Annotated in this window: 59 protein-coding genes, 1 pseudogene and 1 riboswitch (1 of these 61 running past the window's edge); of the genes and pseudogenes, 19 read left to right on the forward strand and 41 right to left on the reverse strand. The window is 39.7% G+C overall.

Going from position 1 to position 57,671, the window contains the following annotated elements; all coding sequences use genetic code 11:
• Positions 1–356: 356 nt before the first annotated feature.
• The 3 genes from ACPC57_RS02815 to ACPC57_RS02825 all read right to left on the reverse strand — a co-directional run bounded on the left by ACPC57_RS02815 (position 357) and on the right by ACPC57_RS02825 (position 4,555).
• Positions 357–3,041 carry a cation-translocating P-type ATPase gene (locus ACPC57_RS02815; RefSeq protein ID WP_434066265.1) on the reverse strand — a complete coding sequence of 895 codons (2,685 nt, stop codon included), beginning with the start codon at positions 3,039–3,041 and terminating at the stop codon, positions 357–359.
• Positions 3,042–3,268: 227 nt separating this feature from the next.
• The gene (locus tag ACPC57_RS02820; RefSeq protein ID WP_318150829.1) at positions 3,269–3,655 is read right to left on the reverse strand and encodes a DUF1934 domain-containing protein; all 387 of its coding nucleotides are present in this window, start codon (positions 3,653–3,655) and stop codon (positions 3,269–3,271) included.
• Positions 3,656–3,664: 9 nt separating this feature from the next.
• Positions 3,665–4,555 (reverse strand): sulfite exporter TauE/SafE family protein, encoded by an 891-nt coding sequence (locus ACPC57_RS02825; RefSeq protein ID WP_217374799.1) that lies wholly within the window; start codon positions 4,553–4,555, stop codon positions 3,665–3,667.
• A gap of 100 nt (positions 4,556–4,655) precedes the next feature.
• Here ACPC57_RS02825 and ACPC57_RS02830 point away from each other — a divergent pair, with 100 nt between their 5' ends.
• Positions 4,656–5,966 (forward strand): HD domain-containing protein, encoded by a 1,311-nt coding sequence (locus tag ACPC57_RS02830; protein WP_277843256.1) that lies wholly within the window; start codon positions 4,656–4,658, stop codon positions 5,964–5,966.
• A complete protein-coding gene (yidA, locus tag ACPC57_RS02835; protein WP_434064971.1) occupies positions 5,963–6,772 on the forward strand; it encodes a sugar-phosphatase in 810 nt (269 codons plus the stop codon). The genes ACPC57_RS02830 and yidA overlap by 4 nt, the downstream gene beginning before the upstream one ends.
• Positions 6,773–6,853: 81 nt before the next feature.
• On the opposite strand, the gene tpiA is transcribed toward yidA, so the two are convergent.
• The 10 genes from tpiA to ACPC57_RS02885 form a co-directional block, all read right to left on the reverse strand.
• Positions 6,854–7,606 (reverse strand): triose-phosphate isomerase, encoded by a 753-nt coding sequence (tpiA, locus tag ACPC57_RS02840; RefSeq protein ID WP_418127136.1) that lies wholly within the window; start codon positions 7,604–7,606, stop codon positions 6,854–6,856.
• Positions 7,607–7,781: 175 nt separating this feature from the next.
• The gene (gene tuf / locus ACPC57_RS02845) at positions 7,782–8,978 is read right to left on the reverse strand and encodes an elongation factor Tu (RefSeq protein ID WP_434066266.1); all 1,197 of its coding nucleotides are present in this window, start codon (positions 8,976–8,978) and stop codon (positions 7,782–7,784) included.
• Positions 8,979–9,100: 122 nt separating this feature from the next.
• A complete protein-coding gene (locus ACPC57_RS02850; protein WP_434066292.1) occupies positions 9,101–10,849 on the reverse strand; it encodes a glycoside hydrolase family 13 protein in 1,749 nt (582 codons plus the stop codon).
• A 148-nt stretch (positions 10,850–10,997) separates the two neighbouring features.
• Complete coding sequence (locus ACPC57_RS02855) at positions 10,998–12,053, reverse strand: anti sigma factor C-terminal domain-containing protein (RefSeq protein ID WP_434066267.1); 1,056 nt, start codon at positions 12,051–12,053, stop codon at positions 10,998–11,000.
• A complete protein-coding gene (locus ACPC57_RS02860; protein ID WP_434066268.1) occupies positions 12,034–12,216 on the reverse strand; it encodes a sigma factor-like helix-turn-helix DNA-binding protein in 183 nt (60 codons plus the stop codon). The genes ACPC57_RS02855 and ACPC57_RS02860 overlap by 20 nt, the downstream gene beginning before the upstream one ends.
• Positions 12,217–12,537 carry an RNA polymerase sigma factor gene (locus ACPC57_RS02865; RefSeq protein ID WP_434066269.1) on the reverse strand — a complete coding sequence of 107 codons (321 nt, stop codon included), beginning with the start codon at positions 12,535–12,537 and terminating at the stop codon, positions 12,217–12,219.
• Between the two features lie 121 nt (positions 12,538–12,658).
• The gene (gene ppc / locus ACPC57_RS02870) at positions 12,659–15,355 is read right to left on the reverse strand and encodes a phosphoenolpyruvate carboxylase (RefSeq protein ID WP_434066270.1); all 2,697 of its coding nucleotides are present in this window, start codon (positions 15,353–15,355) and stop codon (positions 12,659–12,661) included.
• Positions 15,356–15,380: 25 nt separating this feature from the next.
• Positions 15,381–16,595 (reverse strand): cell division peptidoglycan polymerase FtsW, encoded by a 1,215-nt coding sequence (gene ftsW / locus ACPC57_RS02875; protein ID WP_434066271.1) that lies wholly within the window; start codon positions 16,593–16,595, stop codon positions 15,381–15,383.
• A 143-nt stretch (positions 16,596–16,738) separates the two neighbouring features.
• Positions 16,739–17,104 carry a DUF4430 domain-containing protein gene (locus ACPC57_RS02880; protein ID WP_434064963.1) on the reverse strand — a complete coding sequence of 122 codons (366 nt, stop codon included), beginning with the start codon at positions 17,102–17,104 and terminating at the stop codon, positions 16,739–16,741.
• The gene (locus ACPC57_RS02885) at positions 17,101–17,592 is read right to left on the reverse strand and encodes a hypothetical protein (protein WP_434066272.1); all 492 of its coding nucleotides are present in this window, start codon (positions 17,590–17,592) and stop codon (positions 17,101–17,103) included. Before ACPC57_RS02885 ends, ACPC57_RS02880 begins: the two co-directional genes overlap by 4 nt.
• Positions 17,593–17,730: 138 nt before the next feature.
• On the opposite strand from ACPC57_RS02885, the gene ACPC57_RS02890 reads away from it, so the two are divergent.
• The 6 genes from ACPC57_RS02890 to lysS all read left to right on the forward strand — a co-directional run bounded on the left by ACPC57_RS02890 (position 17,731) and on the right by lysS (position 22,949).
• A complete protein-coding gene (locus tag ACPC57_RS02890) occupies positions 17,731–18,576 on the forward strand; it encodes a glycoside hydrolase family 25 protein (RefSeq protein ID WP_277836783.1) in 846 nt (281 codons plus the stop codon).
• A 23-nt stretch (positions 18,577–18,599) separates the two neighbouring features.
• Positions 18,600–18,696, forward strand: a riboswitch (TPP riboswitch).
• Positions 18,697–18,754: 58 nt separating this feature from the next.
• The gene (thiT, locus tag ACPC57_RS02895; RefSeq protein WP_434066273.1) at positions 18,755–19,303 is read left to right on the forward strand and encodes an energy-coupled thiamine transporter ThiT; all 549 of its coding nucleotides are present in this window, start codon (positions 18,755–18,757) and stop codon (positions 19,301–19,303) included.
• Between the two features lie 103 nt (positions 19,304–19,406).
• A complete protein-coding gene (locus ACPC57_RS02900) occupies positions 19,407–20,249 on the forward strand; it encodes a DUF368 domain-containing protein (protein WP_434065735.1) in 843 nt (280 codons plus the stop codon).
• Positions 20,249–20,734 (forward strand): aminoacyl-tRNA deacylase, encoded by a 486-nt coding sequence (locus ACPC57_RS02905; protein WP_130555492.1) that lies wholly within the window; start codon positions 20,249–20,251, stop codon positions 20,732–20,734. Before ACPC57_RS02900 ends, ACPC57_RS02905 begins: the two co-directional genes overlap by 1 nt.
• Positions 20,731–21,357, forward strand: coding sequence for a histidine phosphatase family protein (locus ACPC57_RS02910; protein WP_434066274.1), 627 nt, complete (start codon positions 20,731–20,733; stop codon positions 21,355–21,357). Before ACPC57_RS02905 ends, ACPC57_RS02910 begins: the two co-directional genes overlap by 4 nt.
• A 101-nt stretch (positions 21,358–21,458) precedes the next feature.
• Positions 21,459–22,949: a lysine--tRNA ligase gene (gene lysS / locus ACPC57_RS02915; protein WP_217374786.1), complete on the forward strand. Its 1,491-nt coding sequence runs from the start codon at positions 21,459–21,461 to the stop codon at positions 22,947–22,949.
• A gap of 438 nt (positions 22,950–23,387) precedes the next feature.
• Here lysS and ACPC57_RS02920 read toward each other — a convergent pair whose 3' ends face one another.
• The 4 genes from ACPC57_RS02920 to ACPC57_RS02935 form a co-directional block, all read right to left on the reverse strand.
• Positions 23,388–24,452 (reverse strand): LLM class flavin-dependent oxidoreductase, encoded by a 1,065-nt coding sequence (locus tag ACPC57_RS02920; protein ID WP_434066275.1) that lies wholly within the window; start codon positions 24,450–24,452, stop codon positions 23,388–23,390.
• Between the two features lie 128 nt (positions 24,453–24,580).
• Positions 24,581–25,834: an ABC transporter permease gene (locus ACPC57_RS02925; RefSeq protein ID WP_217374785.1), complete on the reverse strand. Its 1,254-nt coding sequence runs from the start codon at positions 25,832–25,834 to the stop codon at positions 24,581–24,583.
• Complete coding sequence (locus ACPC57_RS02930; RefSeq protein ID WP_024396781.1) at positions 25,835–26,530, reverse strand: ABC transporter ATP-binding protein; 696 nt, start codon at positions 26,528–26,530, stop codon at positions 25,835–25,837. It lies immediately after the preceding gene.
• Positions 26,511–27,674 (reverse strand): efflux RND transporter periplasmic adaptor subunit, encoded by a 1,164-nt coding sequence (locus ACPC57_RS02935; protein ID WP_434066276.1) that lies wholly within the window; start codon positions 27,672–27,674, stop codon positions 26,511–26,513. Before ACPC57_RS02935 ends, ACPC57_RS02930 begins: the two co-directional genes overlap by 20 nt.
• Positions 27,675–27,892: 218 nt before the next feature.
• Here ACPC57_RS02935 and gorA point away from each other — a divergent pair, with 218 nt between their 5' ends.
• Positions 27,893–29,242, forward strand: a complete 1,350-nt coding sequence (gene gorA / locus ACPC57_RS02940) for a glutathione-disulfide reductase (RefSeq protein ID WP_434066277.1) — start codon at positions 27,893–27,895, stop codon at positions 29,240–29,242.
• A gap of 49 nt (positions 29,243–29,291) precedes the next feature.
• Here gorA and ACPC57_RS02945 read toward each other — a convergent pair whose 3' ends face one another.
• Positions 29,292–30,029 carry a cyclase family protein gene (locus ACPC57_RS02945; RefSeq protein ID WP_130555616.1) on the reverse strand — a complete coding sequence of 246 codons (738 nt, stop codon included), beginning with the start codon at positions 30,027–30,029 and terminating at the stop codon, positions 29,292–29,294.
• 203 nt (positions 30,030–30,232) lie between these two features.
• Between ACPC57_RS02945 and ACPC57_RS02950 the strand changes: the two genes are divergently transcribed.
• Positions 30,233–30,772: a biotin transporter BioY gene (locus ACPC57_RS02950; RefSeq protein ID WP_277836791.1), complete on the forward strand. Its 540-nt coding sequence runs from the start codon at positions 30,233–30,235 to the stop codon at positions 30,770–30,772.
• Positions 30,773–30,783: 11 nt separating this feature from the next.
• Here ACPC57_RS02950 and ACPC57_RS02955 read toward each other — a convergent pair whose 3' ends face one another.
• On the reverse strand, positions 30,784–30,999 hold the full coding sequence (locus ACPC57_RS02955) for a YdbC family protein (RefSeq protein ID WP_171988872.1): 216 nt from the start codon (positions 30,997–30,999) through the stop codon (positions 30,784–30,786).
• Positions 31,000–31,091: 92 nt separating this feature from the next.
• On the opposite strand from ACPC57_RS02955, the gene ACPC57_RS02960 reads away from it, so the two are divergent.
• Positions 31,092–31,448 carry a hypothetical protein gene (locus tag ACPC57_RS02960; protein ID WP_277836792.1) on the forward strand — a complete coding sequence of 119 codons (357 nt, stop codon included), beginning with the start codon at positions 31,092–31,094 and terminating at the stop codon, positions 31,446–31,448.
• A gap of 207 nt (positions 31,449–31,655) precedes the next feature.
• Here the strand turns inward: ACPC57_RS02960 and ACPC57_RS02965 are convergent, their stop codons facing one another.
• The gene (locus tag ACPC57_RS02965; RefSeq protein WP_217374779.1) at positions 31,656–32,942 is read right to left on the reverse strand and encodes a peptidase U32 family protein; all 1,287 of its coding nucleotides are present in this window, start codon (positions 32,940–32,942) and stop codon (positions 31,656–31,658) included.
• 111 nt (positions 32,943–33,053) lie between these two features.
• Positions 33,054–33,983: a peptidase U32 family protein gene (locus ACPC57_RS02970; protein WP_274504639.1), complete on the reverse strand. Its 930-nt coding sequence runs from the start codon at positions 33,981–33,983 to the stop codon at positions 33,054–33,056.
• A gap of 158 nt (positions 33,984–34,141) precedes the next feature.
• Here ACPC57_RS02970 and ACPC57_RS02975 point away from each other — a divergent pair, with 158 nt between their 5' ends.
• Positions 34,142–34,447 carry a DUF3270 domain-containing protein gene (locus tag ACPC57_RS02975; RefSeq protein WP_217374777.1) on the forward strand — a complete coding sequence of 102 codons (306 nt, stop codon included), beginning with the start codon at positions 34,142–34,144 and terminating at the stop codon, positions 34,445–34,447.
• Positions 34,448–34,471: 24 nt separating this feature from the next.
• Here ACPC57_RS02975 and nmlR read toward each other — a convergent pair whose 3' ends face one another.
• The 3 genes and pseudogenes from nmlR to ACPC57_RS02990 all read right to left on the reverse strand — a co-directional run bounded on the left by nmlR (position 34,472) and on the right by ACPC57_RS02990 (position 36,516).
• Positions 34,472–34,882, reverse strand: a complete 411-nt coding sequence (gene nmlR / locus ACPC57_RS02980) for a stress response transcriptional regulator NmlR (protein WP_434065914.1) — start codon at positions 34,880–34,882, stop codon at positions 34,472–34,474.
• An 87-nt stretch (positions 34,883–34,969) separates the two neighbouring features.
• Positions 34,970–35,436 (reverse strand): annotated as a pseudogene (locus ACPC57_RS02985) (phage tail protein).
• A 144-nt stretch (positions 35,437–35,580) separates the two neighbouring features.
• Entirely contained in the window at positions 35,581–36,516 is a 936-nt protein-coding gene (locus ACPC57_RS02990; protein ID WP_217374775.1) for a manganese-dependent inorganic pyrophosphatase, read from the reverse strand.
• Positions 36,517–36,652: 136 nt separating this feature from the next.
• On the opposite strand from ACPC57_RS02990, the gene ACPC57_RS02995 reads away from it, so the two are divergent.
• Positions 36,653–38,350 (forward strand): M3 family oligoendopeptidase, encoded by a 1,698-nt coding sequence (locus ACPC57_RS02995; protein ID WP_217374774.1) that lies wholly within the window; start codon positions 36,653–36,655, stop codon positions 38,348–38,350.
• Between the two features lie 30 nt (positions 38,351–38,380).
• On the opposite strand, the gene ACPC57_RS03000 is transcribed toward ACPC57_RS02995, so the two are convergent.
• Complete coding sequence (locus tag ACPC57_RS03000) at positions 38,381–38,728, reverse strand: winged helix-turn-helix transcriptional regulator (protein WP_130555611.1); 348 nt, start codon at positions 38,726–38,728, stop codon at positions 38,381–38,383.
• 142 nt (positions 38,729–38,870) lie between these two features.
• Here ACPC57_RS03000 and ACPC57_RS03005 point away from each other — a divergent pair, with 142 nt between their 5' ends.
• Positions 38,871–39,713 (forward strand): VOC family protein, encoded by an 843-nt coding sequence (locus tag ACPC57_RS03005; protein WP_217374773.1) that lies wholly within the window; start codon positions 38,871–38,873, stop codon positions 39,711–39,713.
• Positions 39,714–39,763: 50 nt separating this feature from the next.
• Here the strand turns inward: ACPC57_RS03005 and pflA are convergent, their stop codons facing one another.
• The 3 genes from pflA to ACPC57_RS03020 form a co-directional block, all read right to left on the reverse strand.
• Positions 39,764–40,555, reverse strand: coding sequence for a pyruvate formate-lyase-activating protein (gene pflA / locus ACPC57_RS03010; protein WP_024391193.1), 792 nt, complete (start codon positions 40,553–40,555; stop codon positions 39,764–39,766).
• Positions 40,556–40,678: 123 nt separating this feature from the next.
• The gene (locus ACPC57_RS03015) at positions 40,679–40,867 is read right to left on the reverse strand and encodes a dihydrofolate reductase family protein (RefSeq protein ID WP_274504636.1); all 189 of its coding nucleotides are present in this window, start codon (positions 40,865–40,867) and stop codon (positions 40,679–40,681) included.
• Positions 40,868–41,321: 454 nt separating this feature from the next.
• On the reverse strand, positions 41,322–42,659 hold the full coding sequence (locus ACPC57_RS03020; protein WP_289649149.1) for a hemolysin family protein: 1,338 nt from the start codon (positions 42,657–42,659) through the stop codon (positions 41,322–41,324).
• A 134-nt stretch (positions 42,660–42,793) separates the two neighbouring features.
• On the opposite strand from ACPC57_RS03020, the gene ACPC57_RS03025 reads away from it, so the two are divergent.
• On the forward strand, positions 42,794–43,576 hold the full coding sequence (locus ACPC57_RS03025; RefSeq protein WP_274504634.1) for an ABC transporter ATP-binding protein: 783 nt from the start codon (positions 42,794–42,796) through the stop codon (positions 43,574–43,576).
• Between the two features lie 129 nt (positions 43,577–43,705).
• On the opposite strand, the gene ACPC57_RS03030 is transcribed toward ACPC57_RS03025, so the two are convergent.
• From ACPC57_RS03030 to ACPC57_RS03040, 3 genes are read right to left on the reverse strand one after another with little or no spacing between them, the layout of a single operon-like run.
• On the reverse strand, positions 43,706–45,727 hold the full coding sequence (locus ACPC57_RS03030; RefSeq protein ID WP_434066293.1) for a cation:proton antiporter: 2,022 nt from the start codon (positions 45,725–45,727) through the stop codon (positions 43,706–43,708).
• 12 nt (positions 45,728–45,739) lie between these two features.
• Entirely contained in the window at positions 45,740–46,288 is a 549-nt protein-coding gene (locus tag ACPC57_RS03035; protein ID WP_434066278.1) for a tRNA (mnm(5)s(2)U34)-methyltransferase, read from the reverse strand.
• Positions 46,289–46,297: 9 nt separating this feature from the next.
• Positions 46,298–46,816, reverse strand: a complete 519-nt coding sequence (locus tag ACPC57_RS03040) for a TetR/AcrR family transcriptional regulator (RefSeq protein ID WP_130554719.1) — start codon at positions 46,814–46,816, stop codon at positions 46,298–46,300.
• Between the two features lie 121 nt (positions 46,817–46,937).
• On the opposite strand from ACPC57_RS03040, the gene ACPC57_RS03045 reads away from it, so the two are divergent.
• The 4 genes from ACPC57_RS03045 (at position 46,938) to nadE (ending at position 50,843) form a co-directional block, all read left to right on the forward strand.
• Complete coding sequence (locus tag ACPC57_RS03045; RefSeq protein ID WP_434066006.1) at positions 46,938–47,756, forward strand: cation diffusion facilitator family transporter; 819 nt, start codon at positions 46,938–46,940, stop codon at positions 47,754–47,756.
• Positions 47,757–47,796: 40 nt separating this feature from the next.
• Positions 47,797–48,441 (forward strand): prepilin peptidase, encoded by a 645-nt coding sequence (locus ACPC57_RS03050; RefSeq protein ID WP_434066279.1) that lies wholly within the window; start codon positions 47,797–47,799, stop codon positions 48,439–48,441.
• Between the two features lie 104 nt (positions 48,442–48,545).
• Positions 48,546–50,006, forward strand: coding sequence for a nicotinate phosphoribosyltransferase (locus ACPC57_RS03055; protein ID WP_434066280.1), 1,461 nt, complete (start codon positions 48,546–48,548; stop codon positions 50,004–50,006).
• Positions 50,007–50,018: 12 nt separating this feature from the next.
• Entirely contained in the window at positions 50,019–50,843 is an 825-nt protein-coding gene (gene nadE / locus ACPC57_RS03060) for an ammonia-dependent NAD(+) synthetase (protein ID WP_217374765.1), read from the forward strand.
• Positions 50,844–51,277: 434 nt separating this feature from the next.
• On the opposite strand, the gene ACPC57_RS03065 is transcribed toward nadE, so the two are convergent.
• From ACPC57_RS03065 to ACPC57_RS03110, 10 genes are all read right to left on the reverse strand, one after another.
• Positions 51,278–51,790: a VanZ family protein gene (locus ACPC57_RS03065; RefSeq protein ID WP_217374764.1), complete on the reverse strand. Its 513-nt coding sequence runs from the start codon at positions 51,788–51,790 to the stop codon at positions 51,278–51,280.
• Positions 51,787–52,899: a 23S rRNA (adenine(2503)-C(2))-methyltransferase RlmN gene (rlmN, locus tag ACPC57_RS03070; protein WP_024391183.1), complete on the reverse strand. Its 1,113-nt coding sequence runs from the start codon at positions 52,897–52,899 to the stop codon at positions 51,787–51,789. Before rlmN ends, ACPC57_RS03065 begins: the two co-directional genes overlap by 4 nt.
• A gap of 8 nt (positions 52,900–52,907) precedes the next feature.
• Positions 52,908–53,561: a YutD family protein gene (locus ACPC57_RS03075; protein WP_277836801.1), complete on the reverse strand. Its 654-nt coding sequence runs from the start codon at positions 53,559–53,561 to the stop codon at positions 52,908–52,910.
• 283 nt (positions 53,562–53,844) lie between these two features.
• Positions 53,845–54,894 carry a SepM family pheromone-processing serine protease gene (locus ACPC57_RS03080; RefSeq protein ID WP_217374761.1) on the reverse strand — a complete coding sequence of 350 codons (1,050 nt, stop codon included), beginning with the start codon at positions 54,892–54,894 and terminating at the stop codon, positions 53,845–53,847.
• Positions 54,881–55,369, reverse strand: coding sequence for a pantetheine-phosphate adenylyltransferase (coaD, locus tag ACPC57_RS03085; protein ID WP_217374760.1), 489 nt, complete (start codon positions 55,367–55,369; stop codon positions 54,881–54,883). Before coaD ends, ACPC57_RS03080 begins: the two co-directional genes overlap by 14 nt.
• Positions 55,359–55,898 (reverse strand): 16S rRNA (guanine(966)-N(2))-methyltransferase RsmD, encoded by a 540-nt coding sequence (rsmD, locus tag ACPC57_RS03090; RefSeq protein ID WP_277836802.1) that lies wholly within the window; start codon positions 55,896–55,898, stop codon positions 55,359–55,361. The genes coaD and rsmD overlap by 11 nt, the downstream gene beginning before the upstream one ends.
• A gap of 87 nt (positions 55,899–55,985) precedes the next feature.
• Positions 55,986–56,720, reverse strand: coding sequence for a hypothetical protein (locus tag ACPC57_RS03095; protein WP_217374759.1), 735 nt, complete (start codon positions 56,718–56,720; stop codon positions 55,986–55,988).
• A gap of 32 nt (positions 56,721–56,752) precedes the next feature.
• A complete protein-coding gene (locus ACPC57_RS03100) occupies positions 56,753–57,139 on the reverse strand; it encodes a rhodanese-like domain-containing protein (protein ID WP_434066281.1) in 387 nt (128 codons plus the stop codon).
• Positions 57,136–57,357 carry a YqgQ family protein gene (locus ACPC57_RS03105; RefSeq protein ID WP_024396172.1) on the reverse strand — a complete coding sequence of 74 codons (222 nt, stop codon included), beginning with the start codon at positions 57,355–57,357 and terminating at the stop codon, positions 57,136–57,138. Before ACPC57_RS03105 ends, ACPC57_RS03100 begins: the two co-directional genes overlap by 4 nt.
• A 117-nt stretch (positions 57,358–57,474) precedes the next feature.
• Positions 57,475–57,671: the 3' portion of a response regulator transcription factor gene (locus ACPC57_RS03110; RefSeq protein ID WP_130554732.1), read on the reverse strand. Its footprint extends 403 nt past the window's final position; only the last 197 of its 600 coding nucleotides appear in the window; the start codon falls outside the window, past its right edge — the gene reads right to left on this strand; it ends in the stop codon at positions 57,475–57,477.

Here is a 57,671-nt window from a genome sequence, read left to right on the forward strand (position 1 = left end):
ATCCTCCAGTTTGTTTTTTATAACAGTATACTGGAGGAAGGAGTGATTGGATAGATACCTTGTTATTGGGCAGTTACTTTGAGTCTGGCAATCCTTTCAATTGTCTTTCTATTTGACTTACCAACTCTTGTCAAAACCATCCTCCTCGTACTAGCACTTGCCATTACTTTGTTAGGACATCTAATCTTTCCAAAATACATTATCCGTAGAGAAAAAAGCTCAGACCACTAAATCTGAGCTTTTTCAAATGATATAGTCTTCAGTTTGCTTTTAGTAAAAGGCAACGAGTCACAGGCTGTACTGAAGTACGGCAAGGCGAGTTAACGAATTAATAAAAGATAAGCTGAATAACTATATTAGATAGCTTTTTCATCCAATCCCATCTTACGTTGAACAAATTTAACAAGCTCTACAATAACAATCATAAGGCCTGAACCAATGATTGCTACTAACCATTGTGTCATACTTAGATGTGTCACATGGAAGAATGTATTAAATCCTGGAATGACAATCGTTGCCATCAGTAGCAAGAAGGCTGCCGCAATAGACCAGTTAAAGAGTCTGTTTTTAAATGGTCCAACTGTGAAGATTGATTGATACACTGATTTCACGTTAAATGCATGCACTAATTGAATCAAACCAAGAGTCAAGTAAGACATAGTCAACGCATCTGCATGGATTTCTTCATATGTGCTATGTTCAGGGAAAATTAGCGCAAAACCATATACACCTAAAACTAACGCAGCTTGAAGAATACCTTGGTAAATAATAGAACTCATAACACCGCCTGAGAAGAAACTTGAGTTACGTCCACGAGGCTTGTGTTGCATCACACCAGGTTCAGCTGGTTCAACACCAAGGGCAATAGCTGGAAGAGTATCCGTTACCAAGTTAATCCATAAAAGATGAACTGGATCAAGTACATCCCAACCAAAGAGAGTTGCAAGGAAAATACACAATACTTCTGCAGTATTTGCTGACAAAAGGTACTGAATTGTCTTTTGAATATTTGAGAAGACCTTACGTCCTTCTTCAACCGCTACGATGATAGTAGCAAAGTTGTCATCTGCAAGAACCATATCAGATGCACCTTTAGAAACTTCTGTACCCGTAATACCCATCCCAATACCGATATCAGCAGTCTTAAGAGATGGCGCATCATTCACACCATCACCAGTCATAGCGACGACCTTGCCTTCGTTTTGCCATGCTTTTACAATACGAACCTTATGTTCTGGGGAAACACGAGCATAAACTGAATATTGTTTGAAAACTTTTTGGAATTCTTCATCTGTCAACTCATTGAGCTCAGCACCTGTGAATACACAGTCTTCAGTATCATTTGGATCAATGATACCAAGACGTTTCGCAATTGCTTCAGCAGTATCTTGGTGGTCACCAGTAATCATGATTGGACGGATGCCAGCTTCCTTAGCAACACGGACTGCTTCAGCCGCTTCAGGACGCTCAGGGTCAATCATACCAACCAAGCCTGAGAAGACAAGATCATTTTCAACAATGTCTGATTCCATAGTAGGCAAAGCATCTACATACTTGTAAGCCATCATCAAGACACGAAGTGCTTGTTTGGCCAAGTCCTTGTTAATAGCAAGAATAGCCTTTTTATCTGCATCTGTGATTGGACGGATTGTTCCATTTTCTTCGATTTGCGTTACACGTTTCAACAACTGGTCTGGAGCACCTTTGACAGCTACAAAGAAATTACCTGCAGCTTGTTGGTGAACTGTTGACATCAACTTACGTGTTGAGTCAAATGGTAATTCTGCCACACGAGGCTCAGAAACCAATACTTCACGAACGTCAAAGTTTTGATCCAAACCAAATTGAACAAGTGCCGTTTCAGTTGGATCACCAATCAATTTGCCTGTTGGGTCAACTTTTGTATCGTTGGCAAGGTTCATAACACGAAGCGTTGTATTGCTTGCATCCAAAGCTTCTTTAGCATCAATCAATTGACCGTTTGTATAGATTTTCTCAACAGTCATTTGGTTCATAGTCAATGTACCAGTCTTATCTGATGCAATGATTTCAGTTGAACCAAGAGTCTCAACGGCTGGCAATTTACGAATGATAGCGTTTCGTTTAGCCAATACTTGAGTACCAAGTGAAAGGATAACTGTTACAATGGCAGGCAAACCTTCAGGAATGGCTGCAACCGCAAGGGCAACAGATGTCATAAGGGCTGGCAAGATTCCTTCACCACGTACAAAAACTGAAACAGCCATAGTAATGGCAGCAATTGCAAGAATGGCATAGGTCAATACCTTGGACAATTGGTTCAGATTTTGTTTCAACGGTGTGTCTATTTCATCAGCATTAGCCAGCATTCCGGCGATGTGACCAACTTCAGTGTACATACCAGTATTCGTTACAACACCCAAACCACGACCATAGGTAACATTTGAGTTTTGGTAGGCCATATTAACACGGTCACCGATCGGTGCATCTTCTGCTAAAACTACTGATGAATCTTTATCAACCGGTACAGATTCACCTGTAAGAGCTGCCTCTTCAATTTTGAGGGAGTTAACTTCCAACAAACGCATATCAGCTGGGACAACATCGCCTGCTTCAAGCAAAACGATGTCCCCTGGTACTAAGTCTTTAGAATCCACTTCGACTACATGGTTGTCACGAAGCACACGCGCCACTGGACTTGACATGTCTTTCAGCGCTTCAATGGCCGCCTCTACTTGACCTTCTTGATAAACACCAAAAGCAGCGTTCAAAACAACTACGGCCAAGATGATGATGGCATCCGTCAAACCGCGAGAACCTTCTGTAATCACCGTCAAGATAGATGCAGCAATCAAAATAATAATCATCAAGTCTTTGAACTGATCTAAGAATTTAGCTAGAAGGGTACGCTTTTCACCCTCTTCCAATTCGTTACGACCATATTCTGCTAGACGTTTGCTTGCCTCATCACTAGACAAACCGTCTAAAGAAGACCCCATGCTTGACAATACTTGCTCTTCGCTCTGTGTATAAAACAAATCGCGTTTTTGTTCTTTTGACAATTTCCTTCTCCTTCTCGGTCCCTTTTTTACTTACAAATAAAAAAGAGACCTGTCTTATTAAAACAAGTCTCGCTATTTAATATATTGCCGGAAACAAGTCGGATTGACGACAATATCACGGATGAATCCGCTAGCTACTCCCTCGGTTTGATTTCTATTATACCAAAAATCCTCAGGAATTCAAGAAATATTTTCTTGAAAAAAATCATATGACAATTTTTCCCGACTTATTTCCATGAAATCGCCATATCATAGGAAGCAAACCGCTGTTGATTTTCCAATCCCATTAAATCATATTGCAGACGCAAGTGTTGTTCCGAGCGATTCAGCTGATAATTTTTAGTATTGGTTACAAAATGCTGAATCCCCATCGGTGTGGGAATGGTCACAATAACCTCTTTGTTAGAAATAAATCGCATGATAGACTTGGGAGTTGAAAAACGTGTCATGACAAGTTCTTCGTCATCACATTTGATAACAACTTTTTCTGCCTCGTCATTTACGAAAATTAGATAAAGATGCCCATCTTTTTCCTTAACTTCTACTTGAAATCGCTGATCAATGATTTCAACCTTTCCATCTAAATCGATTTCATTTTGTAATCGAATATGCATGTGTTCCTCCTACTCTTTATTTATTCTTGGAACAAAGGACGAGCGCAATAATGTAAATCCTGTATAGGAAGCAATGAAAACTACCAAAATTTTCAAATGGTTTATATCTAAATTTGACAGGAAAAAGGCTGCTGTCAGAACACCTAATACCCCTCCGACGATAATCCCAGGTACACCAGGCCAGTTGACTCGACCAGATTGGATAAACTGCTTGGCACCAGCTGTCATAATCATAGCAGCATTAAGCATCATAACAGGAAGAGCAACAGCGGGACTGATTCCCATCAATGAGAAGAAGATTAATTCCGGTGCATAGTTCCCAAGTCCCATACTCATCAACATCCCTACCATGAAGTCAAAGACCATCCCAAGTGCTAATTTCAACCCTGTTAAGCCCCTCACTTCATTTGTCAGATCCGCACCAGGATTGGTTAACATACGATAAACCATGAAACCTGCTGCAAGCACAAGTAAAATCCCCAAAATCCGTTGTACCTTCTGAGTATTCCAGGTCTGAGTAACCTTTGCCCCAACAAACGCTCCAGTAAAAGCTGCCGCTGCCATTGCAATAAGTGTCACAATGTCAACCTCGACAATTGTTATAAAAAGCAAGGCTTCTACTAAGACTGGGATAATGTGAGCTGTTGTCATCGTGGCTGGAATTCTTCGGTCATCCTCCACCAACTTTGTTAGCTTAAACATGGTTGTAGTCGTCGCAAATGTACCAATCCCCAAGGTGTCTAGCAGATCTGTGACATACCCAATGCCAAATCCTGTCCAAAATTTTTCAGTTAGAGAAATCTTATGTTTTTTTGCATAAGATAAAATGGTATAGAGCATCCAAATAATCAAACCGATAATGAGTATTTGGATGGCCCATAATATTAATTGATATTTCATTCCTCCATTATACTGAAAAAAGAAGACTTGGTACATAACAATATCCTTGTGTTTTAGAAAAAATAAGGAAAATATTAGCTTTTTCTGCTATAATGAAAGTATGATTGAAAAAGTATTTCGTGACCCCGTTCACAACTATGTTCACGTCGAGCAAGAACTTATTTACCATCTGATTAATACAAAAGAATTTCAACGACTACGACGCATCAAGCAGTTAGGAACAACTTCCTATACCTTCCATGGTGGTGAGCATAGTCGCTTTTCACATTGTCTCGGTGCCTATGAAATTGCCAGAAGAATCACTCAAAAATTTGAAGATAAATACCCAGATACTTGGGATTCAAATGAATCACTTTTGACCATGGTCGCGGCTCTATTACATGACGTCGGTCATGGTGCTTATTCTCATACCTTTGAGCGCCTATTTGATACCGACCATGAGGAAATGACGTGCACTATCATAACTAGCCCTGAAACTGAAATCAATGCATTACTGAAGCAAGTAACCCCTGATTTTCCAGAAAGAGTAGCCAGTGTGATTAACCATACTTACCCAAATAAACAGGTCGTTCAATTGATTTCTAGTCAAATTGACGTTGACCGCATGGATTATCTGCTACGAGATTCATATTTTACAGGTGCCAGCTACGGTGAATTTGACCTGACTAGAATATTTCGTGTCATTCGTCCTACAGAAAACGGCATTGCCTTTAAAGAATCTGGTATGCATGCGGTTGAGGATTACGTGCTCAGTCGTTACCAAATGTATATGCAAGTCTATTTCCATCCAGCAAGTCGCTCAATGGAGGTTTTGTTACAAAACTTACTCAATCGGGCAAAACTTCTGTATACTAGCGAGCAAGACTTCTTTGCGCGCACTTCCCCTCGCCTCTTGCCATTCTTTGAACATCGTATTCGTCTAACAGACTATCTCGCACTTGATGATGGCGTGATGAACACCTATTTTCAGTCTTGGATAGATGGCCCTGACCGTGTTTTATCTGATTTAGCAGAACGATATATCAATCGAAAGGTATTTAAATCTATTACATTTAAGAGCAATCAAGAAAATCAGTTGGATATTCTACGAAGTATTGTCGCTAAAGTAGGTTTTGATCCAGAATACTATACCGCAATCCACCACAATTTTGATTTACCTTATGATATATACAGACCAAATGCCGAAAAGAAACGAACACAAATTGAAATCTATCGTAAAGACGAAAGTTTGGTAGAGCTTTCTACTCTATCACCAATTGTCCACTCCCTATCTGGGACTATCCATGGCGACAGCCGATTTTATTTCCCAAAAGAAATGTTAGTGGATACAGGTATATTTGCCGAACAAAATGCTACTTTCCTTAGCTATATACATAATGATCATTTTAACATAGGAGACCTTTCTTCATGAGTATTAAACTTGTTGCTATCGATATTGATGGTACTCTTTTAAATAGCCAACGCCAAATTACGGCCGAAGTGCATGCAGCCATTCAAGAGGCCAAAAAAGCGGGTGTAAAAATTGTTATTGCTACAGGCCGCCCTATTTCTGGAGTCCGTGCCATCTTGGAAGAGCTCAACTTAACAGACACTGGTGACTATGTCATCACCTTTAACGGGGGACTGGTACAGGATGCCGCAACTGGTGAAGATATTGTAAAAGATACATTAAGCTATGATGACTATTCAGATATTGAATTGGTTGCTCGTAAATTTAACCTGCCCATGCATGCAAGTACAAAAGAAGGAATCTACACGGCCAACCGCAATATCGGAAAATACACTATCTACGAATCAACACTTGTAAGTGCTCCTATTTTCTACCGCACTCCTGAAGAAATGGTTGGTAAAGAGATTATCAAGACAATGATGGTAGACGAACCTGAAATCCTTGACGCTGCTATCCCACTACTTCCAACTAGTTTGACGGAGAAGTACAACGTGGCAAAATCAGCACCATTTTATTTGGAAATCACCCCTAAAACTGTTAACAAGGGACAAGCTATCATTCATCTAGCGGAAAAACTTGGTTTAACTATGGATCAAACGATGGCTATTGGTGATCAAGAAAATGATCGTCCAATGTTGGAGGTTGTTGGAAATCCAGTAGTCATGGAAAATGGTAATCCTGAATTGAAGAAAATCGCCAAGTATATCACTAAGTCAAACGATGAAGACGGTGTCGCATATGCATTAAGAGAATGGGTTCTAAAATAGTCTTGACTCTCATCTCTTTATCTCATAAATTAGAATTTGAAAAGGACTTAGATTTTGAAATCTAAAGTCCTTTTTCATATATTAGAAGTTCAACAAAGCCAAGAAGCTTTCTGCTTCGAGTGATGCACCACCTACAAGGGCACCGTCAACGTCTGGACAAGCCATATACTCAGCAATATTTTCAGGTTTTACTGAACCGCCGTATTGAACACGTACTTTGTCAGCAACTTCTTGACCAAAGTCAGCTGCAACAACATCGCGAACTGCTTTACACATTGTTTGCGCATCATCTTGAGTAGCTGATTTACCAGTACCGATTGCCCAGATTGGTTCGTAAGCAATTACCAATGAAGCGACTTGCTCAGCTGATAAACCTTTCAAAGCTGCAGAAACTTGAGCTCCTACGAATTCAACTGCTTTACCAGCTTCGTAAGTTTCAAGAGATTCACCACAACAGATGATTGGAGTCATTCCATTACGGAAAATTGCATGGGCTTTCTTGTTAATATCTTCGTCTGTTTCATGGAAGTAATCACGACGTTCAGAGTGACCGATAACAACATAGTCAACGCCCATTTCAGCTAATACTTTTGGAGAAGTTTCACCAGTGAAGGCGCCTGCATCTTCAAAGTAGCAGTTTTGAGCAGCAACTTTCAATTCAGAATCTTTAGCAAACCACAAGAGAGCGCTCAAATCTACAGCTGGAGCTGCGATAGCTGCTTCAATTTTATCGCCTGCAGGCAATTTTCCTGCAATCGCCTCAACGAAAGCTTGTGCTTCTTGAGGGTTTTTATTCATTTTCCAGTTACCGGCAATGATTGGTTTACGTGACATTTCACATACCTCTTCTTTTTTATTTTACAAGGTTCATTATAGCATAATCTCAGCGAAGATTAAAGAATTTCTGTGTATTTTATGAATACTTACAGAAAAACTCTCTACCACCTGGTAGAGAGTTACAATTTTTGTTGTCTGACAAATAATTGTTAAATCTGGGAACTCAATCGAATTAAGCTTCGATTTCTGTAACCATACCTGAACCAACAGTACGTCCACCTTCACGGATAGAGAAAGTAGTACCTTGTTCAACGGCGATTGGGTGGATCAATTCAACGTCGATAGTAACGTTATCACCAGGCATTACCATTTCAATACCTTCTGGCAATTTGATTGAACCAGTTACGTCAGTTGTACGGAAGTAGAACTGTGGACGGTAGTTGTCGAAGAATGGAGTGTGACGTCCACCTTCTTCTTTAGTAAGGATGTAAACTTCACCTTTAAATTTAGTGTGTGGGTTGATTGAACCTGGTTTAGAGATAACTTGACCACGTTCGATTTCATCACGTTGTACACCACGAAGAAGCACACCAACGTTATCGCCGGCAAGACCTTCGTCAAGTTGTTTACGGAACATTTCAACACCAGTAACAATTGCTTTAGTTTTTTCTTCTTTAAGACCAACGATTTCAATTTCGTCGTTAACACGAACTGTACCACGGTCGATACGTCCTGATGCTACAGTACCACGACCAGTGATTGAGAATACGTCTTCGACTGGAAGCAACAATGGTTTGTCAATGTCGCGTTCTGGTTCTGGAATGTACTCATCAACAGTGTTCATCAATTCCATAACGATGTCTTCGTACTTAGTGTCACCTTCAAGGGCTTTAAGAGCTGAACCTTTGATAACTGGAAGATCATCACCTGGGAAATCGTATTCTGAAAGAAGGTCACGGATTTCCATTTCAACCAATTCAAGCAATTCTTCATCGTCAACCAAGTCAATTTTGTTCATGAAGACGATAAGGTGTTTAACACCAACCTGACGTGAAAGAAGGATGTGCTCACGAGTTTGTGGCATTGGACCGTCAGTTGAAGCTACTACAAGGATCGCACCGTCCATTTGGGCAGCACCAGTGATCATGTTTTTAACGTAGTCCGCGTGTCCTGGAGCGTCGATGTGAGCATAGTGACGTTTTTCAGTTTCGTACTCAACGTGTGCAGTGTTGATAGTGATACCGCGTTCACGTTCTTCTGGAGCAGCATCGATAGACGCATAGTCTTTAGGTTGGTTAACTGATGAAGGCAAGCGACGTGCCAATACAGTTGTGATAGCTGCAGTCAAAGTAGTTTTACCGTGGTCAACGTGTCCAATTGTACCAATGTTAACGTGGGGTTTACTACGATCGTATTTTTCTTTTGCCATTTTGGTAAAAGCCTCCAATAAAATATATTTTATAGATAGACAGTAGGCAATACGGTCTAACTTTACCTTACTATTCTATCAAATTGTAGCAGAATTGCAAGCATTTTCTATCGTTTTTTAATTTATACCCCTTCTACAAGGGCTACTCCCCCCGCTTGTAACACTTTTTTTAGTCCAGTTCCCTCTATACCATTGGCTAAAATGACTTGCTGATCTCCTGACAGGGGCACTGACATTTCCCCTTGGTTGAAATAGATCGTAAGTGACTGATTGCCATCCTTATAAGTCATGAGAAGTAACTGATCTTCCGTAGACTGAAGTGAGAATGTTCCCGTCAAAATAAGATGTTGATAAGACTTCCTTAGGTGAATCATTTCTTTCACAAATGCTTGTAACTCTTTGTCCTGCTGTTCTTCTTTCCAAGGCATAACCCTACGACAATCTGGATCTTCCCCACCAATCATCCCAACTTCTGTTCCATAATAGATGCACGGACTTCCTACTTGGAAGAACAGAGCAATCAAGGCTGATTTTACTGCATCCGTATTTCCATTTGCTGTCGTCAAAATGCGTTCTGTATCATGTGAATCTAAAAGATTAAATAACACTTCTCTTGACTGTTGACGATAGGTGAACCGCTGACTATTCAAGGAAGCGAGGAATTCATCACATGTTTGTTCTCCCTTTAGGAAGAATGTTTTTATTGCGTTGGCAAGCGGATAATTCATTACTGAATGGTGCTCGTCTCCAATCAGCCATGATTGAGCGCTATGCCAAATTTCTCCTAGAATATAAAAATCGGGTTTGACAGATAGAACTGTCTTACGGAATTCTTTCCAAAATTGATGATCAATCTCATTAGCTACATCCAAGCGCCAGGCATCGATGTCACATTCCTCAATCCAATACCGTGCAACACCCAAAAGATAATTCCTCACTTCGGAGTTTGATGTATTGAGTTTGGGCATTTCTCCATGAAAGGCAAAGGTCTCATAATGCAGATTTTCTTTACCATCATGAACTTCAACCAATGGAAACCGATCAATGTGAAACCAATCTCGATAAACTGATTGCTCTCCATTTTTAAGGACATCCTGCCACTGCTTAGATTGATAACCAATATGATTAAACACAGCATCTAACATGACCTTAATGCCACGGTTATGAGCTTCCTTAATCAGCTCCTTCAAGTCGTCTGTAGTACCAAATTGAGGATCAATTTGATAGTAGTCACTCGTATCGTACTTATGATTGCTCGGCGCTATAAAAATAGGACAAAGATACAAACCTGTGATGCCCAAGTCTTGTAGATAGTCTAAATGCTCAGTAATTCCTGCTAAATCACCACCAAAAAAATCACTTGTAGTTGGAGCCAAGTCTGGATTCCAATCTCTATACTCCTGTTTATTAGTATTTTTCTTTCCTCTAGCGAACCGTTCAGGAAAAATCTGATACCAAATTGTTTCCGAAACCCAACTTGGTACTTGACATCGATCAGCTTCATGCAAGTAAGGCAACTTGAAACCGTTCATAAATTGACTAATGTTATTACTTGTAGCATCCAGTGGACCAACATCTCCAAATAGAATCTGTTTCCCATCATACCCCGTCAATTCAAACAAGTACTGCAATCTGGCAAAATCAGCTCCGACTTCCACTTGCCAATAATCAAATAGCTGATCACTAGCTACAATTTCCATTTCTGTTTGGTATTGATAGCCTTGTTGGTAAAAAATAAAGGGGTCTCCATGGTGTACACGTATTAACTGTACATTATTCCTTTTGGTTCTGAAACGAAGATGAACCACATTTTTCTTATATAAATATGCATACTCTGAATCAGGACGATGAAAAAGAGCTGTCAATTCTATCATAATTGCTACCTCCTAGCCTACCTATTTTAACATTCTTCCAATATTCATGCAAACGTTTTCTTTGTCTGGTGGTAACTATCGCATCAAAAAATATTCCCACGAAATGAAAAAAGGCATCCGTATAATTTCCTTACGGACGCCGATTCTATGTCTTTTTTGGAAGGTATGCAATTTCATACTTGAAGAAAGCTTTCCTTACTTTCGATACATTCAAATTCCTATCAACTAATACCCAATAGTCAAGTTGATAATAGGGTTGCATGGGTATAGAGGCCCCAATACTCGAAGCATATACCCACTGTTTCCCTTCAAATTGTCCGAAATCTTCTGCTTTACCTGTAAGGATAATTCCAGCAAATTCAAGTTTATTGATATCTTCTTGCTTAGTAAAATCAGTTTCTCCGAATTTGTCTACATAGCTCTCTAAGATTCCTCTTGCTGAAGGAGACAGGCTATAGTTATTATATTCCAGCAAGATTTTCATAGCATTAATTGGACTTTTATATGGAAATTGCATATCTGAATATTCCTCTTGCGTTACTGCAACTACATCATCATAATCCATTCCAAATATGCTGACTAAAGGCAGGTCTTCTACTCTTGTTTGACTGCTATTTGTTCCTATCCAATACCAATTTTTTTTGAGATTGCTAGGAATCATATCTTTTATTTCCCTAAATGTGTATTTCCTATCAAATGTAATAGCTATCTCGACCAATTGGCCCTGCATGTCTTTAACAAATGATAATTCATTTCCTGCACGATTGTCAAGGTATTCGGTATTATAGAAAACTGGAATTTTGGAATTACTATCTTGATGATACTGATAGTCACCAGAAGTTAGCGGAAAGTATTGTCCAAAATTTGAAAAGATTCCATAAATACTATACTCTACCACCAAATGCCCAAATGCAATTGGGACACCTGCAAGATTTTTCAATAATGAATAATCGATGTAGCCTGAGACAATACCTGTCTGGTTCACGAAGGTCATGTTTGGTTCTACATTGGGATAAGCCACTTGAAAAGTTGCATCAAATAATTCCTCTGCTTGCTTACTACGATAATCAGAAAAAATTCGTAATGCAAAAATCCCACTTACCAATAAAGTAAATACTAAGCAACTAGCGAGGAGAACTGTTTTCCAAAGTTGTTTTCGTTTATTTTTCTTCGTTGCTATTTCAAAAGATTTCATCTTCATACCCTCTCTCTTTTAATAATTTCGCCACTTGTTTTCTAGCTCTAAACAGATGAATTTTTACCCAACTCTGACTGTAACCTAAAATATGCCCTATCTCCTTGACACTCATATTTTGAAAATAGTAAAGCTCAATCCACAACCTTGTCTTGACTAGGCAACTCATTCACTGCTTGTTAGAGCTCCTCATAGTTTTTTGATCATATAGAACAAGCATATCTTGTCTGAAAAAATCTCTCTGAAGAATTTCATGATAGTGTTTGTCACGTCTGTACTTGTCAATATATGTACGGACTGCTGAACGATACAGCCAAGCTCGCATCTTTTCAAAAGGAAGGACAATATCTGATTCTAGAATTTTTACAAGAACATCTTGGGCAATATCCTGGCTATCCGCGCGTGTTGCCCCTGATTTTCGCAGATAAAAGGAAATCTCCTCTGCAATGGCAAGAACTTCTTTTTCATATTCATCTAGTTTGATGATCATCTCCTCCTTTCACTTATATAACGAATATCATCCGAAATGGTTACACACTTCCAAATTTTATTATACATTTTTAGAGCAGTAAAAAACAACCTCCGAAGAAGTTGTTTTCAATCAGTTAACATTAACCTGAATTACGAAGTCCTGTTGCGACACCGTTAATCGTAATATGGATGAGACTCTCTTGCTCCTTACTAAGCTCTCCACGACGGAGACGGTGAATCAATTCAATCTGAATATAATTCAACACATTGAAGTATGGCATACGATAGTCAAGACTGGCTTTAAGGAAAGGCAACTCTGCCAATAGTTCCTCATTTTGTTCAATAGATAGAATCATATTCTTGGTCAATTGCCATTCATCTAAAATGGTGTGGAAAATACTTCGCACTTCATCGCTTTCACACATTTTGGCATATTCAAAAGCAATATTCATATTAGATTTTGACAGTACCATATCAACATTCGATAAGAGCGAACGGAAGAAAGGCCATGATTCATACATTTTTTGTAATTTTGCCAAATTATTTGGGTCTTTATCCACAAAGCGTTTGAAACTAGAACCAACTCCATACCATCCTGGCAACATTACACGGTTTTGAGACCATGAGAATACCCAAGGAATCGCACGGAGACCACCTATTTCAGTAATTGTCTTACGCGCCGCTGGACGAGAACCAATATTTAAACTAGAGACTTCTCGAATCGGACTGGCCGCAAAGAAATAATCATAAAAATGCGGATTATTGAAAACAAGGTCACGATAGATTGTGTAACTTTCAGAAACAATTTCATCCATTGTTTCACGATAGTTACCAATCTCATTAGGATCAGTAATCATTTGTGTTACCATACGATCCAAGGTTGCTGATACCAACATTTCAAGGTTATAGTAAGCTGCATCCTTATTTCCGTATTTATTACCAATGACTTCCCCTTGTTCAGTCAAACGAATCCGGTCTTTAATGGAACCGAATGGTTGAGAAGTAATCGCATCATATGATGGACCACCACCACGTCCAACTGTACCACCACGTCCATGGAAAAACGTAATCTTGATTCCATTTTCTTGACCAATTTTTGTCAGTTCATTTTGAGCCTTGTATAATGTCCAACCAGAAGAAAGGTAACCACCATCCTTATTTGAATCAGAATAACCCAACATAATTTCTTGATAGTGTTTATTGCCTGCAATCCAGCGTTTTGCCAAGTCCAATTGCAAGTACTGGCGCATGGTATCTGACGCATTATCTAAGTCTTCAATTGTTTCAAAAAGTGGAACAATCTGAACACGCGCCTTATCTGAATCAACCAATCCAACTTCTTTCAATAATACAGCTAATTCCAATAAATCAGATACACTTTCTGAGTGTGAAATAATATGTTGTTTGATAACTTCCTCACCCAGCTTATCCTTTAACTCCCTAGCTGCAGAGAAAATAGCTAATTCCTTCTCTAATTGCTCGGATTTTGGAACATAGGTTGCCGAAAGAATACGTGGATCTGTTTCTAGTTGTTTTAATAGGACATGACATTTTGCCTCTTCAGATAGACTAGAATAATCTTCAACGATGCGTGCAGATGCAAGTAATTCAGCAACACAAGCTTCAAGGATAGAAGAATCTTGGCGCATATCAATTGTAGCTAAATAGAAACCAAACGCCTCTATCGCCTCCAATAACTCAGCCAAGTCACCTTTGATTAATGCTGCAGACTTGTTCTCAATTAATGATTGTTTAATCGCTAGAACATCTGCTTTAAACTCACCAACATTTGCGTAGCGCACATCTGAAGCCTTATTGTAAACAAAGTAATCTTTTGTATTTGCCAGTTTCATCTGAATGTAGTGGAAGGCCCGACGATAAGGTTCGTTTTCACGATAGACCGAAGCATCCTCAGACAAATCAGCAAGATATTGCACAGCAGGACTAACCTTAGTGATGGTTGTAGAAAGTGAAAAATCACGATACAACTTTTCCAATTGCTGGTCATAGTAATTCATGATCACTTCGCACTGTGTTAAGGCTGATAGTCTCAAGGTTTCAGCCGTAACAAATGGATTTCCATCACGGTCACCACCAATCCACATTCCCATTGTAATGGGGCGAGGATTCATCAACTGAATTCCTTTTTCAGCGGCCAGACGTTTATATTCTCGTTGTAGTTTTGTAACTGCTTTGATGAATGAGGAATTGTAATACTCCATTACATTGGTAATTTCATTGGTTACCTTTAGTTTTTTCTCACGCGTCATTTCTGTCTGCATGATAATTTCAACATAGCAACGCAATTCATCTTCCCATTTTGTACGATTCAATAATCCCATCTTAACATCGCGGTAGCGACGCAAGAGTTCATGAATGTGTTTAGTTAAATTTAACATAGATTGACGTTGAACTTGTGTCGGATGGGCAGTTAATACAGGAACAACATTTAGTTTTTCTAAAATCTCCGCAGCATCTTCATGTTGAGATACCATATCAATGGTGGCTGAAATTTTCCCTAGATAATCTTTTCCAAGATTGTTTTGGTGATTGATTTCAAAAGCTAAATCGACATCTTCGGAAATATTGATTAATAAAGGTAGAACAGCAAAATACCTTGAAATATCTGCCAACTCTTCATTTGTCAATTGTCCAATAATCTGAATCAACTTAGAGTAATCATCTTTGACAGATAATTCTTCTAGCTGGCAAATAGCTGCAAATGTATCCTCAGACATCATTTCACGAGCCACATCTTGTAAGATATTCGTCAAAATCGTCACTTCTTCACGGATAGCTTCTTTATTGTTATAATTTTCTAGCTTTTGGATAGACATCTTTTCACCTCATATTTTTCATAAATTAGACTAAGGTTCTTTCAACTTCTTCTTCAATCAAACGACGTTTTTCTGTCGCATCAATATTTAAAACAAACCCAATTCCGATGGAAATAATCAAGAGACTAGAACCACCCTGCGACAAGAATGGGAAAGTTACACCCGTAGCGGGAATCAATCCAGAAATTCCTCCTATGTTGATAAATGTCTGAATTAAAAGCATTCCTGCCATACCAAGCGCCATCATCGAATTGAATGGACTGCGAGCACGAACACCAACTACAATGATGCGGACAATCAAAAAGAATAGTATAGCCAAAATGAGACTTGCTCCTACAAAACCAAGTTCTTCTATGACAATAGAAAAGGCAAAGTCTGTATGAGCCTCAGGCAGATAGCCTTTTTTCTCAATTGAGTTTCCTAAGCCAAGCCCAAGCCAACCACCATTACTCATCGCATAGTATGAATGAGTTAATTGCAAGCCTGAACTGGTAGCATTACCAAAGGGATCGAAATAAGCTGCAAACCGTCGAGCTATATAACCAAAAAGTGGAATTTTCTCAACAGTTTCTAATCCAAGAATACGAATGGTCCCAAGTACAACTCCGGAAGCAGCAACAATTCCTATCAAAGCGGTTGAGAACCATCGATAAGCGATGCCACTTACACTAATCATAACAACAATAATCAGGGTGATAATTGTAGCATTTCCCAAATCCGGCAGAGTGGCAACCAATCCAAGAAGTAGAAGGCTAATAACTCTCCAATCTGTAAACTCTCTTGGAATCCATCTTCCCTTAATCAAAGACAGGTAATCATATGTCCGAATATCAGATTGTTTCTTAGCAAATTCATGTGCCAAATACCAAATGATAATCAACTTCAAATATTCAGCTGGTTGGAGACTACCTATACCAGGAACTGGTATCCAACCATGCGCCCCATTTATGGGAGTAAACAAACGAGAAATAGCAAGTAGAACAACTTCAATAAAGATAACGGAATAGATAACTGCTTTTTTCCGCAAAAAACTAAGTTTCATACGATAAATCGTATAAATCGCAATCAAGCTAACAACCCAAAAGGCCGCTTGGTTAATCACCGTTCTAAATGGATTTCCCCCATTAATAATCTGTGTGGCACTAGTTGTTGAGTAGACCATAACCAACCCTATTATCGATAAAATAAAGTAGGGAATGAGTATAGAATAATTCAACAAGTGCCGCTTATCAATTTTCATTTATATTCCAACCTTTTCTGGAGTATGCTTATTATTATAGCATACTTTGTATAAAAATACTTATCACTTTCTATAAGATAAACAGTAAAAATTCGGAACCAGACTATTGAATTGAATAATAAAATGGCCGAAGCCATTATGAATTATTCAAACGTTTCAAGATAGAACTCAATCTCATCTCCGTCAGACACCTTTAGGTCATTTGCGCCTTTTTCAGCTAACTTTCCATTAACCTTATACATCCAATAGGTATTGGTACTGGTATCTTGACTGATGCCGTCAATCTTGGTTATTAAACCATTGTCTTCTTCAATGTCATGGTGAGCTTTTAAAATATTCATCACGTTATCACCTTGATTTGCCGTTACTTTTTGACGATTCACCTGATCTTTATTTGTAATTTGTAATGTGATATCAATTGTAGACCCGGATGTCTGGGACGATGTATTTGCACAAGCCCCCAACAAAAAGGTCAAGAAAAGAGTGAGTAAAATACTAATTTTTTTCATTTGTAAAATCTCCTAAAAATATGATGGATGATGGGATAAAATAATACGGTAGAGATCATGTGTAGACAATCAAAAACTATTCCATTTAACCAATAGATTATCGGATGAATTCCGAATTGAATTGCAGTGAGCAAACTAATGGACATGCCATAAACAAAAACAAAGCAACCAGCTACTAGGCTCTGCAGCCATAACGGAATTCTCTCTTTTAAGATTTGAGGGCGAATCAAAATCCACCAAATCAACTGGACGAGACCAAAACTGAGAACCTGCCATAGAACAACGACACCAAAACCAAACAATAAACCACTACCAATCATTGTCAGCCCCATCAAAATCCATCCTTCAAATAAGGTAAAATGGGAAAGACTCACTAAAAAAATAGCTGTTAAAGGTTTTATGTTGGGAAATGCTCCAAATACTATTCTAAAAACAATTGCTAGCGCTGATAAAACAACCAATCGGGTTAATTTTTTTGTTGAGTACACCTCTTCCACCTATCTCATTTTGTTCTAAATATTAGCCTATCGTTTTCCTGTCTATAAGTCAAGAAAATCCTTTGAATACAATCTATCTTCAAACTAATTTTTTTGATTTTTCCAATGATTTAGGGTAAAATTGGTTTGATGAGAAAGAAATTAAAACCAATCGTTGTTATCGGTTTCTTCCTGACCTTTTTTGCCATCATTTTTATTTCTGGTGTGTATGGTAACAGAGCGACCGCCGGTAAAGAAACTACTATTACACAGTCAAATACTAATCCAACATCAATTGAGACAATTCCTAGTTCAAGCTACTATATTACCAATGCTCTTGAAATGAAACCTATTATCGACGTCTCAGCATGGCAACGTCCATCTGAGATTGATTATGATACACTTAGTCAAAATATTTCGGGAGCAATCGTTCGGATTCAAAGTGGCTCCCATACGAAGAATGAAAACACCGCTACTGATGAAAATGGTTTAGATAAAGCATTTGATACCCACATTAAAGAATTTCAGGCTAGAAATATCCCTGTTGCTGTTTACGCCTACGTTACTGGGAATAGTATTGATAGTATGAAAGAGGAAGCTCGTAGTTTTTACGAAGCAGCCAATAAATACAACCCCACCTTTTATTGGTTGGATGTTGAAGAACATACCATGGATGATATGAATGGTGGTGTCGAGGCTTTCAGACAAGAATTAGAATCTCTCGGTGCTAAAAACATTGGTATTTATGTCGGCATCTATTTTATGGAAGATCACAGTATCAATGTTGATAAATTTGATGCTGTATGGATTCCCACCTATGGCGTTGATTCTGGCTACTACAATGCTGCACCAAGTACTGATTTGGACTATGACCTCCATCAATATACCTCTCGAGGCTATGTGAATGGATTCGAGAATTATCTCGATTTAAATATTATTACTACTTTGAAAGATCCAAATGAAGTTTATCGAAAACTATTTACAACACCAGAATAAAATGATACAATTTTACTAATTACATATACACAAAGGAGTGCTTCGGCTGAGATCGCAATATGCGAAATCCTCGAACCTGATCTAGTTAACACTAGCGTAGGAATTGTGTGATTTATAGAACGATATTCTACTTCGCTATAAACACTCCTTTGCCTACTATATACAAAGGATTCTTTTTATGTCACAATCCAAATTACATGTTCTCACTGAGATAGCTATCTTTTCTGCCATTGCTCTTGTCTTTGATAAACTCCCACTTTTTACTATGCCACAGGGTGGATCGGTATCCTTAGTCATGCTTCCTATTCTACTTCTTTCTCTCCGCCACGGTTGGTTAGTAGGCATCTTATCTGGCTTAATAGTCGGGACAATACAATTATTTTATGGCGGTTACTTTTTAAATGTTTTTCAAGTTTTTCTTGATTATGTACTAGCTTACGCAGGAATTGGTATTGCAGGATTATTTGCACCAACTCTACATAGGAACACGACATTATCCAAGGCATCAATTACGATAATGTCAGCTAGTTTTTTAGGTGCTAGCTTAAGGTTTTTTGCCAATTTTTTAGCAGGAATTATCTTCTATGCTGACTACGCTCCTGCTGACACACCCGTTTGGATTTATTCCTTTACCTACAATATCAGCTATATACTTCCTTCAACAGCAATTGCTTGCATTTTACTAATTCTCCTTTATAAAGCAAGACCAAATTTCTTTCGTGGTTAAATAGATAATGCCTGTTAGAGTGCTCTAACAGGCGTTCTTTTTAATGATTTTCACTGGTTTTATGCTATAATGAGAACATTATAAATACATTTTGGAGGACAACATGGCTTCTTGGATATCAAGAATAATTAAAGGTATGATTATTGCCCTTGGCTTTATCTTACCAGGTGTTTCTGGGGGCGTACTAGCTGCAATCCTCGGGATTTACGAACGATTAATAGGCTTTTTAGCAAATATTCGAAAAGATTTCAAAGAAAACTTTCTCTACTTTGTTCCTGTAGGGATCGGTGGAATCTTGGGAATTGCCCTCTTCTCTTTCCCTGTTGAATACCTCTTACAACATTTCCAAGTTCCTGTTTTATGGGCATTTGCAGGTGCAATTGTTGGTACGATTCCTAGCTTACTAAAAGAATCGACTCAGAAAAGCAAACGGGACCGTATTGATTTGGCTTGGTTGTTTGGTGCCTTCATCATTTCTGGACTCTTACTCTACAACTTGAGTGATCTTGTCGGAACACTTCCAGCAAACTTCGCAAGTTTTGTATTGGCAGGTGCCTTGATTGCATTAGGCGTACTTGTTCCCGGACTCAGCCCTTCAAACTTGCTATTGATTTTAGGAATTTACACACCAATGCTCAATGGTTTCAAATCACTTGATCTATTTGGAACTTTCCTACCTATCGCAATTGGTGGAGTCCTTGCAATGGTTGCCTTCTCAAAAGCAATGGATCATGCTCTTAAAGTCTACCACTCACGAGTTTATCACTTTATAATTGGTATCGTCTCATCATCTACTCTCTTAATTTTGATTCCACAGGCTAGCAACAAAGAATCCATCTCCTATGCTGGAGCAAACTTTATTACATGGATTGCTGCACTTGTTCTGTTTGTCCTGGGAGTATGGTTGGGACTTTGGATGAGCAAATTAGAGGAAAAATATAAATAATGGCAAAAAAGGTCAAAATAAAGAAAACCTTGGTTGACCAAATTTTAGACAAGGCTAAGATCGATCATGATAGCCTTGTTTTAAATGCTCTTGAAGGTCAACTTCCACAAGGTATTGAAGAAAACGATATTTATAAAACCCTAGCACTGACTGGAGATAAAACAGGGCCGGTTATTGGAATTGTCCCAATCACTGAGCACCTATCTGAAAAGAAACTGGCTAAAATTTCTGGCAATAAAAAAGTCAGTATGATCTCTCAAAAAGATTTGGAAAAAACAACAGGCTACATACATGGTGCAAACAACCCCGTGGGCATTCGTCAAAAACACAATTTTCCAATCTATATCGATCAATCTGCACTTGAAAAAGGCAAGATGATTGTTTCAGCTGGTGAAATTGGTCGGTCGATTCGAATTGACAGTCAGGTATTAGCTGATTTCGTGAAAGCTAATTTTGCAGATATTATTGAAGGGAGAAACGAGTGAAAGTCTATTTTGTCCGTCACGGTAAAACCGAGTGGAATCTTGAGGGACGCTTTCAAGGCTACTCTGGAGATTCTAAGCTTTTGGAGGAATCTTTCCTTGATTTAGAATCACTTGGGGAATATTTAGCTACCGTTCCTTTTGACAAGATTTACTCTAGCGATTTACAAAGAGCCCATATCACAGCCGAGCGAATTGCTGACCTGAACCATTACTGTAAATCAGTAGAAACAAAAGCTGGTTTTCGAGAATGGAATTTCGGTCGATTGGAAGGAACAAAAATTGGACTTTTCCGCGATATCTATCCCAAGCAGTACCATGCATTTAAACAGAATGCGGCCATCTTCCGAGCAGATATGTTCGAAGGGGAGACTGTTTCACAAGCTACTTCACGCTTCATCACTACTTTGAAAGAATCTATTCACGAGACAGATCAAACGATACTTGTCGTAAGCCACGGAGCTATTCTAACAGCTTCAATCCGAACCCTGTTAGGCTATCCACCAGCGCTCTTACGCCATCGAGGTGGTTTAGACAATGCATCTGTAACCATTTTAGAGACAGATGATTTTGAAAACTTTACCGAACTGGTTTGGAATGACACTAGTTATCAAGAAAAACAGTAGATTTTTCTGCTGTTTTTCCCATTCTACTCGTAATTTATGCTGATTTTTTACCTCTTCTATGATAAAATAGAAGGAACAGACTTTGGAGGAATGAATTTTTTATGTCAACTGAACATTTTGAAGAACTAAATGACCAACAGATTGTCCGTCGTGAAAAAATGACGGCATTGGCTGAACAGGGTATTGACCCATTCGGTAAACGTTTTGACCGTTCTACTAACTCTGCTGAATTGAAAGCACAATATGAAGATAAAGACAAAGAAGAGTTGGAAGAATTGGCACAAACTGCAACCATTGCAGGTCGGATTATGACCAAACGCGGTAAGGGTAAAGCAGGTTTTGCTCATATCCAAGACCGCGAAGGACAAATTCAGATTTACGTTCGTAAGGATGACGTTGGCGAAGAAAACTATGAAATCTTCAAAAAAGCAGACCTTGGAGACTTTGTTGGTGTCGAAGGTGATGTCATGAAGACTAATGTTGGTGAATTGACCATTCATGCTCGTAAATTAACTCACTTGTCTAAAGCGCTCCGCCCGTTGCCAGAAAAATTCCATGGTTTGACTGACGTTGAAACTCGCTACCGAAAACGATATTTAGACTTAATTACCAATCGCGAAAGTTTTGAACGCTTTGTAACACGTTCAAAAATCATTTCAGAAATCCGTCGTTACCTTGATGGACTTGGTTTCTTAGAAGTTGAAACACCTGTCCTTCATAATGAAGCTGGTGGTGCCGCGGCTCGTCCATTCATCACCCACCACAATGCCCAAAACATTGATATGGTACTTCGTATCGCAACGGAACTTCACCTCAAGCGCCTAATTGTCGGTGGTATGGAACGCGTTTATGAAATTGGCCGTATCTTCCGTAATGAAGGAATGGATGCGACCCACAACCCAGAATTCACTTCTATCGAGGTTTACCAAGCCTACGCTGACTACCAAGACATTATGGACTTGACCGAGGGTATTATCCAACATACCGCTAAGGCAGTTGTCGGCGACGGTCCTGTAACCTATCAAGGAACTGAAATTGCTATCCACGAGCCATTCAAGCGTATCCACATCGTCGATGCTATTAAGGAACAAACCGGTGTGGACTTCTGGCAGGAAATGAGCTTAGAAGAAGCTATCGCCCTGGCAAATGAACACAACGTTACTGTAGAAAAACACCACACAGAGGTAGGACAAATTATCAACAGCTTCTTTGAAGAATTCGTAGAGGAAACATTAATCCAACCAACCTTTGTCTACGGCCATCCAGTAGCTGTTTCCCCATTGGCTAAGAAAAACGATGAAGATCCACGCTTTACGGATCGCTTTGAGCTCTTCATCATGACCAAGGAATACGGAAATGCCTTTACCGAATTGAACGACCCAATCGACCAATTGGAACGCTTTGAAACCCAAGCCAAAGCCAAAGAATTGGGTGACGACGAAGCGACAGGCGTTGACTACGACTACATCGAAGCCCTAGAGTACGGTATGCCACCAACAGGTGGCCTCGGAATCGGTATCGACCGACTCTGCATGCTCTTGACAGATACTACTACTATTCGAGATGTGTTGTTATTCCCTACAATGAAGTAAGCGAAAGTATCCTTCTTGTATTGTCTTCACTAGGATATTTCAATCGCTTTCCAGTTTCTTGGCGATTGGCTGAGAAGGTCTACCAGACCTTCTCACTCCCTACAATGAAGTAAGCGACAGTATCCTTCTTGTATTGTTGCCACTAGGAAATACCAATCGCTTTCCAGTTTCTTAGCGATTGGCTGAAAAGGTCTACTAGACCTCATCACTCCCGACCATGAAATAGAAGATTAGCTGACAAGATCTACCAGACCTTATCACTCCCGATAATGAAGTAAAAATAACAAACTGTTTAACACAGTTACGTAAAACACTCTTGGCAATTCCGAGAGTGTTTTTGCATGCAAAAAAAGCCTAGCCAACTGACCAAGCTTTTAAGGAGATTATGAAAAATATTTAGGATTGATAATAGTATAGCTCATCTTATCAACTATCTCATCAGTCTTGAGACTGATTCTCTTCTTTCTTAGCAAAATAATCTCGGACAATTGGCGCAACTTCTTTTCCATAGAGTTCGATGGCATGGAGGACATCCTCATGTGGCATTGATCCGATTGGGAGATGGAGGAAGAAACGGTCCAAGTCAAGTGTTTCAATGGTCTTAATGATTTTAGCTGCAACATGTGTTGGATTTCCGACGATGGTCGCCCCCTCATCTGTAAGGGAGTAGAGATATTGCGCCTTTGTCATTTCGCTCCAATGTGGACGGTTTTTTGCAATATTATTGGTCACAACTTTAGTAGGATGGAAATAATCTTCTACTGCTTTGTCATGGTCATCAGCTATCCAACCCCAAGAATGGGCTGCTACCTTGGTCTTCTTCGGATCGTGGCCTGAGTTTCGGGCTACCTTACGATAGGCATCCACCAAAGGTTTAAAGCGATGAGCACCTGCACCAATGACTGCATACACAATAGGCAGGCCTTTCTTTGCAATCTTGATAGTAGATTCTACATTGCCTCCAGTTGCGACCCAAATTGGAAAATCTTCCTGAACAGGACGTGGATAGACCGGCTTATTATCGACGGACTGAGTGAAATGCCCATCCCACTTGAGATTTGTTTCCTTGTCAATTTCCAAAAGCATATCCAACTTTTCATCGAAGAGTTCTTCATAGTCATAGAGGTCATAGCCAAACAAGGGAAAAGACTCCGTAAAGGAACCACGACCAGCCATAATCTCTGCTCTGCCATTTGATAAAGCATCGATTGTGGCATATTGCTGGTATAGTCTCACAGGGTCCATGGAGGAAAGGATAGAAACTGCCGATGTTAGCTTGATCTGCTTGGTATTGACGGCACCAGCTGCCAGCACAATCTCAGGTGCAGAAACCGCAAAATCTTCTCGGTGATGCTCCCCAATCCCATATACATCAAGCCCCACCGCATCTGCTAGCTCTATTTCTTTGACTAGTTGGCGTATCCGCTCGACATGGCTGTAAGTCTCGCCAGTTTTTTCTAATGGAGTTGTTTCGCCAAATGTTGAAATACCTAATTCTATCATGATGTGTTCTCCTTTGAACTCATTATTTTCTTAATTGATGCGTTTATTTTATCTCTAATTAGTGATATAGTCAATTGATTTGCTCAAAAAAGAAAAACGACTAGGATAACCTAATCGTTCCTGTTGTATTACTCATAACGCAGAGCTTCAATCGGATCAAGTTTCGAAGCTTTATTGGCTGGTAATACTCCAAATACTATACCAACAACCGCAGAAAAGGCCAAGCTACCAAGTACAACTGGTATGGAGATTTCTGCCGTCATATTTTCCCCCATCACCTTTGTAGCGTTGAGAATAAACACGATAGTTTGGGCAATAGCTAAACCGATCGCTCCCCCCAGAGTAGTCAGCACCATCGCTTCAATCAAGAATTGCAGGAGAATATTTCCTCGGGTTGCTCCTAGTGCTTTTCGGAGACCAATTTCACGAGTTCGCTCAGTGACGGAAACCAACATAATGTTCATGACACCAATACCACCAACAAGCAAAGAGATCCCTGCAACTGCACCAATAAACATTGTGACACCAGCCATTTCACTTCTAAAGGAATCCAGCATAGCTGACATATCATAAATGTCATATCTTGCTTCTTTTAAGCCAGTAACTTTCGTTAAATAATCTGCTGCTGCTTGACCAACTTCCCCTGCACGACTAACATCATCTACGTGAAGATATAGACCTCGATTCTCATTTACTCCCATTTCGGTAGCCAATTGAGTGTTGGTCATAATGGCATTCCCACCAGATTTCATTCCGTAAAGGGCTGAACCAGCTTGTGGATCTGTATAGACACCAACGACAAGGTAAACGTTTTGATTTACACTAACCGTCTGGTTAAGGGCTGCATCCATACTACCAAAAAGTTTTTCAGCTAAATTGACATCTAACATCATAATGCGCGAATATCGAGAATAATCATTTGGCATAAACTTTCTACCAGCCAATATCTCTAACTCTTTCACATCAAAATAGGATTGACTTACACCATTTATAAAGACATTATCAGCTTTCTTACTTCCTGCAGACACTTCAGTAGTATTTGATAAACTAATATAGTAATTACTAATCCCATCAATTTCTAATAAGCCCTGAAGCATCGCATCTGTCAAATCAGGTTCTTCTTCCATTGACATTTCACCACCACCAATACTACCAAAAATTCCCATTGAGGAACTTTCATCCGATTCGGTGTATGGCATAAAGTAGACTTCAACATTATTTTTGTCACCAGCAAGAGCTTTTTCAATACTCTTACTCATACCAGTTCCCAAGGCAACGATAACAACAACAGCTGCCACACCAATAATAATCCCCAACATGGTCAGTAAAGAACGCATTTTATGTGCGAGGATTGATTTTAAGGCAAATTTCCAATTTTCCATTTAAATCTCCTCTCTACGTCTATCTTCAGTAATGACACCGTCTCGTAAAACAATTGTTCGTTTCGCATATGCAGCGATTTCAGGTTCATGAGTTACCATAATGATTGTCTTACCTTCATTATTGAGTTCTATTAATAATTCCATAATCTGCTGACCGGTCTTCGTATCCAAAGCACCTGTTGGTTCATCAGCAAGAATAATCGCAGGAGTATTTACTAAGGCACGCGCAATAGCTACCCGCTGTTTTTGACCACCTGATAATTCAGACGGTAAGTGGGTCATACGTTCTGCCAATTCGACCTTCTCCAGGTATTGCTTGGCCAATTTTTTTCGTTTTGCAGAGGGAACACCTGCATATATCAACGGTAATTCAACATTTTGTAATGCATTTAATTTAGACAACAAGAAGAATTGTTGAAAGACAAAGCCGATTTGATCATTTCGAACTGAAGCTAATTTTTTCTCAGATAACTGACTAACTTCCTCCCCCTCCAACCAATAATTGCCTGAACTAGAGCGATCTAATAAACCTATTATGTTCATTAAAGTGGATTTACCAGAGCCCGAAGGCCCCATAATCGCTAGAAATTCACCTTCTTCTACCTCTAAGTCAATATCTTTAAGGACCCGGAGTTCTTGATCACCATTTCTATAGGACTTATTGATATTAGTCAGCTTAATTAGCTGGTTCTTCATAGGCTTCTACCTCTTTTCCATCTTCTAAGTCCAATGTTGGGTTTGAAATGACATGATCTCCAACTGCCAATCCTGTTTGCACTTCCTGATTTATCGCATCAGCATTTCCTAAAGTAACTTCTACTTTTTTAGCCTTCCCATCTACAATTGTCCAAACAAATGTCTTATCTTCCTCATAAACAACTGCTGTCACAGGAACTAATATATTTTTGCTTGTATTCACTACTTCAATACTCACAGTGAACCCTAGTTTCAAATCCCCAACTTCACTAGTTATAGCAACCTTGAAAGGATATTTTGCACCAGTTCCCCTTGTTGCACCGGCAACTGCACTAGCTTCTTGGTCTGTCGCAGGATAATTTGAAATATAGGAAATTTTCCCATCCCAAGTTTGGTCTGGATATACTTTTGTAGTCAATTTGACTGCTTGATCAGTAGCGATATTTGCCAAATCATACTCAGTTAAGTTGCCTTTTACTTGTAGACTTGCTTGATTCACGATGTGAATGACTGTTTGACTACCTGTTGCATTTTTAGAAACAGATTTATTCACTTCGACCACGGTTCCTGAAACTGTACTGGTTACTGTCGCCTCTAAAACTGCTGTGTAAGCTTTATCAACAGCCGCCTGTGCATCGGCATAGGCATCATTAAGATCAGCTAGCTGTGAATCATATGATTGTTGGGAAGTTGACTGAGTGTCTTCGCCTGTTGTAGCATCAGCTGGAACGGTTACAGTTTGATAATTCCGTTGCAACTCATCAATTTGACGCCCAACCTTATCTCGTGCACGAACAGCTGAATCAAGAGCAGATTGTAGTTCTGTACTGTCGTAACGAAGTAGAGCTGTTCCTGCTTCAACTTGGCTACCTGGCTCAACTAGAATCTCACTAATGTCGCCCTTAGAAGGGTCGTAATAAACATATTGTTCCTCAGCAGCTGAAACCACACCAGTCAATAGGGTAGATGAAGCAATTGAACCCTCTTGAACGACTTGATAACTCAAACTTGTAGGCATCGTTTCATCACCAACAGTCGACCCACCCATGACACCTGAGTACAGTAATGCTCCTCCAACGAGTGCAACAGCTGCAACACCCAATCCAGAAAATAAAGCAATTTTAGCCTTTTTTGACTTTAACATAGATCTCTCCTTTTAGTTTATGAAAAACATACTTATTTTGTGTTAAACATATAATACACCAATACATCAATTTATGCAAGTGTTCTCCTAATTATTTTACAAAAAAGTGAAGATATGCCCACTTACACTTTTGTAAGAAATCCGTAGTGAATTTTTGATTGACACTCACAAAAACGTTACAATGGATGTAGTAAAACAATTGAGTTGGGAGGATATTCATGAAAGAATTCGATATTATTTCTATTGGTGGAGGTAGCGGAGGTATTGCAACAATGAACCGTGCTGCAATGTATGGTGCCAAGGCTGCAGTCATTGAGGCTAGTTACCTAGGAGGTACCTGTGTCAATCTTGGCTGTGTCCCTAAAAAGATTATGTGGTACGGATCTCAAATAGCAGAGGCCATTCAAAACTATGGCCCAGAATATGGCTTTACTAGTCAAGAAGTCACCTTTGATTTCTCTACCTTACGAAAAAATCGTGAGGCCTATATTGAACGTTCACGCATATCCTATGGTAATACTTTTAATAAGAATGGAGTAGAAGTAATCAACGGTTTCGCACGTTTTGTGGATAATCAAACTGTTGAAGTTAATGGCGAATTGATACGTGCCAAACATATTGTCATCGCTACAGGCGCTAGGCCTGATGTACCATCAATACCAGGGAGTGAGTTGGGAATCGTATCCGATGATGTCTTTGCTTGGGAAGAATTACCATCTTCAGTAGCGATATTAGGAGCTGGTTATATTGCTGTTGAAATGGCTGGACTCCTTCATGGACTAGGTGTTCAAACAGACCTATTTGTTCGAGGAAACCGTCCGCTTCGGAGTTTTGATACCTATATTGTCGAGGCATTAATGGAAGAAATGAATCGGACCAATCTCCCACTCCATACTGGAAAAACACCTATTAGCCTTGAAAAAACACAGGATGGTCACATCCAAATTCATTTTGAAGACGGTAGTAGCCATGTTGCTCAGCAAGTTCTCTGGGCTATCGGCCGTAAACCAAATGTAGATAAGCTCAATCTTGAAGCAACCGGTGTTCAACTCACTCCATCTGGGCATATTGCAGTCAATGAATTTCAGGAGACTGGTATTTCCGGCATTTATGCCCTCGGTGATGTAACTGGTGAAAAAGAATTGACACCTGTAGCCATCAAGGCCGGTCGCCTTCTGGCAGAACGTCTGTTTAATAATAAACCAACTGCTAAGATGGATTACAATACTATTCCAACCGTTGTCTTTTCTCATCCAGCAATCGGAACTGTTGGTCTAACTGAAGACGAAGCAATTTCCCAATACGGAAAAGATAATGTAAAAGTTTATACATCAGCCTTTACCTCTATGTACACTGCCCTAGGAAAACATCGACAAATGGCGAAATTCAAATTAGTAACCGCTGGAGAAAACGAGCAGGTTGTTGGTTTACATGGTATCGGATATGGTGTTGATGAAATGATTCAAGGGTTTGCAGTGGCTATCAAAATGGGGGCTACAAAAGAAGAATTTGATGCTGTTGTTGCAATTCACCCTACAGGATCAGAAGAATTTGTTACCATGCGTTAATTCAAAAAAATCCAGACAAGGAAGATTTGATCCGTGTCTGGATTTTTTCTTAAGGTAAAATAGCTACAGCACGCACTGGTGAACCGGATGCTTTCTCCCAATGTGGAAAGGCAATTGAAATCAAGGCACCTGAGGCTGGCACCTGATCAAGGTTAGTCAGTACTTCCAATTGGTAAATATCTTTGGACAAGAGGTAGTATTCCTCCACTAGATTTCCATTATTTTTAGTAGCTAAAGCACCTGAGTCAGTATCTAATGTTTCATGCCCCACTGCTTTCACATGACGCTCTTCAATCAGATATTCCAAAGCTTCGTGACTCCAACCTGGTGTGTGTTGAATACCCTGTTCATCTAAGTTTCGAATTGCATCTTGGCTAGGCCAACGTTTTGACCAGTCGGAACGAAAAGCAATAAATGAATCTGGTGCAATAGCGCCATAGACAGCCTCAAAGTCTAAAATATCTTGTTTCGTAATCTCATAATCATGATTAGCTGCCACCGCATCCGACTTATCAATGACATAAAGAGGAAGTAGGAAATCTTTCAAATCAATTTCATCAAGATAACGGGCACCTTCAACAAAATGAACTGGAGCATCAATGTGCGTTCCATATTGTCCGACTACTGTAAATTGCTGAACAAAGAATCCGTCTTTATGTGTAAAAATTGGTCGTTTTTCTAAAGCTGGTAGAGCTGGAAAATGTGGACTTGCTTCATCAATCTGATGAGTAAGATCAACCCACTTTTTTGACTTTAGGATACGATAAATATCAAGTAATTCGGTCATAAGGAATCTCGCTTTCTTTTTTAGAATTGTAACACAACAAAAAGTAAAATAATATTAATAAATATGTTTTTACTTATATTAATTTTGTATACTTAGATATAAAGAAAAACTATATTGCTGTTACAGCCGATGAAATTCCATTGACTTTCTTTTAGATTCTCACTATAATTTTGTTAACCATAAAAAATAAAGGGGATAACAAAATGACCAAAACATCAACAAGATCACTTGTTTATATCGCTATCGGAACAGCTTTGATTGCTGCACTTTCGCAAATTAGTTTATCTATTGGCCCAGTTCCATTTACTCTCCAAACATTAGCTATTGGCTTGGTTGCTTGTCTTTACAAACCTAAAGATGCCCTTGCAAGCGTTGGATTATATCTAGTACTTGGCGCTATTGGTTTGCCTGTTTTTGCTGGTTTTTCTGGTGGATTTGCTGCACTGGTGGGTCCAACAGCTGGATTCCTCTGGGGCTTCCTACTTTATGCAGGATTAACCTCAATGGCTACCAAGGCAAATTCATCCTCAGTAAATGTATTCCTAGCTTGTTTACTTGGATCTGTAGCATGCTTTTTTCCTGGAGTACTTATTTTTAAAATAGTATCTGGTGCTACTTGGTCTGACACCATTGCTTGGACTGTTCTTCCATTTATTCTTCCTGATTTAGCAAAAATTGCACTGGTAACCATCTGCCACCGCTTATTACAACCGATCACAAAAAATGAAGCCTTCTTCGCGTAGGCTTCATTCGTTTATTTATTGGCAAATGCGTCTAGAAGAACCTGGAATTCTTCATTGCTTAGAGTAATCCCTTTTCCCATTTTGCTATGGTCCGGACTCCAAGTCCGAATATCGTATTTTGCAGGTGTACCATTAAAAGATACACGATTCAACTCTTTGGTCCATCCCTTCTCGTTTTCAGATAGGACCAATAATTTTTCTTCAATTTCAAAAGTAAATGTTGCCATTTGTGACCTCCTTCAATCATCTATTCGAAAAAACTTGTCATTTTTTAAAAAATTGGATAATATGATTATATCAAGTTTGAAAGGATTATGCCATGAAGAGATTTATCGAAGTCATTTTGGAACATGCCTCTATCTTTTTAGGCAATAGCAGAGCTTCAAAGGCTATTGAACCAGATACCAAGGAAGAAATAAAAAATAACATAGAACTTGCCTTGTACAAGAATGCTTCTATCCATGTCATCTACGGGAACCGCAGTTTTACTGGAGACATCGTCAAATACGATACGGAACGCCAACGTATTATTATGAAAAATTTCAAGCGCCAGGTGACCAGCATTATAAATCTAGAAGACATCCAGAAAATTACCCTTGTTCCAGAAAGTGTAAAAACGTCCCAGCAACAAGAGAAAAAAATTGAGCAACATACCGGAAATAGAAAAAACGCATAAAATCCTGTAGGAAAACGTTGATGATATGCGTTTTTTTTTTGTTAATTTATCTAATGCTCAACGAACATCAAAAGTAGAAAACAGGTCATTTTGATGAACTCTCCCATTTCCACTAGACAATGATTCTGACGGAAATCCACAACGATGCTCGACGGACACACCCTAAATCTCGAAACTGGAATGGTTGCGGATTTTTTTTGAATTGATTTATGCTCTAATAGTTAATGACTGGCCATCTTCTTGATAAAGATTGATCAAACCTGATTTGCAAGCACGAATCATGTCACCAGGATAGATTTCACGGTCTAGTTTAATGGTCAATAATTCCATTGGTTTATTGGCACGGTCGATTTTATTACCACTTGAATCATGCAGATCTTGAATCGTTGATTCAAAATGTCTGAAGCCAGGTCCATAAAATTCCACCTGGTCACCTTCATTGATCACATTACGTTGACGAATAGTTGCAGTCATCGTATCCTTATCAAATGCAACGACTTCACCAATAAACTTATACTCTGGAATTTTACGACGAGCTCCAAAGAGTTGCTCATTTTCACTTGGTGGACTGTAGTAAAATCCAGTCGCCAATTCACGCTGTGCAACCTTCCACATCTCATCAATCAAGTCTTGTTTGATGGTTTCGAATTTCTCTGGACTTTCTAGGTAAGCATCAACTGCTGCTTTATAGCAGTTTGTAACAGTTGATACATAATGAACTGATTTCATTCGGCCTTCAATCTTCAAGCTATCGATACCATTTTCAATCATATCCGGGATATGGTCTATCATACACATATCCACCGCAGACATGGAGAACTCCTCTGGTATTTCGCCCTTAATCGAACGACGTTCTTCACCAAACGGTAAGTCGTAGAGATTGTATTTCCAACGACATGACTGAGAACACCCACCACGGTTTGCATCTCGCTTGCTCATGTGGTTAGATAGGACACAACGTCCTGAATAAGAAATACACATAGCACCATGGACAAAGGCTTCGATTTCAACATCTGTGCGTTTGCGAATTTCCGCTACTTCTTCCATTGTTACCTCGCGAGCCAAAACAACGCGGGTCAAGCCCAACTCTTTCCAAAACTCAAAGGTTTCGTAGTTGGTTGACGAAGCTTGGGTAGACAAGTGAATTTCAAGACCCGGTGCCTCTGTTGCACAGATCACGATGAGGGCGGGATCAGATACAATGACAGCATCCAAGCCCATATCCCGCAATTCACGGAACCAAGCTCCTGCACCTGCTTCATTTCCTTCATGAGTTACCATGTTGGCAGCAACATAAACCTTAGCTCCACGAGCGTGGGCATATTCAATCCCTTCCCGCATCTGTTCCATACTAAAGTTCCCAGCGCGGCTCCGCAAACCATAGGCTTGACCGCCGACGAAAACAGCATCAGCACCATAATCGATGGCTACCTTCAATTTTTCCAAAGTCCCAGCAGGTGACAAGACCTCAGGACGTTTCAGTGTTTTTGACATAATTAACTTCTTTCTATTAACGATGGTTTATGATTGAAAACCTGTGCAGATATTAGATCATTGCTTATTAGATCTATCAGCTCTGTTAGGATAGGAAAACAAATCTTAGATTTATTTGACTTTATTGCGATCAAATTCATAGAAACCAGTATCCAAACCACGTTCAGCTGGATGAAGTTTACGAACTTGTTCATCCAAAAGAAAGGCCTGATCGTAAGTAAAAGTTCCTTGCTCTAGCAACTCTTTGGCTTTAACAAATAATTTCGCGATTTCAACAAAGTTTTGACCCGGGCAAAAAATACCATCTAATTTCCAATTGCAATAACCATGTGAATAAAGTTCTGCCAACTTAGTCATCATATCAATATCATTGTTAATAAAAATATGAGTACCGTGTTTGTCCTCAAAAATAGAATAATGACTCTCTGGATCAGCAGGTTCTGCTAAAAACAAACCGCGTTGACGCGATAAATCAGTCTCATCAGCCTTTACAAAATTATAATAATTTCGTAACAGAGTTCGTTTAGAATGGTGGATGACTGACGCACCATAAACCAATACTTCCGCTGGAATTTCCAAATTCTTAGAAATATCAAAAAGCTCTTCAGATGGAATTTCACGTGCCAAAACGGCTTCTACAGCTCCATGATCTTTCCAAAAATTAATTTGACGACTAGAAGTAACGAAAACTGATGTATCATAGATTAGTTTAAAATTGTAGCCATCGCGTTTATTAATATAAAACAAACCCGCATCACCAACTACTAAATAATCAACCTTTATCTCACGCATGAGCTCCATAAAAGGCTTGATATGATCCATCATATCTTGGTGCATCAATGCATTGGCAGCGACTGTTAATTCTTTGCCCGCTCCATGTACAAGCTCTGCAATTTCCCTCAGTTCATCATATGAAAAATTTGTTGGAATACGAAGAGCGTGATTCTCTTCACCTACATAAATACGATCAATGCCTGCTACTATCAGTTCTTTGACCTGTTCAATACTTTCAGCCGTTGCTGTAATGGTAATTTTCTTCATAAGATAATTATATCAAAAATGAAAATTTCTGATACCCAACTAGTTGATTTTAATATTTAGACTTTTCTAATTTATTCCTTGTAATAGTTTTGTAACATAAATGTCATAAAAACACAGTAATGTTATGGTATCCTTGTTGGAGCAGTAAAGGAGACGATATGGCACAAAGACACTATCAGTCCCATGAATACCAGTACGAAGAGTATATCCCAAAAGAGCAACAAGCAAGTTACCAAACTTATCAAGCAAGAAATACTACGAATTATCGCGTTAAAGAGTTAGTATTTTTTATCAATATTGTTTTGTTTAGCTTACTAACAGTGATTTCAAGCTATATTTACCTGTCTTTAGGTATGCCAGTTTTTGTCGCATTTACCTTAGCAAGTGTAACAGGCTTTATCGGGCTTCGTTTAATTCAGATTGGACTTAAAAAGAAATTTAGACCGAAACAGACACATAAATAGAACAAAAAATAGTAGAGCGGAGGATCATTCCCCGCTCTTTTTGCTTGCCCTTCTCCCCTCATCAAACAATTCACTTTCTTTTCCTCTTAAAATGGTTCGATAATTTTCAATTTTATAATCCAAACGGTCTAAAGCTTCCTGAATTTCCACCAATCGTGACCGCAATTCTTCCTGCTCTTCTTTTAGTAAATCGATCCGAGCTTCCACTGTACTATCTCCAGCCTGCACCAAGCTCATATACTCAATCAAGCGCTCAATCGACATACCCGCACTCCTAAAACAGCGAACAAATTCCAAGATGGCTATATCATTTTCCGCAAAGTCCCTCACTCCAGAAGATTTTCGTGCAATTTTGGGAACAAGCCCTATCCGCTCATAATAACGAATGGTATCAGCTGATAGACCAGTCACTTCACAAACTTCTTTAATGTTCATATTCATTCTCCCTTAGTTTTGTATATCTATTATATAGCTTTAAGTCAAGTATGGAGAAAAAATCTGGGTTTCCCCAGATTTTCTACCCTATAAATAATCACCCTTGACAACAAAGAAAGTGCCACGAATCTCGCCTGCTAGTTTGGAGCGTTGGCGGGTAAACTTGAATTTTCCTTCAAATTCTTTGGGTATTTCAATGCCGTCTGACAATTTGAAACAGACCGCTCGTTTGCCACCTTCTTCAAGCGTATAGAGGACATTAACTGCCAAGCCATTGTCATAAAAAACAAAAGATCAGAGTATACTATCTACTTCAAGTTGGGCTACATTGAGTGGAGTATAAGGAAAAACCATGTCCCGCTCTGCTAATACTTTCTCGATAATGGGCAGGATTTCAGGTTTCTCATCTGGTGTGTAAACCACATACTCCTCTGTTTGTATTTGTTCCAGAAGTAGCGAGCTTCATTGGCCCGCAATCCTGCAAGAACATCTGCCACTATACTTGCCTCTAAGCCTGTCGTCTCTACTTCTTTAAAATTCACTGTATATGACATGAGTTTCCTTTCAATAAAAAAAAGCACCCGAAGGTGCTAGGCAATGCCAATTACCGAATCAATATGGAAGCAATGTCCTGTAAGCATAGGTTTAGTAATGAAAATCAGGGCAAACAACCACAAAGATAATCGGTAAGTGGGCAATTATGCATTAAAAGCATCTGTTAATTGCGGTACAACTTGCTTCTTCCGTGAAACGGCACCTGCAAGGAAAGCGTGGTTGTTTTCCAACTTGAAGTTAAAGGCAGCTTCCACCTTGTCCATGTTACTACCGAGCGCAACGATTTCAGAGTTTGAGTTTACGATGTCCGTAATCATCAATACGAAATCACTGTATCCTTCTGAAACGATTGCCGCTGTCATGGCAACTTCGATTTCTTCTTGACGCTCCAAAACTTCTGCAATATCAACTGTATTGACTTGGGCTACACGCACATTGCTTCCATTTAAAGCAAATGTTTTTGCATCAATATTAATCAATTCTTCTGCTGACTTGCTGGCTAGGTTGGTGCCTGCTTTCAAGAGTGCCAAGCCGTATTCTTCCAAGTTCACACCGGCAATTTCAGCCAACTCAGCCGCAACTTGTGGATCTGTTGCATGAGTAGTTGGAGATTTGAGCAAGAGTGTGTCTGAAATCAAACCTGATAAAAGAAGTCCGGCTACTTCTTTTGGAGGTGTTACTCCGTTTTCTTTAAAGGCACGGTAAACGATTGATGATGCTGAACCTACTGGCTCCAAACGCATATATAATGGATTTGCAGTTTCAAAGTTTGCAACACGGTGGTGATCAATAACAGCTGCTACTTCCACTTCCTTGATGTCTGCGATCGATTGTTGAAATTCATTATGGTCTGTCAAGATGACTTGGTTAACACCTTCTGCCTTAGCAGACTCAACCACGCGCGGTGCAGTAACTCCAAAATACTCAAGCGCAAAAGCAGTTTCTTCATTTGGTGTTCCTAATGCTACAGCTTCCGCATCACGACCAAACACTTCACGCTCCAAATGAGCCCACCCGTATGATGATGCAATGGCATCAGTATCAGGATTTTGGTGACCAAAAACTAAAAATTTAGACATGTCTACAACCTCATTTTCTAATAATCTTCTACATTTTACCATAAATAGAAAGACTTGTGAACATGGACGGGTCGGGATTTGCCAAACGTTTTCAAAAAGAGTAAGATAAAAGGTAACAATGCAAAAGGAGAACTATATGAAATTTTCAGACTATACCTACATACGTCCTGATTATACAGCGATTAAAGCGCAATTTTCTGACCTAACAGAACAGTTAGCTCAAGCTAGTGATTTGGAAACGACTCGCACACTTGTGATAGCTACTACAAAATTGCTCAACTTAATCGATACCCAGTACAATCTTTGGATGATCCGTCATACCATTGACATGAACGATGAGTTTTACAACGAAGAAACTAAATTTTGGAACGAGTATTATCCTTTATTTGAAGAATTGACAACCAACTACTATCGTGTCATTGTCCAAACACCGTACAAGGTTGAATTGGCAGATATTTTACCTGAAACTTTCTTCATGCAGGCAGAGAACAAGCTCAAGACTTTCTCATCTGATGTGATTCCCTTGTTCCAAAAGGAAAACGAATTGACCGATGAATACAGTAAATTGATTGCTGGTGCAGAGATCAATTTCCAAGGTCAGACCTACAACCTGGCCCAAATGGGGCCATTCGGTCAATCAACCGACCGTGATGTCCGCAAGGCTGCTTCTGCTGCTACAACCGCTTTCTTTGAAAGCAAGGAAGCTGATTTCGACCGAGTTTACGATGAATTGGTCAAAGTCCGCACGGAAATTGCCCACAAACTTGGCTTCAAGGACTATGTGGAATACAGCTACATCAAGATGAACCGTTTTGATTACAATCGTGATATGGTCAAGGTTTACCGTGAAGAAATCCTCAAACATATCGTACCGATTGTGCAAGATCTTCGTCAACGCCAAGCCAATCGATTGCAGGTGCCAAGCCTCAAACACTACGACCTCAACCTTGAGTTCTTGGACGGAAATGCTGTTCCTCAGGGTGACCCTGACTTTATCGTCAGCCAAGCCCAAGACATGTACCGTGAATTATCCGCAGAAACAGGCGAATTCTTTGATTTCATGATTGAGCATGAACTCTTGGACTTGAAAGCAAAACCAGGCAAAAACAGCGGTGGCTACTGTACCTATATCCCTGACTACAAAAGCCCATTCATCTTCTCTAACTTCAACGGAACAAGCGGTGATATTGATGTTTTGACCCACGAAGCAGGTCACGCTTTCCAAGTCTATCGTTCCCGTTGGATCCAAAGTCCAGAAGTTGTCTGGCCGACCTATGAAACCTGTGAAATCCACTCTATGTCTATGGAATTTATGACTTGGCCGTGGATGGACCGTTTCTTCAAGGAACAAGTCGATAAATATAAATTTACCCACTTGGCAAGCGCCCTGCTCTTCTTGCCTTACGGTGTCTTGGTGGACCACTTCCAGCACGAAGTCTATGAACATCCAGAAATGACACCAGCAGAACGTAAGGCGACTTGGAAAAAACTCCAAGACCTCTACTTGCCAGACCGTGATTATTCTGAGTCAGAAGCCCTCAACCGTGGTATCTTCTGGTACCGTCAAGGGCACATCTTTGCTAGCCCATTCTACTACATTGACTACACCTTGGCCCAAGTCTGTGCCCTACAATTCTGGAAACGTACGCAGGTAGATCACGATGAAAATGCTTGGGAAGACTACATCCGCATCTGTGATTTGGGCGGCACCAAGTCCTTCTTGCAAGTGGTTGAAGCCGCAAACCTCCAATCACCGTTCAAAGAAGGCGCCCTTGAAAGCACAGCCAAAGCTGCCGCTGATTGGTTAGATGCAGTTAAGGATACCGACTTATAAAAATACAAAAATCTGAATGAATCAAGTGGCTCATTCAGATTTTTTTGATTTGACAAAGTTGATGTATTTATCCCCGAAAGTTTCAATTTGCTCCAAGACCAATCTAAATTCCTGACCAATCTCGCTCAGTTCATACTCGACCTTTGGCGGTACTTGTGCATAGACCTTGCGTGTGATTAAGCCATCTTCTTCCAATTGACGCAACTGCTTGGTTAAGGTTGCTTGTGAAATGCCAGTCAATCGACGATGCAATTCATTAAACCGAATCGGTCCGTCCTCAATATGATGCAATAATAAAATATTCCATTTTCCAGACAAGACTGTCTGTGTAGCTAAATAAGGACAGGCATAGATATTATTGATATGATATTTTGGCATGTTTTTCCTCCCTCTTTCTATTGAAAATACCCATTACTTTAGAAAAAAATAGTAACCATTTTATAAAATCGTACTTGTGTTTTTTAATGTATCTGTTACAATCATACCATAAACTGAATGAATAAGAAAGTCAGGAATTACGATGTACAACTCACATTTTGAACTGGGCCATGTCGCCCTCAACGTCCGCGATTTAGAACTCCAAAGCCAGTTTTACCAACAAGTCTTGGGGCTGAAAGTCCTCTCCCAAAGCCCTAAACAGATTGACCTTGGCGTTGAAAAAAACATCCTTATCCGCCTGATTCAGACAGAGCAGAAAGACGAAGTCCACCACAGCTACGGACTCTACCACTTGGCCATTGTCCTACCTAGCCGCGAAGACCTTGGGACCATTTTTCGCCACTTTATCGACAATAAGATTCCCCTCCAAGGGGCCAGCGACCACGGTTACAGCGAAGCCATTTACCTAGCCGACACCGAAGGCAATGGCGTTGAGATTTACCGCGACCTGCCTCAAGACACTTGGGATGTCCGCCCAGACGGCCGCATCGTCGGCATTACTGAGCCTATGGATGCTGAAACGATCTATGCTTTAGGGAAAAAAGCTGACGCAGCCTATCAAATGCCAGCTGGCAGTCGCATGGGGCATGTCCATCTGTCTGTCCGAGAAAGCGCTGCTTCTAGCCGGTTTTACCAGGAGGTCTTAGCTGTCGAGGATAAATTCTCCGTCCCATCTGCAGCCTGGTTAGCTTCCGGCGACTACCATCACCACCTAGCTGTCAACGAATGGGGAGGAAAAAATCTGAAAACCAGACAAGAAGGCATGCCAGGACTTGCCTACTATACGGTCATCTATTCCAATCCAGAAGCTTTTGAAGCAACCTTGAATCGTGCCATTGTTGCAAACCTAAACCTTCACAGACTAGACAATAGCGCAGCCTTTGTTGATGTGGATGGCATTAAAACAAAATTAATCTTAGAATAAAAAAAAGAACAGGAAATGCTCCGGCACTTCCTGTTCTTTTTATTAGTATTTTATCCCTTAATTCGATTCAGATATTCTTGATAAGTTTCAGTCTCCATCAAGGCTTTAGCATTTTCCACTCTAGCTCGTGTTGGAGGTTTTGTTCCCTCAAGTGGATATGGACGACCAAGTTCACGCCACTTAAATTCACCAAGATTGTGGTATGGCAATACCTCAAAACGTTCTACATTGTTTAAAGTTTTGACAAATTTACCAAGCTCAATCAAATCTTCATCTCGATCAGTTAAATTTGGTACCAAAACGTGACGAATCCAAACAGGTTTTCCAATGTCGGATAAATAACGAGCACATTCCAAAATGGTTTTATTACTGTGTCCAGTCACAACTCGGTGTTGTTCAGGATTTATTTCCTTAATATCAAGAAGCACCAAATCTGTCACTTCCATGAGACGATTGTATTTTTCCAAATATCGCTCCGTTGAACGGAAGGTTAAGGCACAGGTATCCAATGTGGTATGGATGCCTTTTTCTTTTGCAAGAGTGAATAACGCAATCAAAAAATCAATCTGAATGGTAGCTTCACCACCAGAAACAGTTATTCCGCCTTCCTTTCCCCAAAACATACGAAACCGAAGTGCCTCATTTAACACATCCTCTGCAGTACGCTCCGTCGCAGCAGGGTTGACCAAATCCCATGTATCTGGATTGTGGCAATATTGGCAACGCATATGGCAACCTTGCATAAAGACAACAAAACGTACACCAGGACCATCAACGGAACCAAAACTTTCTGTTGAATGAACCAAACCAGTTACTTTACGATAATCAACCTCTGTCATAATCTTTCCCTCACAACTTTATGCCTCTAGTATAACACAAAAATGGAAACGCTTCTATTATTGACTATCTGCTTCATTCGGCAACTCTCTATCCTTTCGTATCCGGTATGTCAGTCCAAGCACTTCCTATTCCATTATTTGAGTGTCTACTAATTCAAGGTGCTCTTCTATCCCTTCAAACAATTGTAGGCCACTCCCAAAAATGACTGGCGACACAGTCAATTCCAAAACATCAACTACGGTTTCTTTCAGGAGAAATTTAGTCAGACGAGGGCTTCCTAAAACTAAAATATCGCTAGCATTTTCTGTTTTCAAATATCGAATTTTTCGGTAATCTGTTCATGAATCAAAGTTGAATGATTCCATGCAATTTATTGTAACGTTCTTGAACAAACAATTTTTTCAACCGCGTCTATCCAGGCAGCATGAGCACGTTCATGCTCACTTCCTTCTCCTCATTGTTCAACATATTTGGCCAATACTGGTACATCATCTCATAGGTTGCTCTTCCCCATAATATCGTATCTGCATTGGCAGTCACCTGTTTGGCAAACTGCTCAAGTTCTACATTCTAGTGGACAAAACCAATGTCCATAGCCCCATTTGGTCCATCAGCAATCCCATCCAAGGATGTGTGTAAAAAACAACTAAATTTCTCATCCAATCTTCCTCTATCATTCATTTTCTAAAGATTAGTGTAACATATTTACAAGACGATGCTCAATGATAATGTTGATCTTAGAAAAGAATAAAAAAAGAAAGACCAAAACTAGTCCTTCTCTTCGTTCTCATCATCAAGTGGGGTGATGAGAATTTTCAATTTTGTTACACGGCCATTTTTCACTTTGTCATTGACCATCACAATGTGGAAACCATTGTTGTCTAATTCGTAGGCTTCTTTTTCATCCTGACTTGGAATGGTTCCAAGCCCTGTCAAGTAAAATCCTGCAATGGTATCAACATCATCACTACTCAAATCCAAATCAAAGTACTCGTTGAAATCATTCAAGGTCATACTGCCTTGGACAATGAACGTATTCTCCGCAATTTCACGCACAAAGATTTCTGTTTTGTCAGTTTCATCATCTATTTCCCCGACAATTTCTTCAAGCAGGTCTTCGAGGGTAACAATCCCTGATACGCCACCATACTCATCTAGTAAGATGGCCATTTGATTTTGAGTATTTCGAAAAGACTTCAGCAAATCATCCACAAAAATCGTCTCAGGAACAAATAGTGGTTCCTGCATAATACGGCGAATATTTAACTGATCGAATCCATTTTTGAAACTTTCAGCAAGAATTTTTTTGGTATGAATGAGGCCAATGATATTGTCTTTATCCCCTTCGTAAACAGGTATTCGAGAAAAATTTTGGCGAATAATTTCTTGCATGATGACGTTAATATCATCTTCGATATTTACCATGAAAGCATCTGTACGCGGTACCATGACTTCACGAGCCATCATTTCATCCAAATTGAATATTCCCTGAAGCATTTCGATTTCTTCAGCATCTAAGGTTTGTTCGCTCTTGGTTAAAATATACTCAATCTCATCTCGAGTCATTTGCTCATCTGCATCATCGAAATTCATAGGCGTAATACGACTAATCAAGTTTGTCGAAGCTGATAACAACCAGACAAAAGGACTTACAATTTTTCCAAGAAAAATAATGACTGGTGCTGTGACAACTGCCAAGTTTTCTTTCATATTCATGGCAATTCGCTTCGGATACAATTCACCAAGAACAATTGATACATATGTCAGCATCGCCAGAGCTAGCCAGTAACCAGCTGTCTGAGCTGTCGCAGAATTTCCCATCCATTTTGCAAACACAGCCCCTAAATCATTGGCCAAGCTAGCACCAGAAAGGATTGAAATAAAGGTGATTCCGACCTGAATCGTAGATAAGAAATTGTTTGGATTTTCTAACACCGTCAAAAGACGAACAAACTTCTTCTCCCCTTCTGCAGCTTTTTGTTCAACTCTCGAACGATTAAGGGAAACTAGAGCCATTTCAGATGCTGAGAAAAAGGCATTGAACAAGGTCAATAAGAATAAAATAGATAGTTGTAAATAGATGGTCTGACTACCAGGGTCTTCCATGATGTTCTCCTATAATAAAATTTATAACATTTCAATTATACCATAAAATCTGAAATATACCATATATCTTGTTAAAAATTCTCAATTGCCGACAGTTTTATGATACAATAATCAAAAGGAATAGGAGATAAGCAATGATTCTTTCATTGAAACATGTCTATTATAAGAGACAGGGTAAAATAATTTTAGAAGATATAAACTGGGAATTTCAACAAGGAGAACGTTGGGCAATTTTGGGTCTCAACGGTGCTGGCAAGTCAACACTCCTGCGTATTCTAATGGCAGAATTTTGGAAAACCTCTGGTGATTTGACAGTATTAGGGGTTGAATTTGGTAAAGGTGACATACCCAGTCTTCGTACGAAAATTGGTGTTGTCGGTTCTTTTCTAGCAGAACGATTTCCCATTGACCTAACTGCAGAACAAATCGTATTGACAGGTAAATATAAGTCCTCCATCCTATATCGTGAATATGGGCAAGCGGAGCTCAACGAAGCAAAAGCTATGCTTAAGTCTATTAAGGCTAGTCACCTAATTGGTCGGACTTATGCGAGCCTTTCACAGGGTGAACGCCAACTCTTGCTCATTGCCCGTAGCCTCATGGAATATCCAGCTATTTTGATATTAGATGAAGCAACCGTTGGACTTGACCTATTGGCACGCGAGCGCCTCCTTCATCATATCGATTCTATCTGTCAACTCCCAAATGCTCCTGCCATCATCTATGTCACCCACCACGCAGAAGAAATCACAAACAACTTTACTCACGTCCTCCTTCTAAAAGAAGGAAAAGTCTTGGCACAGGGACCAAAACAAGAAATTCTAACTCCTGCCCTGCTCAGTGATTTTTATGGTAATCAAGTTGAATTGATTGAACTAGGAGACGAGCGATTGTTCATCAAGCCAATTCTTAACTAGCACAATTCAAATGAATCAGATAAGAAAAGACCTAGAATGTTGGAAATTCACTCACAGGTTCTAGGCCTTTTCTTATACTCTTATTTATCATTTTATCACCCGCTCGTGTCTGATTCAATATCCATACATTTAAAAATAATCAAACTCCGTCAGCGCATAACTTTCTAGTTGGTTAATATTGCGCCGCATTTGCTTGGCTGCCATTTGTGATAAATGACCATACTTTTCATATTCTGCAACCACTTTTCTTTCTAAATAATACCCTCGTAACAGATCATCTAAACTTTCGGGTTTCATCCGTCCGATAACATCTTCCACCTTGATTCCTGCATGAATCAATTGAGCTTGGTATAGGTAGAATTCTTTTAGCCGCTGAATGTATTCAGCAGAGAACCTCAACTGATTTTTCTCTAAAAATTGAATAATCTCTGCGGTATTGGCCAAGAATAATTCAGACAATGCTGGATCATACTCATTCTTTTGAGCAGTCGCATCCTGATTCCTTTTCCCTAAACTAGTTCCGATACTAATCCATTCATGATACCACTTATTGATGACCCTTCGACTGATTAGCCATAAGTATTTGAAGGTTGGAACCAGGTCACGATTAATATCCTGTTCCAATGTTCTTAAATAGTTTTGATAGTGACGGTAGGAAGACAAACTGAGGTGTTCTTTCGCAAATACAGTCTCTAACCCCTTCTGTTCAATTTCTACCAATTTCAACCTTAAACTGGCCACCTCTTTCCGCATGTCTACAGACATCAGCTGACGATGAAGATGTTCTATCCGCCTATAATATTGACCAATTACAACATAAATACCATTTGGATTTGCGGCATCATCAATATCCAGTTCCAATTCGTTGACCACCACTTGCAGAATAGAGATTCGGACAGAACCTTCTAAAATCGGAGACTCGTTCTTCTGTTTTGCAAACCTTGGTAAAACGACTAAGCCCGCCAAAAAACTCAACAGGGTCACCATTCCGACAGTAAATAGAATCAGACTGTAAATCAAACTATCAAATTCTGGTAACAACAAAATCGTAGCAATAGAGACCGACCCTTTTATCCCTGAAAATGTTAGAATCCCCAGCTCATGCATACTATAAACACTCTTAGAAGACCTTGCTTTTCGATAAGCATTCAAGCAGAGTAAACCAATAAAGCGTAGCAGAAACAGACTAATGGTTAAGAGAATAACTATCCCTAACAAGTGACCATTACTAATCAATGGATTCCTCAAAGCAGGCTGAATGATTCGAGTAAATTCGTACCCAAAAACAAGAAAAACCAACCCATTCAATGAGAAATTTAGAGTATCCCAAACAATTTGGTTCACACGATTTACACGCGCATCAAACAAAGTCATTTTTTTCAACTGCTTCGATTGAAACAGACCTGCAATGACCACTGCAATAATTCCAGAACCACCGATATAGGTAGCCACAAAATAAGCCAGTAAGGGTAATGAAAGTTCGAGCAACAGAACTCCAGGAATATCGGCTACATCCAATTTTTCAAGTAATGAAACCAAACCACGATGACCAAAAGCAAGAAAAAGTCCTGCGAGCATTCCACCGACAAGTGCCCATACAAACTGAGTACCTGCGCTCACGAAGGAAAAACTACCAGTTGTTAAAGCCAAAATAGCAAATTGAAAAACAACAAGTCCACTCGCATCATTCAGCAAGCCCTCTAGGGTCAAAATGGTTTCTAATCGTTTTGGAAAAGCAAAGCGATTTGATAACACTAAAAAGGCTACAGCATCAGTAGGCGCAAGTGCAGCCCCAAGGGCAAAACTTGCAGAGAGAGGAACCTCTACTGGTAATAAGTAGCCAGCCAAAGTTCCGATTCCCAAGGCTGTTAAAAAGACCAACGGAAAAATTAGGAAGGCAATAACTTTCCAATTTTCCATCAAGTCATCGACATTACTTTGCTGACCCTCTCTAAAGTTTAAGGGAGCAATAACTAAAGCAAGGAACAATGAAGGATCTAGGGCGAGATTCCCGACTCCAAATAGTAGACCTGCACCAACTCCCAATAAAACTTGAATAAATGGAAGTGGAAATTTGGGATTTAATCGATAAATGGTATTGGAAATAACTAATAGGATTAAAAATATAATGATTTGAACAAAACTTGTAATACAATCACCTCCTTAATTGTTGTTGATACGTTCTATCATCACCAAAAACGGTGGAGTATTGACTTGGTTCAGCGGTTTATAAAGCATGGCAGTAAAGACGGTCTGGTCCAGCTGACTGACAAAGTCTAAGACCACATCCTTTTCTACTGCTCCGCCCTCGTGGCCATAATAAATCATGATAGCAAGACGACCACCAACAACCAGTCGATCTAGGACTTTTTTGATGGCTTGAAGGGTGGTTTCAGGCAAAGTAATGACTGACTTATCCGCTGAAGGTAGGTAGCCAAGATTAAAAATAGCTGCCTTACATTGATCCACAAACTGATCTAGGCTTTCGTGTCCTGTCAAAACCAATTGGGCATTGGTCAAGCCAGCTTTTTCTAGTTTTTCAGCCGTTGTGTTCAAGGCTTGTTCCTGAATATCAAATGCCACGACCTTTCCTGCTCGCTGAGCTAAGAATAAAGTGTCATGTCCATTTCCCATAGTCCCATCGACAGCAAGGTCTTGGTCTGTTAAAATCTCATCTAAAAAGGCATGTGCCATATGTAATGGTCTAAGCATATTTTCTCCTTAGGCTAATAATTCCAAAAAGTAAGTTGTCAAGGTCACTTCATCTACCTTTTTACGTTGTTGTAGCCACCAGCTGACGGTTTCCACAAAAGTAGTGACAACAAAATGCAGCAATAGGTCCTCTGGAAGACTCCGTTTATCCTGCATGTAATCTTCCATCACTTTTGGATAAATATCATGTTTGAGCTCTGTCTCTAATTCCTTTAAAAAATAGGTGTTACGTGATAACAAGAGGCTAGCTACTCGGTCTTGATTTGTCCGAAAATGTTTGAAAATATGCGCCAGCAAAACTGTTACATCACTATCTTCACGACCTGTAAACAAATGATGAAATAGGTCATGACAGAGTTCTTCCAAAAGAGCTTCCTTACTGGCATAATGGGCGTAAAAAGTAGAACGGCCAACATCTGCCTTATCAATGACATCCTGCACACGCATGTCATCATACCCTTTTTCGTTTAATAGGCTCAAAAACGCCTGAAAAATCGCCTTTCGTGTTTTTGCAATTCGTCTATCCATTTCTCGTACATTTCAAACATTATGTTCAAAAACAAACAAAATGTTTTACTTGTTTCTAGTTATTTGGCTCATTTAATAGCATAATGAACCTATAAACAGTATAACATAGAAAGGGTTTGTCATGTCGTCTAGTAAAAATACTTTCATTGCTTTTTTGCTGAATCTTTCTTTTTCTATCATTGAATTTATCTTTGGAGCACTCTTTCACTCCAGCGCCATTTTAGCAGATGCTGTCCATGATTTTGGGGATGCTCTAGCCATTGGCAGCTCCGCATTGATGCAGACCTTCGCAAATAAACCAGCTGATAGCACCTATCCCTTTGGTTACAAGAGATGGAATATTTTGGCAGCACTCTTGACCTCAAGCATTCTAATTACCGGTTCTAGCCTAATTCTTGTGGAAAACATTCCCAATCTTTTCCATCCCCAACCTGTCAACCAAGATGGGATGCTAGTACTTGGAGTGATCGCTATCATCATCAATTTCGCCGCTTCCCGTATTTTAAAAAATGGCCATAGCCATAATGAATCCATTCTTAGTTTGCACTTTCTAGAAGATATTTTAGGATGGCTGGCGGTCATTCTTGTCTCCATTATTCTCCAATTCACTGATTGGTACTTCCTTGATCCCCTACTTTCAATCATTATTTCTCTATTTATCCTTAGTCAGGCCCTCCCTAAGGCATGGAATAATCTGAAAATCTTTCTTGAACAAACTCCGTCTGGAATAAAGAGTGATGAACTGGCTCTTGAGTTGTTGTCTATACCAAATGTGGAATCCATCGTTCAACTTAAAGTATGGACAATGGATGGATATGAACATTGTGCTACACTGACTGTTAAACTTACTAACCATGCTTTGGCAGGAAAGACCAAAGAAAGAATACGGAATTCTCTTATCACCTATGGAATTCTCCAAATTACCATTGAAACGGTGTAACTTTCTCTTCATTTTCCAAATTGATTACGAATAAATAGGTATGAAGATCTGTATCCTATTTTTCCTCGGAGCTTCAATTGGCTCCTTTTTGGGACTGGTCATTGACCGGTTCCCTGAACAATCCATTATCCGACCATCTAGTCATTGTAGTTCTTGTAAGAAGCGACTCAAGGTTTGGGACCTGATTCCCATTCTTTCTCAGCTTTCAACCGCATCCAAATGTCGATATTGCAAGGTAAATATTCCCTATTGGTATGCTGGACTAGAATTCTTAACTGGTCTTACTGTCCTGCTCTGCCATTTTCAACTCCTAAGCCTAACTGAAACCATACTCATCCTTGCAGGGCTGGTTTTGGCCATTTACGACATCAAGCATCAGGAATATCCTTTTGCCGTCTGGCTCGTTTTTACTTTTGTAGCTCTGTTACTCTCCCAGCTTAACTGGCTCTTTTGTTGCTTTTTAGCCTTGGCTTTTCTGACAGAGAAATGGCAGCTCAATATCGGTTCGGGTGATTTTCTATATTTGGCTAGTCTGTCCCTAATTTGTGGCTTGACTGAAATCCTATGCATTATTCAAATCAGCTCACTCTTAGGCTTATTCGTCTTTACAATTTACAAGCCAAGATCCATTCCTTACATACCATTCCTTTTTCTTGCGAGTATTTTCGTCATTCTGTGCATCTAAATCGAGTTTTTCTCGATTTTTTTGTTATAATAGTAGGCATATTAGCGTTCAGTTTCAATAGTAACTGAATCGTCTTCACTTAGGAAGGCAAGAGGAGAAATCTTATGACACTATTTCAGGATGACAGTTTGATACTGCACACCGACCTTTATCAAATCAATATGATGCAGGTCTATTTTGACCAAAATATTCACAATAAAAATGCCGTTTTCGAAGTATACTTCCGTTCTCAACCCTTTAAAAATGGTTATGCGGTCTTTGCAGGCTTGGAGCGCGTGGTGAACTACCTTAATAATCTTCGTTTTAGTCAAACAGATATTGACTACCTAACAGAATTGGGATATCCTCAAGATTTCCTAGATTATTTGGCTCAATTAGAAATGACCTTAACCGTCCGATCTGCAAAAGAAGGTGATTTGGTTTATGCGAACGAACCTATTCTCCAAATCGAAGGTCCTTTGGCACAATGCCAATTGATTGAAACAGCCTTGTTAAACATCGTCAACTACCAAACACTCATTGCTACAAAAGCTCGTCGTATCAAGGCAGTTATTGAAGATGAGCCATTGATGGAATTTGGAACCCGTCGTGCTCAAGAAATGGATGCTGCAATTTGGGGTACACGGGCAGCCTTTATTGGTGGAGCATCTGCGACTTCCAATGTTCGAGCAGGAAAAATCTTTGGCATACCTGTAGCTGGTACCCATGCTCATGCCTTGGTTCAAACCTATGGTGATGATTACAAAGCATTCAAAGCCTATGCGGAAACACATAAAGACTGTGTCTTCTTAGTAGACACCTATGATACACTACGCGTTGGTGTTCCAGCAGCCATCCGAGTTGCAAAAGAGATGGGAGACAAGATAAACTTTAAAGGAGTCCGTATCGACTCTGGGGACATGGCTTACATTTCTAAAAAAGTTCGTCAACAATTAGACGATGCTGGATTTACAGATGCAAAAATTTATGCCTCCAATGATCTTGATGAAAATACCATTTTGAACCTAAAAATGCAAAAAGCAAAAATTGATGTCTGGGGTGTGGGCACAAAACTCATCACTGCTTATGATCAACCAGCATTGGGAGCAGTCTATAAGATTGTATCCATTGAAGACGAAAACGGAAATATGCGCGATACCATTAAGTTGTCTTCCAATGCTGAAAAAGTATCTACTCCAGGTAAAAAACAAGTGTGGCGAATCACCTCTAAAGAAAAAGGGAAATCTGAAGGAGATTACATTACCTTCGCTGATACAGATGTCACTCATCTAGACAGTATCTACATGTTCCATCCAACCTACACCTACATCAATAAAACCATTGAAAACTTTGAAGCACGTCCACTTCTCGTTCCTATTTTTGAGAATGGCAAACAAGTTTACGAGTTGCCAAGTTTGGCAGAAATTCAAGACTACGCCAACAAGGAAATTGATAAACTCTGGGATGAGTACAAGCGCGTACTTAATCCACAACTCTATCCAGTAGACTTGGCTCAAGACGTTTGGGATAATAAGATGAAGCTCATCAACAGTATCCGTCAACAAAGCCAGGCAAAAGCGATTTAAGGGGACTGACTCATGACTTTACAAGAAACAATCATCAATGAATTAGGCGTTAAACCTACTATTGACCCTAAAGAAGAAATTCGTCGCTCCATCAACTTTCTCAAAGACTACCTCAAAAAGCATCCTTTTTTAAAAACCTATGTTTTAGGAATCTCGGGTGGACAAGATTCAACCTTGGCCGGTCGCTTAGCTCAACTGACTATGGAAGAAATGCGCGCAGAAACAGGTGACGATAGCTACCAATTCATCGCTATCCGCCTACCTTATGGTGTGCAAGCTGATGAGACGGACGCCCAAGCAGCACTATCTTTTATCAAACCAGATGTCAGCCTAACCATCAACATCAAGGAATCAACAGATGCAATGGTAGCTGCAGTCAATGCAAATGGACTAGAAATGTCTGATTTTAATAAGGGAAATGTTAAAGCTCGCATGCGCATGATTGCCCAATATGCGATCGCTGGTGAACGCAAGGGAGCTGTCATTGGTACCGACCATGCGGCTGAAAACATTACTGGCTTCTTCACCAAGTACGGTGATGGCGGTGCAGACATCCTCCCCCTCTACCGCCTAAACAAACGCCAAGGCAAGCAACTGCTCGCTGAATTGGGGGCTGATGAAAAACTCTACCTCAAAGTTCCTACTGCTGACTTGGAGGAAAACAAACCAGGCCTTGCTGACGAGGTCGCACTTGGTGTCACATACAATCAAATTGATGATTTCCTTGAGGGAAAAACCATTGATGCTCAAGCGCAAACCATTATCGAAGGCTGGTGGAATAAGACAGCTCATAAGCGCCACTTGCCAATTACTATTTTTGATGACTTTTGGAAATAAACGAATAGCCCCTGACGATAGTGAACCGTCAGGGGTCATTTGTTACACTTATACTCTTCGAAGATCAAAACCAGACGCTGTTAACTTGATTTGATGACAGAAAAGCTCATGTAGAGGTTTTCAGCCTGTTCCCTTGAAATATAAAAGGAACAGAGTTCTATCTACATCTGCGTCGCCTAGTCTGATTGTGATTATCATTGAGTATTAATAGTAAAGTCTTCTTGCAATTTCCACCAACTGCTAGAATCGTACTGCTTTAACCGAGCTATTTAAAATATAGTCGAATGAATTAGCTTCCAGACAAGAAACTGAGGTGCAGGTTGCTAGAACAGCCTAAAAGCTGTTCTAGGTTGGAAATAAGACTCACGAAACAAGTCACTTTCGTAGAGTAAGGAAAGCCGAAAGTGATGATGTATCAAAGCTAATACATTCGACTATAATTTCCAGCCTTTAACAATCAGACGATAAAGCCCATAGGCTAATACTCCTCCTAAGGTATTGGTCCAGAGATCGTCCACTTCAAAAACACGTTGAGCATCAATCAGCAAGTCAAGTAACAACTGTGTACATTCAATAAACAGACTGAAACAGAATGTATAAGAAAGAACTGCTTTAAGGCTCCGCCATTCCTCCCGAAGAAAAAGAAGCAGAAAAACGAGAGGAAAGAGAAGAAAAATATTGGTCACATTTTGTAGGATAATCCAACCAAAGTCTCCTAGACTATCTACCTTGTCTCCATTGACAATACTATTAAACGGAGTTGGCAAAAGATACAGTCGGCCAATTTGAATAATTCCTGGGGTCGAGAAATCCTTATACTGTGGATACCAAGTCTGGGGCAGAAAACAGAGTAAAACAATAGCCAGAGCGTAAACCCAAGCTAAAGTTGTACAAGTCCGTCTTCCAAGCTTGGTCAAGTTGCCGTCTGCTTGGAATAATTTTCTCATGCACGAATACCTGCCTTAGCTTTTGCGGCTGCAATACGAGCACGCGCTTTTTCACGGTCTTTTTTGAGCGTATTGGAACGCAACTGACCACAGGCTGCATCAATATCTGTACCATGTTCCTGACGAACGACACAGTTGACCCCATTTTTCTTCAAAACATCAAAGAATGCCAAGGTCCGTTCCTTGGTTGAACGACTATATTGGTCATGCTCACTAACAGGGTTATACGGAATCAAGTTGATATAAGACAATTTACGAATATTCTTGGTCAAATCAGCCAATTCTTGAGCTTGTTCCACACCATCATTGACCTCGTTCAGCATTATATATTCAAATGTAACACGACGATTGGTTGTCTGAATATAATCTTCAATTGCCTCAAACAATACCTCAATGGGGAATTTACGGTTAATCCGCATAATGCTCGAACGAAGGTCATTATTTGGTGCATGTAGAGATACTGCCAAGTTCACTTGAACTCCCTCACGTGCGAAATCACGAATTTTTGGTGCTAAGCCAGAAGTAGATACCGTAATGTGACGGGCACCAATTGCCAAGCCCTTGTCATCATTCACAACACGTAAGAAGGTCATAACATTATCGTAGTTGTCAAGTGGCTCACCAATCCCCATCACGACAATATGGCTAACACGTTCATTTTGATTGCGCTCATCTAAGTATTTTTGTACCAACATAATCTGTGCTACAATCTCACCACTCGTCAAATCTCTTTGCTTAGGAATCAATCCAGATGCGCAGAAGGTACAGCCGATATTACAACCAACTTGAGTCGTTACACAGACTGAAAGTCCATAATGTTGATTCATCAACACCGTCTCAATCAGCATTCCATCAGGTAATTCAAATAAGTATTTGATAGTACCATCTTTGGACTCTTGTACAATTCGTTGTTTGAGTGGATTGACGACAAATTCTTCTTCAAGCTTTTCGATTAAAGATTTTGGTAAGTTGGTCATTTCTGCGAACGATTGGACACGGGACCGGTAGAGCCATTCCCAAATTTGAGTGGCCCTGAATTTCTTTTCTCCATTTTCAATAATCCAATCAACTAGATTGGCTTGTGTAAAGGCATAAATTGATGGTTTCATGTTTCTCCCTATTTTTGGCGGATGACAAATCCACGTTTGGCTTCATTCATTTCACGATGGTGCTGTTTCTTATCGTGTTTTTGCGCTCGCTCTTGTTTCTGTTGCTTGCCTGTGGACGGTTTATTGTTATTTACGGTAAAATGACGGCCCTGTTCTTTTGAAGTATCTGAAGTTGACTTAGATCGTTTTGGTTCATTACGGATGACTTTCTTGTCCTTCGATACCAATTCTTCTGTACGTTGTTTTTGTCGGTTTCGATTTCGACTACGGTGACGTTTGCGACTTGTTTTTTCTTCAGGTTCTTCTTCTAACTCTTGTGGATTTGGATTTTCAAGAACAAAGTAGGCACATCCAAAATTACAATATTCTGTTAAATAATCATCTAACCGCCCAATTTTTAAATCAGACTTGACTGGTTTCTCGTCACGATAAAACCCTTTTAACCGAAGTTGTTCATTTCCCCAATCTCCAATAATATAATCAAATTTCAACATGATGGGCGAAAAGCGTTGCCCAAAAGCCGTTTGATCAAAAGCATCTTTGAAATCATCAACAACATTGAGTTCAATATTCTCTGAAACAACCTTATTCCCAATACGTGCAAAACTCGGACCTGGAAATTTATTGTAATTATACATTTCAGGTGAAATCTCTTTCTTCATTGTTCCTCCTATCTAATGAAATATTCGTATATCTAACCTTATTATTATAACATGAAACCAGCTGAAATAGCACTCTTCAACCATTTCAGAGAAATTTCAGACGAATTTAATTTTAGTATGGTTGAATGAATTTGCTTTCCTGGGTGCCGTTAGCCAGAACAGCCTCTAGTATGTTCTAGGGTGGAAATATGACATGCAGTGCAAGTCACTTTAGTAGAGTACGGCAAGCCGAAAGGACGATGTATCAAAGCTAATTCAAATGACTGATGCAAAAAAGAGCGACTTACTCGCTCTTAGTACTCTTCAAATAATCAATGGCTTCTTGAACAGTCGTCACTGGTACGATTTCAATATCAGCATTGGCCTTTTCTGCTGCTTCTTTTGCCTCTTCATAGTTTGTCTTAGCTGTTGGATTCTTCTTCAAAATTTCTGGGTCCACTGGATTATTTGGAACAAAGAAAACACTTGCACCAGCATTAATCGCAGATAATACTTTTTTATCTGCTCCTCCGATGTCTCCAACGGAACCATCTTGTTCAATCGTTCCTGTTCCTGCAATAACACGACCATCACGCAAGTCTGGCTCAGCCAGCTGTGTATAAATAGCTAATGTAAACATCAGACCAGCACTTGGACCACCAATTCCTCCTGTTTGGAAATCAATCGGGACAGAACTTTTTACCTCAGTATGGTCTACTAGCGTGATACCAATTCCGTTTTTACCATTTGATAATTTGATAATTTTTCCGTGGGCAGTCTTTTCTTCTCCATCACTAACATAGCCAACTGTTACATCACTATCAAGTTCTAAGCCTGAAACATATTTAATTAGTTCCTGAGAAGATTCAAACGTTTGACCATTTATACTAACAACCGTATCACCGATATTCAATACATTTTTAAACGTAGAGTCTTCTGCCAAATCCAACACATATACCCCAAAGAAATCCATCTCCACATCCTTGCCAGCCAAGGTCAGTCCTTGATATTTAGCCATGTTTTGAGAGGTTTCCATATAAAATTGAGCTATCCGATAGTATTCTTCACTGTCTGCACCACCCGTCATTTCTTCTGCAGAAACAATATCTGCGTAGGGGTTAAACTGAGCAATCAGCAACTGTAAGGCTGTTGCCTGCAAGACCGATACATAGGTAAAATTATAAGAACCTGGCTCCTTATCTTCTTCATTGTTGACTGTCAATACTTCCCGAATATCCGAAGCCCCTCCAGGACTCTCAATATAATATGGTAGACGTACAAAAACGGAAAACCATATCAATAACGTCCCCATAATAATTGAAACAATCAATAGCCATTTCTTATTTTTCTTCATACTTTTTTATCTCCTCATTTACATCTGCAGGTACATATAAACCAATATCTTGTTTAAAATAGATTAACTCTCGAACCTGGCTGGATGATACGAACTTGAGCTCTGGCTTTGCAATCAAATAGATCGTTTCCAAATCTGGTGCTAGCTGACGGTTGTAAAAATCAAAACTAGATTCATATTCTAAGTCCGTTGCATTACGCAAACCCCTTACCAGATGGGTCACACCATATCTTTTGGCAACATCGACCACTAATTCATTTTCAACAAGAATGACCTCGATGTTTTCTAAGCCGGCAAAAAGTCTTTCCAAAATAACCAATCGTTCCTCACCCGTCATCAAGCCAGACTTTTTCGGATTGGTAAACACTCCGACATATAATTTTTCAAACAAGCCACTTGCTCGCTCAATGAGGTCCATATGTCCATTTGTAATCGGGTCAAAAGACCCTGTAAACATTCCAATTCTATCTGACATATACAGTTACCTTACTAATTCCATATACTTTTTCTTTCCAAATTCCGAGCTCTGCAATCTCTTCAGGAAGCTGGATGTTTTTATCCGTCTCACAGACAACCATCACTTCCTCTGCCAATAAGTGACGACGACAAAGCTCAGAGATGACTGCCTCAATTTCCTGCTCTGCATATGGCGGATCCAGAAAAACAAGGTCAAAAGTTCCACTCAATGTCACCAAGGCTTGCCTAGCATCCATTTGCAAGAGTTGAAATTTATCTGAATCCTTAGTCATCTGAATGTTTTCTTTGATAACAGCTTGTGCTTTCCGGTCACGTTCTACTAAGACTGCCTGATTCATCCCTCTTGATATCGCTTCAATAGACAAGCCACCGCTACCAGCGTATAAATCTAAGACTCGCCCACCCTCAAAATATGGACCAATCATATTAAACATGGCACCGCGAACTTTATCAGAAGTAGGACGTGTTACCTTCCCATCTAATGTTTTGAGCGGTCTTCCACCATAGATACCTGATACAATTCTCATAAACACCATTATAGCACAAATCAAATGAAAATCACTTAACTTTGGGAAAATAAAAAAGAGGAGAAATATCTCTCCCCATATTCATTTCTACCTCTGGGATTGGTCTTCTATTATCATTGAAGAATCTGCTGGAACCTCGGTTTCAGTAGAACTAGATGGCTCTACTGGTGTTGGTGTGCTCGGAACAACTACTTCCAAACTGCTTGGAGGAACGACTTCTGTTGGCGGAGAAAAACTCGACGATTCCACTGTAGAAGAACTGCTTGGAGGAGTATAAACAGACGAATTCCCTGGATCAACATAATTATAGGAAGGTTGGTAGTTATAGGTATCTTCCTGATAGCTTTCTGTACCTCCTGTAGTAGTTTCATCCAAGGTTGTAACTGTGGAGCTATCAGAAGTTTCCGAATTCTTCTGCTCTTCCGCTAATTTCTTCGCTGCTTCTGCTCGAACTAATTCAGCCTTCAATTTTGCCTTCTTAATCTCCTCAGCTTTTTTCTTCATGGCCTTATCAACAACATCTACGCGCTTTTGAAGTTCCTCTTTTACAGTCCCACCTGACAATTGATTAATCGCATCTTTTGCATGTTGGAGATTATCTTCTGTATTGGAAGACTCAAGCATAGCTACTGCTTCTTCAGCTACTTTTACATTTTCTTGGATAGTCGTTGGAACTATTGTTTGTGTTTGATTGGTGGAATTTAAGTGAACACCTACAAACCATACAATCCCAATACTAACGAGTAAAATTACCGAAATAAAAGTAAGTACACGCTCAGCAAGACTGGCATTTCTTAACAGTTCTTGGATTCTTTTCATCATTGTCCATCACATCTTTATAAAACGACGAAGGTTTATCTTCCAGCTTTCACTTTCCCATTCCATCCATTCAAACCATAGCTTAAAATATAGATCTCATTAAAGCCCTGTTTCTTCAAATGAAGGCCTGCTGGTGTTACCAACTGACCACGGTCATTTTCATAAATCAAAACAGGTTTATCTTTACGGAGAGCAGCTGTGCTCATTTTCAACTGTTGATATGGAATATTACGGGCTCCGAGAATGTGTTTTCTATTAAACTCACTTGGATCGCGTAAATCAATCAACTGACCACCATGGATTTTATCTGCAAATTCTTCATTATCAATTACAGATGCTGCACGACGTAGTCGCCAATAATTAAAGCCCATCCAGGCTCCCAAAACAATTAAAAATACTAAAAATACCCACAATGACTTCATTTTCTACTCTCCTTCAATTTCTGATACTCTAACTCCAAACGATGTTCACGCCTCAAAACAAGTTCAGCTTCCAAATAGTCCAATCGATCAAGTAAACCTGCCTGATAGACTCGATTGAGCTCAATCTGCATCATTTCAATGTCGTACAGACGGTTTCCCATATAAACAACGATACCAAAACGTTTGAGCAATTGTTGTACATCATAAAGTCTTTTCATAGAAAAATTGTAGCAGAATTTTAGGAGATTTTCAATAGAAAATTGAAGGCAGTTGCCTTTATCAACACGAAAAAACTACAATTCCACAATCCTTCCGCATATACTAAAGTCCCCAGCCTATAGATAACCCTTTTCCTGCGCAATTCTGACAGCAGCCGTACGATTTTCAGCACCTAATTTGGACAGGATTGAGGTCATATAGTTGCGGACCGTCCCGTCAGACAGGTGGAGCTGGCTGGCGATGTCCTTATTGGACAGCCCCTCTGCCACCAGCTTGAGTAGTTGACTTTCTAGGTTGGTCAAGAGACTGCGTT

Origin of the sequence: Streptococcus sp. VTCC 12886, assembly GCF_049893425.1 — a bacterium.
Lineage (GTDB): Bacteria > Bacillota > Bacilli > Lactobacillales > Streptococcaceae > Streptococcus > Streptococcus suis_AA.

Coding starts and splice junctions, on each gene's coding strand:
- ACPC57_RS02820 (WP_318150829.1), bottom strand. CDS start 3,655: ATGCATATTCGATTACAAAATGAAATCGATTTAGATGGAAAGGTTGAA.
- ACPC57_RS02825 (WP_217374799.1), bottom strand. CDS start 4,555: ATGAAATATCAATTAATATTATGGGCCATCCAAATACTCATTATCGGT.
- ACPC57_RS02830 (WP_277843256.1), top strand. CDS start 4,656: ATGATTGAAAAAGTATTTCGTGACCCCGTTCACAACTATGTTCACGTC.
- yidA (WP_434064971.1), top strand. CDS start 5,963: ATGAGTATTAAACTTGTTGCTATCGATATTGATGGTACTCTTTTAAAT.
- tpiA (WP_418127136.1), bottom strand. CDS start 7,606: ATGTCACGTAAACCAATCATTGCCGGTAACTGGAAAATGAATAAAAAC.
- tuf (WP_434066266.1), bottom strand. CDS start 8,978: ATGGCAAAAGAAAAATACGATCGTAGTAAACCCCACGTTAACATTGGT.
- ACPC57_RS02855 (WP_434066267.1), bottom strand. CDS start 12,053: ATGAAGATGAAATCTTTTGAAATAGCAACGAAGAAAAATAAACGAAAA.
- ACPC57_RS02860 (WP_434066268.1), bottom strand. CDS start 12,216: ATGAGTTGCCTAGTCAAGACAAGGTTGTGGATTGAGCTTTACTATTTT.
- ACPC57_RS02865 (WP_434066269.1), bottom strand. CDS start 12,537: ATGATCATCAAACTAGATGAATATGAAAAAGAAGTTCTTGCCATTGCA.
- ppc (WP_434066270.1), bottom strand. CDS start 15,355: ATGTCTATCCAAAAGCTAGAAAATTATAACAATAAAGAAGCTATCCGT.
- ftsW (WP_434066271.1), bottom strand. CDS start 16,595: ATGAAAATTGATAAGCGGCACTTGTTGAATTATTCTATACTCATTCCC.
- ACPC57_RS02880 (WP_434064963.1), bottom strand. CDS start 17,104: ATGAAAAAAATTAGTATTTTACTCACTCTTTTCTTGACCTTTTTGTTG.
- ACPC57_RS02890 (WP_277836783.1), top strand. CDS start 17,731: ATGAGAAAGAAATTAAAACCAATCGTTGTTATCGGTTTCTTCCTGACC.
- thiT (WP_434066273.1), top strand. CDS start 18,755: ATGTCACAATCCAAATTACATGTTCTCACTGAGATAGCTATCTTTTCT.
- ACPC57_RS02900 (WP_434065735.1), top strand. CDS start 19,407: ATGGCTTCTTGGATATCAAGAATAATTAAAGGTATGATTATTGCCCTT.
- ACPC57_RS02905 (WP_130555492.1), top strand. CDS start 20,249: ATGGCAAAAAAGGTCAAAATAAAGAAAACCTTGGTTGACCAAATTTTA.
- lysS (WP_217374786.1), top strand. CDS start 21,459: ATGTCAACTGAACATTTTGAAGAACTAAATGACCAACAGATTGTCCGT.
- ACPC57_RS02920 (WP_434066275.1), bottom strand. CDS start 24,452: ATGATAGAATTAGGTATTTCAACATTTGGCGAAACAACTCCATTAGAA.
- ACPC57_RS02925 (WP_217374785.1), bottom strand. CDS start 25,834: ATGGAAAATTGGAAATTTGCCTTAAAATCAATCCTCGCACATAAAATG.
- ACPC57_RS02930 (WP_024396781.1), bottom strand. CDS start 26,530: ATGAAGAACCAGCTAATTAAGCTGACTAATATCAATAAGTCCTATAGA.
- ACPC57_RS02935 (WP_434066276.1), bottom strand. CDS start 27,674: ATGTTAAAGTCAAAAAAGGCTAAAATTGCTTTATTTTCTGGATTGGGT.
- gorA (WP_434066277.1), top strand. CDS start 27,893: ATGAAAGAATTCGATATTATTTCTATTGGTGGAGGTAGCGGAGGTATT.
- ACPC57_RS02945 (WP_130555616.1), bottom strand. CDS start 30,029: ATGACCGAATTACTTGATATTTATCGTATCCTAAAGTCAAAAAAGTGG.
- ACPC57_RS02950 (WP_277836791.1), top strand. CDS start 30,233: ATGACCAAAACATCAACAAGATCACTTGTTTATATCGCTATCGGAACA.
- ACPC57_RS02955 (WP_171988872.1), bottom strand. CDS start 30,999: ATGGCAACATTTACTTTTGAAATTGAAGAAAAATTATTGGTCCTATCT.
- ACPC57_RS02960 (WP_277836792.1), top strand. CDS start 31,092: ATGAAGAGATTTATCGAAGTCATTTTGGAACATGCCTCTATCTTTTTA.
- ACPC57_RS02965 (WP_217374779.1), bottom strand. CDS start 32,942: ATGTCAAAAACACTGAAACGTCCTGAGGTCTTGTCACCTGCTGGGACT.
- ACPC57_RS02970 (WP_274504639.1), bottom strand. CDS start 33,983: ATGAAGAAAATTACCATTACAGCAACGGCTGAAAGTATTGAACAGGTC.
- ACPC57_RS02975 (WP_217374777.1), top strand. CDS start 34,142: ATGGCACAAAGACACTATCAGTCCCATGAATACCAGTACGAAGAGTAT.
- nmlR (WP_434065914.1), bottom strand. CDS start 34,882: ATGAACATTAAAGAAGTTTGTGAAGTGACTGGTCTATCAGCTGATACC.
- ACPC57_RS02990 (WP_217374775.1), bottom strand. CDS start 36,516: ATGTCTAAATTTTTAGTTTTTGGTCACCAAAATCCTGATACTGATGCC.
- ACPC57_RS02995 (WP_217374774.1), top strand. CDS start 36,653: ATGAAATTTTCAGACTATACCTACATACGTCCTGATTATACAGCGATT.
- ACPC57_RS03000 (WP_130555611.1), bottom strand. CDS start 38,728: ATGCCAAAATATCATATCAATAATATCTATGCCTGTCCTTATTTAGCT.
- ACPC57_RS03005 (WP_217374773.1), top strand. CDS start 38,871: ATGTACAACTCACATTTTGAACTGGGCCATGTCGCCCTCAACGTCCGC.
- ACPC57_RS03020 (WP_289649149.1), bottom strand. CDS start 42,659: ATGGAAGACCCTGGTAGTCAGACCATCTATTTACAACTATCTATTTTA.
- ACPC57_RS03025 (WP_274504634.1), top strand. CDS start 42,794: ATGATTCTTTCATTGAAACATGTCTATTATAAGAGACAGGGTAAAATA.
- ACPC57_RS03035 (WP_434066278.1), bottom strand. CDS start 46,288: ATGCTTAGACCATTACATATGGCACATGCCTTTTTAGATGAGATTTTA.
- ACPC57_RS03040 (WP_130554719.1), bottom strand. CDS start 46,816: ATGGATAGACGAATTGCAAAAACACGAAAGGCGATTTTTCAGGCGTTT.
- ACPC57_RS03045 (WP_434066006.1), top strand. CDS start 46,938: ATGTCGTCTAGTAAAAATACTTTCATTGCTTTTTTGCTGAATCTTTCT.
- ACPC57_RS03050 (WP_434066279.1), top strand. CDS start 47,797: ATGAAGATCTGTATCCTATTTTTCCTCGGAGCTTCAATTGGCTCCTTT.
- ACPC57_RS03055 (WP_434066280.1), top strand. CDS start 48,546: ATGACACTATTTCAGGATGACAGTTTGATACTGCACACCGACCTTTAT.
- nadE (WP_217374765.1), top strand. CDS start 50,019: ATGACTTTACAAGAAACAATCATCAATGAATTAGGCGTTAAACCTACT.
- ACPC57_RS03065 (WP_217374764.1), bottom strand. CDS start 51,790: ATGAGAAAATTATTCCAAGCAGACGGCAACTTGACCAAGCTTGGAAGA.
- rlmN (WP_024391183.1), bottom strand. CDS start 52,899: ATGAAACCATCAATTTATGCCTTTACACAAGCCAATCTAGTTGATTGG.
- ACPC57_RS03075 (WP_277836801.1), bottom strand. CDS start 53,561: ATGAAGAAAGAGATTTCACCTGAAATGTATAATTACAATAAATTTCCA.
- ACPC57_RS03080 (WP_217374761.1), bottom strand. CDS start 54,894: ATGAAGAAAAATAAGAAATGGCTATTGATTGTTTCAATTATTATGGGG.
- coaD (WP_217374760.1), bottom strand. CDS start 55,369: ATGTCAGATAGAATTGGAATGTTTACAGGGTCTTTTGACCCGATTACA.
- rsmD (WP_277836802.1), bottom strand. CDS start 55,898: ATGAGAATTGTATCAGGTATCTATGGTGGAAGACCGCTCAAAACATTA.
- ACPC57_RS03095 (WP_217374759.1), bottom strand. CDS start 56,720: ATGATGAAAAGAATCCAAGAACTGTTAAGAAATGCCAGTCTTGCTGAG.
- ACPC57_RS03100 (WP_434066281.1), bottom strand. CDS start 57,139: ATGAAGTCATTGTGGGTATTTTTAGTATTTTTAATTGTTTTGGGAGCC.
- ACPC57_RS03105 (WP_024396172.1), bottom strand. CDS start 57,357: ATGAAAAGACTTTATGATGTACAACAATTGCTCAAACGTTTTGGTATC.